Genomic DNA, 46,717 nt, shown 5'->3' with positions numbered 1-46,717 from the left:
TTCTAAACTGCCTATTCGGCAGTTTACCAAACGTCTGCAACGTCGGATAAGACGCCACATTTCTAAACTGCCTATTCGGCAGTTTACGTTATCGAGCACCGGGACGATTGGAGTATTCTTTTCTAAACTGCCTATTCGGCAGTTTACTAAATGTAAGGACTGATTTGTCATATCAGCAATTTCTAAACTGCCTATTCGGCAGTTTACGACAAAAACGGCACCGAGTACTTACTGTGCTGTTTCTAAACTGCCTATTCGGCAGTTTACTTTGGATTTTTCGGCGGGGATTTAAGCAACGATTTCTAAACTGCCTATTCGGCAGTTTACAAGGAGACAATTGATAGAATCATTGATGATATTTTCTAAACTGCCTATTCGGCAGTTTACCGCGTTGCTTGCGTTTCGGCCAGTACTTTATCTTTCTAAACTGCCTATTCGGCAGTTTACCTGACGTCTGCATAACGGGATTAACAATAATTTTTCTAAACTGCCTATTCGGCAGTTTACCGCAGAAGGGCGCAGGTGTTGAATTACCACTTTTTCTAAACTGCCTATTCGGCAGTTTACTTGGTCTCTTCGTCGCTCTTGTATATGCCGCACTTTCTAAACTGCCTATTCGGCAGTTTACCTCCAGGCAGAGCTTTAGGCCGTCTTTATATATTTCTAAACTGCCTATTCGGCAGTTTACATACAGCTTCCAGTGTTCTTTCTGATGTATTGTTTCTAAACTGCCTATTCGGCAGTTTACAAAACTTTGAATATGGCGAAAAAGATTCTACTTTTCTAAACTGCCTATTCGGCAGTTTACTGAATGCACAGCAAGTTATGTCCGGCACTGAATTTCTAAACTGCCTATTCGGCAGTTTACTTGGAGCGGGCATGTGATGCGGTGTTGATGATTTTCTAAACTGCCTATTCGGCAGTTTACTAGAGTAGTATTAGCGTCGAGGTTGCCAGTTTTTTCTAAACTGCCTATTCGGCAGTTTACAAGCGCTTTCGGAAGCGCAAATACGTAATATATTTCTAAACTGCCTATTCGGCAGTTTACGATAACGAGAAATCCACTGTAGGCCAATGCCATTTCTAAACTGCCTATTCGGCAGTTTACACGATGCCGCCGTCCAAGCGCCAAGCTGTCAATTTCTAAACTGCCTATTCGGCAGTTTACACTGAAAAGGATAATGAAGTATTTGGATATCATTTCTAAACTGCCTATTCGGCAGTTTACATAAGACCAGCGATGGATTCATCGGGCATGGCTTTCTAAACTGCCTATTCGGCAGTTTACTCTGCTGTGGCCCTTTCCTTGTCAACATTAAATTTCTAAACTGCCTATTCGGCAGTTTACTATTGGTTGTCGTTTGGCATATTCCCGTCAATTTTCTAAACTGCCTATTCGGCAGTTTACTAATAGGTCATAAAAGTAACAGATTGGCCGAATTTCTAAACTGCCTATTCGGCAGTTTACTTTTTTTTCTTTTTCGCCCCGGTTTTTTCTTTTTTCTAAACTGCCTATTCGGCAGTTTACTACCTCCTTGCCATGTAACGCCATCTTATCAATTTCTAAACTGCCTATTCGGCAGTTTACACAAGGATGACCAAGCGGGACGAGTTTATTCATTTCTAAACTGCCTATTCGGCAGTTTACGACGTGTTGCGGCAACCGCGCGCGGTGATGTATTTCTAAACTGCCTATTCGGCAGTTTACCGGCGATGAGGATATGGCTCACGCCGCCGACTTTTCTAAACTGCCTATTCGGCAGTTTACGTATCTCGGTACCGAGCAGGTAAGCCGGCGCTGTTTCTAAACTGCCTATTCGGCAGTTTACGACTTCCAGGATCTGGAAGTGGGCGACCTCAATTTCTAAACTGCCTATTCGGCAGTTTACAATTCTTTTATGATGAGATCCTCCGCCCATTCTTTCTAAACTGCCTATTCGGCAGTTTACGACGACGTTATTAAAAAACATGAAAAGCATAATTTCTAAACTGCCTATTCGGCAGTTTACTCGCTCTCACCTCCTAACCTATAAGGGTACAGGTTTCTAAACTGCCTATTCGGCAGTTTACTGTTCCACCAAAACACTTCACTCCAGACACAGACTTATGCTATTGAGATTTGTCTTATTAATACCCAATTATTTTCGTCTCTTATTTCAACCGCTATTTTATGCAATTCCAACGAGTTTCAGAAATTTTTGGTTAAAATTTAGGTATTGCACATTGTAAACTTAGTCCATAAGATCCACATTCTCCTTGTAAGGGACTGTTAACTGTCGTCCTTTTGACAAACAGTCTAAAGTGGTTGCGGTTGGATAAGCTAATCATCTGTATGTACGGTAGTTTTGTTTTACTTACTTTTTGCTGCAAAAATTTCACGGCTTCTTCATACGTAACTCCGTCATGGCGTTTCACATATTGGTTCGCTTTTTGATGTACGGATCCATCTACCTGATAACGGCTGAATATTTCATATTCTTTAACATTCGTAGGAACATCTCTAATTCTTGTTATATGTATATAATCTTCAAACTTACTTAGCTTTATTCTCAAATCTAATTTCTCTAATTCAGCCTTTTCATTGCTAAAAATCCGTAATTTAGTGCCTAATGTGTTTTCCCCATATTCCGGAAAGGAAAGGGCGTACGGTATATTCCCTTCTCTATTTTTTACTTCTGCAAATTCAAGATGAATTTGTGAAAAAACTTTGGACAAGAGAAAATGTAAAGGAATTTCCGTATCAGGCAATAACGTAATATCCTGATAATATTTCATCTCTACTCCTTCTCACTTTGTCCGAATACACCACCGCGAACCAATATAGCCATAACATAATGCTTATCAGCTTCTTCAGCTAACTCTCCACTTTAGACTGTTTGTCAAATAAAGTATAAAAATCTTTTTTATCCGAAGTTCTTCTATATGCACACCCTAAATTAGTAACAGCCCCATATGTTTCCACTGCAATTGCTCTACCTTCATTACTTTCACATTCAGGATACCAAGTATCTATCGTGCGAACAGCATTCCCAAGCTTTTGTGAATGCATAGCGGCGATTCCATCTATACTATATAGAATTTTACTTTTCCGCCCGCGTCCTTTATCCAAGACTAATTCTTCACTGGGATAAATTTCTTGCCCTTTACCAACCTTGGCATAAGAAGTTACTTCCAACAACACCGTCTCATTCTTTCCGGATAAAGTTTTTGCAATTATTTCCGCCAATTCACTCAAATTCGAGATCCGTACATCAAAATCATTTAATTGGAAATTATACGAGTCAAATTTCCATTCCTGAGACGAATTATTTAAGACACGAATACATGTTTCAATTTTTTCCGCTCCCACTCTATTTCTCCAGAGGAAACGTGCATTAGCAATATTGATAGCATACCGTTTCGCCAATATATCAAACCCATAGTTCTCGATATAACTGATAACCATTTTATAAATATTTTCTTGATGAGTTTTATCATTACATGCAGAAGGAAATTCAATCCCAGGTAATATTTTTAATGTAAATACTAATTTCAGTGTATCTTGTGCCAAATCTAAAGCTGCTGCATCAACCAACTGCAAATTAGCTTTTTCTACTTCAGCATTTAGTTTCACAGGGTCATCGGTAATCGCCTTCTTTAATCGATTAGAAATCGTGCCTCTCACAGCTTTTTCCATCAATTTAATCGGAGATGCCTTACTTTCCCTTTCCTCCCAAGTTGTACCGTACATATACCCGTCCGAAAAAACCAATTTTTTCTCAAATGCTAATACCGATGCCACTCCGTCTTTTTTCTTTGTCATTGTCCATTCCTCCTATTGTTGATTTACACACAAATAAAGTTTTTCATTTTCTTTATACTCATAGTGCCACATCATGTCATCAATTGATTCAAAACGATAAGCCATTTTAAATTCACCGATAGTTACAACCGGCTCCACAAAGCAATGGTTTTTGCTTTTATCTCTCTGCCCTTTAATCTTCCCTATCTCTGAAATCCGTTTAAATCCAACTGCTATAGGAACTAACCAACCGGATTCTTTTTTACTTTTAATCCATTCAGCATTTCCTTCATGCTGTTCTTTTGTATTGTAAACAGCCAAATAATTCAACAATCGCTCTAACGCATCCTCATCACTATTATCTAAAACGAAATTTACGCTCTACTACAACAAACCCCGGCATGAGCATTGATACTATCTTTCTGGTATCATGTACGTCTCCATTACTATAAACAAGTCGTACACGTTCAAAATCCATTACATCGCCACCGGCAAACTTACTTTTATATAATTCTTTTGAAAAAATCTCTATAAATTTATCTTCACAGTCCCCGGCAAGGCCTTCAGTTTCTATTAATAGAGATACCTTCAAATGAATTCTCGGTTCCTCTATAAAGGAGGCACGTTTACCCTTATCATCTAAAGGGTTTGCCGTACCTATAATTGAATTGGCATAATCCCCGTGACCTTTATACACCTGTAGATCTGTTTTTAAATAAGACACAGTTGTACACGGAAATTGCACTCCTTCAAATTTATATGATTTATTTATTTTCCTTTCTAATGCATGTACCGCTCCAAGCCAAGCGGTCATAGCTGGCACGCCAATTGTAATAGTACTGCTCATAGCATTAGCATTATGTATCGCCAGTTCAGATATAAGAATATACTTTTTCATAATCTATCTCATCACCTCCTTCTTAAGCACATCTTCCATACAATGTGCAAAATATCTAAACTCTTCACTACCTAGAGAAAGGCTGTCTTTCTTTAACACTCTTCCGTAAGTGTGTATCAGCCACCTTGAGAATGCCTTACTAAGAGTATCAATCATCTCGCTATTAAGATCCATATCATTTTCAAGGTCTAGCCATACTATCTGTTCTTTAGGCAGCTGTCCATATATATCGTGCTTTATCCAACAAGGATACTCTGACCAAAGTTTATATTTCATTTGAAGCACCCTATCTATTAGACTATGTATATTCTCCTTAATTCTATTTCTTATGGTCAAATTATTCCGATCATTACATAAGTTTAAATGAAGTTCCTTCATAATCCCCGAAACATAGTAATACCTCATCGTTTCATTCCAGAAGTCTTTCTTAGGATATCGTAAATTTCGTTTTTCAATCATAGGAGGCAAGCTCTCTAACAAAGTATACTTACCTACATTCATGGAATTTAAGACACTAACGTTTTGAGGTTGTGCCCCACCAAAACCAATAATTGTTCTATTTAGTATTTCTTTATACTGCCCTATATCCGACTCCTTCTTAGTATCTCGTGCATCATTTCGTATACTTATCATCTCCCTAATTCGGCGAGAAAGCTCACACATTACAGACGAATTAGGCAATATTGTTAACAAGTGATATTGTCGCTCATTTATAGGGAAATACACTTGCTTTAATATACTTTCGGTGCTACTATTTTCTATCAAATTAGTTGCCATTTTTAATTTTTCTAAAAGTATATTATAATTTCCACCATATTGTTCAACCAAAGTCTGAACTTCCATATCATTATTAACAATATGATCAATCACTCTATTGCCGTCTTCCAACATTAAATCTAAAAACTTAGCCGCCGCCATATATGCTGCACTTTCATAAACGATATCCTCTTTGCATTTAACTGATTCTGTAATAACATATTTTATATTAGTATTAAATCCGTTGAAAATTCTTATCGAAACCTTAGACTTTGAATGAGTAAATTTACCTACATGGGTTGCCACTCGGCATTTTCCAATATTTTCAATAATATTATCCATCCAAGTTATCGGCTTATTCTTTTTACTCCACGCCTCCGACTCCTTCATTATATATTCTTCTAATGTGTTCATAACTCTTCTTCGCCACCTTTCTTTTTAAATAATCCGAATTGATCAGAATACAACCATTCATTTTTGCTGGATTGATTTTTATCGGGAAGTACAATCTCTCCATATAGCTTTGCCACCGCTAGCAATTTTTCTTCCTCATCTTCACCGACTTCCGATCGCTCACGCAATGCCGCCTCATAATCTCTACTTATCCATAATCGGTTTTCTGCTAAAGGCGATAATGCAGCATCTTGTGATATATTATAAATTTCTGTCTTATCAACGACACCATTTATCCCGCTATATTCTTTAAACCTGATTCTCCCATCTTCAAATACAGCAAATAATTTTACATCCTTATCAGAACTTTCTCTAAATCGATTGATGTATTGCGGCATTCCTGTCAACCACCAGCCTTCATTAATCCATCCGTTTATCACTTCCGGACCGGCGTTGTCCAAGCGGTTTAATTCTTCCATTACACAGTGTTCTAAATCAATGAGTTTATCATGGGGACATAGCTTTTTAGGTTTGTTAATACGAGGGACTGCATCGATTCGTTCTCTTAATTGCTGCTCATTAAGACATTTTTTTAAATCATGTTCTACTGTTAACACACTTGTTTCATATCCGGGGTGTGTAAAGGCTACTTTCTGTTTCCGTAGTCCGGCTAGATTAAACTGCATGACAGCAATATTAGGTTCCACATTATCCCTATTTCTATGCCGCCTTACTCGTCCAGCCAATTGGATAATAGAGCGATAGGACGAAGGTTCTATGACCGCCCAATCGGCATCATGGTCACGCCCCACTTCTTCAACCGGAGTCGCTACTACAATAAATAAGATATTGTCAGTCGAGCAATTATCTATATGAGATCTGACAATCGGTTCAACAAAATCCACGATGCGTTCTTGTTGTTCCTTTCGTTTCAGTACAGAATCCAAGTACTTTTCCTGCTCATGCCGCAATAATAAGATTTGTCGACTGTGATAAGCCATCAGACGTACAGATATATCTTTACTCCAAAGACAATCCAGTAAATACTTGCAAAGCCGCACACATGCATCAATATGAGCTACGCGTATAATGCCGAAAGAAACCTGTTTGCCCGTTTTTTTATCCGTAACGTGCTGAGCATAATGAAGTTGTTCGGCCGCATCTTTCATACATGCGAAATATTGTTCCTCCATAGTCGACAAATCTTCTTGTGATATATTTTTTGCTCGATTGATCTCTTGAATAATTCCCCTGCGTTTTACCGGTTGCTGCCCCAAATTTTTCACACGTTTCTGAATAAATCGCTCATGGCACGGCTTAAAATCTCCTTTACGTGCTGCAGGCATTACTTGGCAGCCGAATTCATCACAATGAATAACTACCAGCCGTTTAATAGACCCATAAAACGATGAAAAACAGTCTAACCCGGCTGCATACGATCGATATAATACTTCGGCTAAATCCGGAGGAATGGTAGCTGATGAAATCGTTACATTTCTACCGAATAAACCTGCTAAATGAACCAATCTGCAAATGGCTATTAAATCCTTCTGGCTAAAATCATCAATTTCATCAATTACCAGGTCGGAAGACATTAACCGTAAGCTCGGCAAAATAAATTTCCCGCCGCGAATGCTTTCCGTCGCTCCCATAATATGGTCAATAGTGGCTACCAACACCGGCTTGTACATGAGGGCATGATTCTTCTGTGCCTGTTTCTTACTTAACATGCGACTGGTTTGTGTATCAAAAAATATATCACAAGAATTGAATCTGTTCCCCATCTTCCGTATCTTTATACCAAACTTCTTCCGTAAGAAGGGATTCCGGTTCATCAACAAGTGCAGGTTCGTACTCGTTTTTTTCTTCATCATGTAATTTGCTGATAGCCGAAGACCCAATTAATACGGCCAATTCAGATTCATTGTGATGAATTCGTTCTTTATACTCGTCCCCTGTTTGTAAAGTCAATGATCGTAGTCCTAACGCTAAGATATATCGTAATGAATTGCCTTTTTTAGAAAGAGCTTGCATAATTTTTGCATTGGCATATGTTTTCCCGCATCCGGTGCTGGCTGCATTAATTACAAAAAAGGCATTATCATGTTCCGATTGTTTTCTAAATAATTTAATTTTGTCAACTGCCATATCTTGCCATTTATATGCCTTAGGACTTTTCTTACTTAAAGCCTTGTTATCTTGAACGGCTTCCATATTTTCAGACAGACGCGGTAAATTATGAGCAATTCGCACGGCCTGTTCACATACACGTACTAAGTGTTCTTCTAATCCTTGATTCATTTTCCCGTTTCGCGTATTAGCCCATAATGTATTTTTTTCTGCCTTGAATTTTGTGCCGTCACTGACCGTAGAAGACACATAATGATCTGCTAACACCAGACATAAGCGACTATACGTCATAAGGCTTCTAAAATCTCCGCTATGGTCTTCTTGTCTAACAAAAATATCTGGATTGTACACAAAACACGCATATAACCGTGCAGACCATTTTTTTACACTTTTCGCCCATAAAGGGGTATTTACACCAATTAATCCTTTGGAAAAAGTAAAACAAGATACAACATCAACATTATCCTTTTCAATGTCCGAATTATCATTCCTATATCCCCATCGTGCATTTATACTTTTCCATAAATCCGCTACTGACTTTTTCTCTCCGCTATATCTTTTCCAGTCTTGTTTATCTTCCTTCTGCTCCCATTCGTTTTTACCGGATGATTTTCCACCAAATACCGGCAATCTATGGTGTCCCAAAATTAAATGACATACGGCTTGAGCCAAAGGCGGTAATTGCATCCAATAATCAAACGTTGGTTTCAAAGATTTTGCTTTAAAGTCTACTACATTCTTATCTATATAATTACGTAATTCAAAAAAGTCCACACGTCCTTCCTTTAATGCCATTAACCACTTCATATCGTCATTTACCGAATCAGTACTATTTACCAATGCCTCTACAATCTTACAGGAAATCCATTCATGACGATACGGATCAGCTTTCAATGATTTTTGTGCTAACTTTTTTTGAAAATGGTCTGACGCTTTACCTAAATCATGAAAAAGTGCAGCCACAGCAACGAGGGCTTTCAACAACGGCATGTAATGCCAGTTATTTTCCCAGTCAAGACGATTTATATTCTTACTTGTCTGATTTACCGGTACCGCCCCCGCTTCATTAAAAGCGTCCCTGTTACCCACAACCCAAACCAATTCACTTCGACTGCGCGATCGTATCCAATGACAAGATACCGCTGTACTTTTGGTCGCACTCTTGCGCAATAAGGTATGAACGGCCTCAAGACCGTCTGCCGTTATAACCGTTTTCCAAGTATTATCCCCGATTCTATCGGCAAAGCTGTCAAGAATGCGCCTAACCGTAGAGATAGATTTTTTCTCGCTAAGACTGGTAAATAAAACCATCATAATATATCATCCGCCTTAAATAGAGCGCTCACATTTTTGACTTCTTCAAACATAAAATCCAACGCCTTATGTTCCGTAAATTTTTGTAAACAAGTTTGCCTGAACTCTTGTTCTTTGCGTCCTTCTAATGCTGATATAAAAGCCCACGGCAATACTAGGGTGTCTTTCACTAAATCTGCGACATCAAATACCAAAGCCCCTCGTCTCGTTTTCCCGTGCATCACGGCCAATCCGTGCGGTATACCTAAAACCCACAAAGTACACGCCCCTAGTCCATAAGCCAAATAATTTCCGTGATTTAAAAATGTATTGGAACTATCCGCTCCGTCATGATTTCTTATAAATTCATTATTGTCTGTTTTCTGTGCCGCATATTTATATAGTCTTTTAGTAAATTCAGCTTCCGATGTCAGCAGCTTTGTAACATCTCCAGCAACTTCAATATTCCTTTTATATATTGTCAATGCCTGTTCTACAGCTTTATCATCTAAGTAGAATTGATATTGCCCCAATTCACGATCTTTGTCCCAAATTTTTTCTAAATATTCACATCGCTTGCGTTGAAAATATTTGGCTGCTTCTAATCGTTTATTTTCATTGAACCAAAAAGATATCCACCGTTGCAAATATTCAGTCGGCCGATATTCACTTTGAGGGTTTAGCCATTCTATCTCCCCACCTGAGAATAAGGGCGTACAGCCCCCACCACAAAATCCGACAAGGACTCCTGCTGCAGCCAACAACCTCATGGCTGCCTGAGTGATAGAGGTTCCTGTTCCGAGTAAAATAACCGTTGTATTGGCAATCGGTATATTCCAATATAAATTGGCTTTTTTACCGTCTGTAAGATATAGCACTCGTCCGTCTTTTTGCATAATACGACACTTTTCAAGATAATATATATTAGCCCTTTTAGAGTGCAAAATAGCTTTTAACTCCGATTTTCCCAAATCTTCCATTCTAAATTCACCTCACATTATACATGAATTACATATAGCTATTGTAACATTCCTGTAATAATAGTTCTATATTAATTATTCATTATTTTCCCTTCGCCTTTAACTAAAACTTATTTTTATACTATACAAATAATCACATATTTATTGCTACCTATATTCACGGCCCCTAATTTCCCCACACAAAAAGAGAGCCTTGCGGCTCTCTTTTATGTGACTGTTGTAGGTTAGAACTTATAGCCCATGCCTACCTGCCAGCCTTTTACATCATCATCATAGTTGTTTACGTCAATGTCGTCGCGACGGTATTTTACGTGGGCATCGAGGTTCTCGTTGAAGTTGTAGCCTACGCCTATTTCGTAAGTGTTAACGTCGTCACCGATGCCGACGGAGCCGAAGCCCGTTACTTTATCGGCAATGGGCACCCGGCCTTCAAGGCCCACCTGACCGCCCCAATCGTGTTCGCGATGGCCTGCGAATTTCGTATCGACCTTTGTAGCGCCGCCGAACGCGGAAACATACGGGTTAAAATGGTAGATGGCGCGTAAGCCGTGTTCATTTACACGGTCGCCGTTGCTGCTTGCTTTCGTATTGTTATTGTCATACTGGACGTCAACTTTATCATTGAGTACATAGGTCACGTCACCGCCGGAGAAATGAGAACGCGCATCGCGATGGCCCATTTTCTGGTTGAACCCGTAGTTAAGATCAACTTTCAGGTCGCCTGTCTGACGATTCTGAACAGGTGTACCGGCAGCATATACCATGGCGCCGGCCGAAACGAGGGTAGCCACCACCGCCGCTGTGAATACTTTTTTCATAGTTCTGCACCTCCGAAATTAAATTGCAATACCAAACTTCAAGTTACATTATCTATATTATACGGTACTTTCACCGAAACTTCAATTATCGGTATTGACACAACATTGTCTCAGCCGCTTCAATAACATGTTTCGTTGTAATGATCGAAATACCGCGATAGGTACCTTCCCGTATAATTTTTTTCATGCTCTTGCCGGTCGCGTATGTATCCGTCGACTCCAGGACAATGGCTTTTTTCGTGTACGGACCGTAGAATTTGGGATTGCTCGGCCCGTAGAGGGCGACGACGGGAACGTCCTGACTGACAGCCACGTGCATGGGGCCGCTGTCGTTGGTAATAAAAAGGCTGCACCGTCTCACGGCCGCCGCCAGCTCGCCGACGGAAAACTTCCCGGTCGCCACGATGGCCTGTGATTCCATAAGAGATACGGCATCATTGACCATTTCTCTGTCCATAGCGCCGCCGAAAAAAACGCATGTATATCCTTGGAGCGCAAAATAATCGGCCACGGCGGCAAACCGTTTGGGCGGCCACCGTTTTTGCGGCACGGCACTGCCGATATTAAAACCGATAAGCCGATCGCCGTCCGCCACGCCGCACGAGGCATAAAAAGCCGCCGCCTTCTCATCCCACGCGGAGCACGTGAAGATTTGCAGCCCGTCATTACGGCAATCGTCGATGCCCAGTTGTTTCAATACATCGACATACATATCGGCCGCATGAAGATGTATGCGGTCGAGGCGGGTATATTTATCCATCATGGGACGGAAGAGAAAATGACTCATGCCGACGAATTCTTTAGCCCCTATAGCTGCCGCCAGAAAAGACGTCCGCTCATTGGGATGGAGATTGATGAGAAGGTCATAGCCGTGTCCGTGCAGTTTCCTGCCAATGCGCCAAAGGGCACCGATCGAGTTGTCCCTTCCTTTTTTATCTATTTCCACGAGTTTGTCTATATTCGGATTATAACGTACAACATCGGCAACTTTTTTATCGACGGCCAGCGTTATTTCCGAATTGTACGCATGACGGCGCAGAACCTGTAAAAACGGCGTGACCAGGATAAGGTCTCCCAGATGCATCAAAAAGGTAACTATAATCCGTTTATCTTTCAAATTAATCATTTCAGTGTTTTCTCCATAATAGAGGCATAGGTTTGCCATACGCTGTCAACGGTTATCCGTGCCATGCAGTCCGGATCGTCCACGAGGGGACGGTCCGCAGTGGCGACGGACGTGGGAGATACGAGAAGATGAATGTACGCCGCCTCTTTGCCGCCGTACGGTCCCGTCCGTTCCGGGCTGGTCGGCCCGAAAAGAGCGATGAGCTCCTTTTTCAGCGCATTAGCCAAATGAAGCGGTCCCGTATCCGCACTGACGTATAAAACGGCGTCCGCAATGAGGGCCGTCAACTCTTTTAAGGTCGTCCGGCCCGTATAATTGAAAAGCAGCGGGGAAGCCGCAGACTCTTCTATGACCCGTCCTTTCGACACATCGTCGCGGCCGCCGAGGAGAACGACGTGCATACCGCTGTCCGTCACGCGCCGCACAAAAACTTGCCAATACGCAAGAGGCCACTCTTTGACAGCCCACCGTGCGCCGGGGACGACGGCAATATAGGGTTTTCCTCCCGTCCGCATCCTAAGCGCCTCACGCATGCGGGCCCGTTCCTGTTCAATGGAAGGTAAGGGAAATTCCACGGCCTCAACGGTCCCGCCGAGACAACGGACCACATCCAGATACCGTTCAATGACATGTCCCTTTTTATGGGGACCGGCCAGCCCCTTGCTGACGAGGAAGCTGCCCTCGCGCATTTCCCAATAACCGACTTTTTTCCCGGCGCCGCTGTAAAGCGACGACGGCGCTTTTAGCCAGTCCTTGTAAGTCGATGGAAATATCAAAATGATAGGGATGCAGGATACTTCTCAATTTGCGCCAGTAGGACAGTTTCTTCAATTTTTTCTTATCTATACGGATAACTTCATCAATATAAGGCGCCGCCGGCAGGAGAGCCGCGAATTCCTCATGCACTGCCCAGACAATACGTGCATTCGGCTGATTTTGCCGCAGCGCATAGAGAGTCGGCAAGGCATGCAAGACGTCACCGAGTGAGCTCATCTTAATGATCAATATATTGTTATACTGCTCCACCCTTATGTCTCTCCTCTGCAATATGCACAACAAAGTCTTTCAACGAACCGCCCGTAAATAAATACCCGTCCAGGCCGGCACGCCGGGCCGCCTCAAGATCGCGGGGGCTGTCGCCGATTAAAAAGGACTGCGCTTTGTCAATATCAAAATCGGCAAATGCCTGCAAAATCATCCCCGGCTCCGGTTTACGCCATGAACTCCTGCGGTCATACGCTTTGACAGGCGCGCCTTCCAGATAGGGACAATAATATACGGCCGTAATGGCGCCGCCTGCCGCCTTTGCTTCGGCACAAAGCCAATCATGCAGGCGGCGCACCTCTTCTTCCGTATAATAACCGCGGGCCACGCCGCTTTGATTGGTAACGATAAAAACGGCATAGCCCGCGTCGGTCAGCCACGCAAGAGCCTCCCTGGCACCTTCCGTCCAAACAAAATCCTCTTTTTTGTATACATAGCCGGCGTCGACATTCAACACGCCGTCACGATCAAAAAAAACAGCTTTCATCAGGAGAAATATCCGTCGTTCTTTGCAAGGATCCCGCAATATTCTTCAACCGCTTCTTCAAGAGGGGTAAATCCTTTATCATAACCCGCTTCCATGAGTTTTGCAGTGTCGGCGGTCGTATAGCTTTGATACTTGCCCTTGAGAATTTCCGGGAACGGGATATATTCAATAGAACCTTTACCGCAATAATCGATAATACCCGTAACAAATTCATTGAACGTATGGCCCGTACCGGTGCCGCAGTTATAAATTCCGGACAGTTCGGGATGTTCCCAGAAATAGAAGAGTACATTAACGACATCGTTGACGTAAATGAAATCGCGGATCTGACCGCCGTTTTCATAGCCCGCCGTGCCTTCAAAGAGAGTGATTTTCCCCTTTTCCTGCAGTTCATGATACTTTTGGAAAATAAGTGACGCCATCCGGTCTTTGTGGTTTTCCTGCGGGCCGAAAACATTGAAATACCTGAAACCCGCTACCTGTCCTTTTACCAACGGCAAAACACGGCGCACATACCGGTCGAATTGAAGTTTTGAGTACGCATAGGGATTCAACGCCTCTTCACAGGCAGGCTCTTCACGGAAGCCGTTTTTGCCGCTGCCGTAAGTCGAAGCGGAAGATGCATAGAGGAAGGGAATCGCCCGTTCCGCACAGTAATGAAGAACGGCCTTGCTGCCTTCGTAGTTATTTTTCATCATATACCGGCCGTCATAGTTCATCGTGTCGGAGCATGCCCCTTCATGGAAGACCACGTCAACCGGGCCGTAAGAAAAGGTATCGTCCGCCATATCGGCGGTGAAATCCTCATAATCCATATAATCGAAAAAGTCCAGTCCCTGAAGGTTGCGGCATTTACGGCCGTCCGTCAAATCATCGACGACAAGGATAGTATCAATGCCCCGTTCATTTAATTTTCTGACAATATTGCTGCCGATAAAGCCGGCGCCGCCTGTTACGATAATCATAGCTTCCCTTTCTTCACTGAATCAGCGATTTTCCGCACCAGCTCCGTCGTCGAATAGCCGCTTTCAAAGCGAATGACTTCAACGCGCTCCGCATACTCACGGCCGATAATCTCTTCAACCCGGTAGTCGCCGCCCTTGACGAGAATATCCGGACGCAACTGTGCCAACAGTTCTTTCGGCGTATCTTCTTCAAAGATGACCACGTCATCGACACATCCGAGAGCATTTAAAAGAACGGCCCTGTCTTCCTGTTTATTGAAAGGCCTCGTTTCCCCTTTCAAACGACGCGCCGACGCATCCGAATTAAGGCCGACAACAAGATGCTGCCCCAGCATAGCCGCTTGCTGCAGGTAAAGGATATGCCCCCGGTGGAGGACGTCAAACACGCCGTTGGTAAAGACGACGGTCTCGCCCTTATCCTGCCACATCCGAATCTTTTCGGCCATTGTTTCCCGCGTCAACGGCCGGTACGGTTCCCAGCGCAGCGGCCGCCAGTTCGACCAAAGCTGTAAAAGCTCACTGCGATGGACCGGATAGGTGCCGACCTTGGCGACAACAATACCGGCAGCCGCATTGGCAATATTTAGAGCCGTACGGATGGACAGTTTGCCGGCAATGGCGGCGATAAACGAAGCTGCTACGGTATCACCCGCGCCGGACACATCAAATACTTCCTGCGATATGGCCGGATTATTCCAAACCTTACCGTCTTTACTGACCAGGGTAATCCCCATTTCGGAGCGCGTGATCATGAGATTGAGGAAATTATACAGCTTGTGCAGGGATACCGCCGCTTTAACGACCGCTTCCGTTTCATTCGCCACGTCATATCCGATGCATTGTGAGATTTCCTTTATATTGGGCGTGACAAAATCGGCACCGTTATACTGGGACCAATCGCTGCCCTTCGGATCGACAAGAACGGGGATACCGGCCTTGCCGGCTGCCGCAATAACGAGCGCGGCAACGCCGTTCGTGAAAACGCCCTTACTGTAATCCGACAGGACGATACCGTCCAGACCGGCTGAAATCCGATCGTCAAGCCATCCCGTCAATTCGGCCTGTTCCTGCGCCGTAAAGGATGTAATTTCCTCAAAATCGAGACGCGCCATTTGCTGCCGCGCACCGAGGATGCGCATCTTTGTCGTCGTCGCATGGCCCGTTCGTGTCACAAGGCCCGAACCGTCAATGCCCGCTTCCGCGAGGAGCCCTTTTAAAAGGCCGCCGTTGTCATCTTCCCCGATAAGGCCGGCCAAGTAGACATTGCAATCCAGCTGCGCCAGATTGGCAGCCACATTGGCGGCGCCGCCCAGGACGGAGGTCACTTTATTGACCTTGTTAATCGGCACGGGCGCTTCCGGAGAAATGCGCTCCACCTTGCCGTATACGTACCGGTCCACCATGACATCCCCGATAACGGCAATGCGCAGCTGCGGATTGATTATTTAAAAAGTTGTCGATATACCGTTCCGTCACCAACACCTCCTACTCGCCGGGATATTTAAGCGTTGTTATTATTACCCATCAAAGACTTGAGTTCCGCCATGAAGCTGTCCAGATCGGCAAACTGCCGATACACGGAAGCAAAGCGGATGTAAGCAACCGCATCAATACTCTTTAACTCGCAAAGTACCATTTCGCCGATTTTTACGCTCGGCACTTCCTGTGCCAATGTGTTGCGTATGTTCCGCTCCACTTTGAGAACGATATCGTCCAGTTGCTGGCGCGTAACACGCCGCTTATTGCAGGCCCGTAAAAGGCCGTTTAAAATCTTATTCCGGTCAAAAAGCTGCCTGCTTCCGTCTTTCTTTACGACATAAAGCGGGACCTCTTCAACCATTTCATACGTAGTAAAGCGGTCGTTACCAAGCCTGGCATTCGCGGCGGCGGCGTATGGCGCGGCCGTCATCGGTAGCCCGTGAATCCGTTACCCTTGTATCGTCATGTTTACAAAAAGGACAACGCATGTTGCTTCCCTCCCCTCACGTGCCTATTCTAAAAAAAGCGGGTCCGTTGCGGATCCGCTTTCTCAGTGTCTCTTATTATCTCATCCACGCCGGAATTTCCACGGCACCTGTATCTTTGGGTTCCGCAATACCTGCACCTTTACCGAAAGTGGGGACGGAAGAAGCATCCTTGCCAAAGCCGGTCGCGACAACAGTAATGCGGATGGAATCTTTCATATCCGGATCGATAACGGAGCCGAAGATAATATTGGCATCGGGAGATACGGCTTCCGATACTTTTTCAGCGGCCTCATTGATTTCGTAAAGGCTGATATCGGGACCGCCCGTCACATTCAACAGGATACTCTGTGCGCCGTCAATGCCCGTTTCCAGCAGGGGGCTCTTAATAGCGCTTTCCACAGCGTCGACGGCGCGATTTTCACCGGTCGCTACACCGATACCCATAATGGCTTCGCCCTGATCCTCCATAATCGTGCGGACATCGGCAAAATCAAGGTTGATAAGGCCTGTCGTCGTAATGAGATCGGAAATACCCTGTACACCCTGGCGGAGAATATCATCGGCAACTTTGAACGCTTCATTGAGCGGCGTTTTCTTGTCGATAATCTGCAACAGTTTATCGTTTTGAATCGTAATGATCGTATCTACTTTTTCTTTTAAATATGCCGCGCCCTTTTCAGCTTGTTCTTTACGGCGTTTACCTTCAAAAGCAAACGGCTTGGTAACGACCGCTACGGTAAGAGCGCCCATTTCTTTGGCGATTTCCGCAACAATCGGGGCCGCGCCCGTACCCGTGCCGCCGCCCATGCCGGCCGTTACGAATACCATGTCCGCACTTTGGAGGGCTTTCATAATATCTTCTTTGCTTTCCAGGGCGGCCTGCTCTCCCTTCTGCGGATTAGCGCCGGCGCCGAGACCGCGCGTCAGCTTCTCACCGATCTGGACTTTCAAATCGGCCTGAGAAACTTCCAGTACCTGGTTTTCCGTATTTACAGAGATAAATTCGACGCCCTGCAAGCCGCTTTCTATCATTCGCGGTTAACGGCATTGTTCCCTCCGCCGCCGACACCAATTACTTTAATTTTTGCAAACTCGGCCATTTATAATATCCTCCTTCAGTATCCTGTGTTACGTGTACAGACTCAAAGTTCTCTTACATAATACACTAAAAGAACGGGTTTGTCGATAATCGGGCTGCCTTTATCCGTAATACCCGGGCAAAAATCTATGCCTGCCGATATATCATTATATCGCCGGCGGGGCATTGTTTATTTTTCTTTTATAATCGGGGCGTCCGGATTAACGTCGATGTACTGTACGGATAAACGGTTGTTCCTGATTTCTTCCAGGAGGCCCTGCGTCACGGCAGCGCGTTCGGCCGTCCTGTCACCGTTTCCGAGGTGAATGGACAGGCCGTCCGTCGTATAGGCGATCAGCTCTTTCGGATTGCCCACATTGATTTCGGCGATTTGCGACGATATTTCCGGGGACAGTTCTTCCAAATATGCCATTGCATGCTTCATGGGTATATCATCGAGCCGGTCCCCCAATAAAAGAGTATCCACTTTCTTGCCGGTAATAATCGGCACGGCAACTCCTTTAATTTGCGGTTCCAGGCCGATAACCGTTCCCGTATCGTCTATGTAGGCAAAACCGTACAGTGTCATGACGACGGCTACGGCCTTGCGTTCCTTCACAAAAATATGAATGGTTGCCGGCAGTTCACGTTCTACGCTGACATCGCCCACACGCAGGTCGCGTAACAGCCGTTCTCTAATTTCACTCGTCGAAAGCCGGACTACGTTTACTGTCGACGGTATGCCGCCGACACGGAGAACATCTTCATCGGGCATAATGCCGTTACCGTCAATAACAACAGTGCCGAAAGGGATCGGCAAGACACGCAGCAACAGCAAACAAATGAAAATAATAACGGCCGCGCCGATAATCTGCAGCCGGCGTTTACGTCTGCGCAGGGCCGCTTCTCTTTTCAATCGTTTCCTGTGCCGCCTGGCAATGCGTTCCTGTGTTTCTGTCCGTACCGCCTCGGGATCCATGTGCGGACTGTAATGCGTTTCTTCCGAAATATCCTGTGCCGCAAACGGCTTGAAGCCGTCGGTATGCCGATTATGGTTATATTCGCCGGAGCGGGTGTCGTCGAAATGTGTATGTAACATATAGTAAAACCTTATATATAAAATTAAAATTTACCGGTCGATGCTTCCGCCAGAATCCGTTCACACAAATCCTCAAAAGGCATCCCCATAGCACGGGACGCGTCGGGAACAAGACTGGTTTCAGTCATGCCGGGCATCGTATTAATTTCCAGGACAAAAGGCCTGCCCTCGCCGTTCGTCATCAGGTCGACACGGGCAATCCCCCGGCAATGGAGGAGGCGAAAAACGGCGACGGATAAATCCTGCATTTCTCGTGTCAGCGCGGCGGAAATCGCGGCCGGACAAATATGTTCCGTCAGTCCCGGCGTATATTTGGAGCGGTAATCGTATTTACCTGTTTTAGAAATGATTTCAATAACCGGAAAGGCCAGATCGTCCATGACGGCAACCGTAAATTCACGGCCGGAGAGAAACATTTCCGCCACAACGGATTTCCCGTACGTGAACGCTTCTTTTAAAGCAGGCTTTATATCCTTCTCGTCACGCACGATAACCGTACCGATACTGGATCCCTGTGCCGCCGACTTGATAACGACGGGCAGGGGGAATTCTCTGCTCATATCGGCGGCAATTTCATCAAGGCCCTGTTCAATAAAATAATAGGCGAAAGGCGCCGTTGAAATACCGGCGCCGCGGAAAGCGCTCTTGCTGATTATCTTGTTCATTCCGACGGCGCTGGCCATAACTCCCGGCCCCGTATAGGGGATATTCATCATTTCGCACATGCCCTGAAGAACTCCGTCCTCACCGTATTGTCCGTGCAGGGCGTTAAAAACGATATCAAACCGCTTGTCCTGCAAGGTTGCCGCCAATTCTGCCGGCACCAGTTCAACAATTTCCGCCTGATACCCTTTTTTTTGCAATGCGTCCGTAACGGCCTTGCCTGTACGACGTGAAACTTCCGCTTCCGTCGACGGCCCGCCGACGACCACGGCAATTTTCCGGGCTTTCATAGCTTTCATATCCGTCATTTATCTTTCAGACCCCTCCGCCGCAACAAAGGCTTCACCGACTTTATAAATATCGCCGGCGCCCATAGTGAGAATTAAATCGCGCGGTCTCGCATTTTCGCGCAAGTAGTTCAGTAACCCGTCTTTCGTCGCCACATATGCCACATCCTGCCCGGTGGCGGCTTTGACTTTCTCCGTCAGGAACGCACCGTCCACACCGGGGATAGGTTCTTCACCGGCGCCGTAAATATCCGTCAGGATCAATTTATCGGCACAGACAAACGCTCTGCTGAATTCATCCGCCAAAAGCTGCGTCCGCGTATACCGGTGCGGCTGGAAGAGACAGACAACACGATGCGTCCCCATGCTGCGGGCCGCCGAGAGAGTGGCATTGATTTCCGTCGGATGATGGGCATAGTCATCGACAACCCATATATCCCTGACATGCCCCTTTGTCTGAAACCGGCGTTTAGCACCGTGGAAATGAGACAACGCGCCGGCGATTTCATCGAATCCGATACCGCAGGAGCGAGCCGCGGCCACTGTTGCGAGCGCATTGAGGATGTTATGATTACCCGGGACATTCAAGGCCAGCGGACCGAGGAGCTGCTCATGATAAAAAACGTCAAAAACCAGCTTTCCCTCTTCATACCCGATATTCCCGGCCCTGTAATCGGCCTCGGCCTCTATGCCGTAGGTCACATACAAACGGTCCACTTCCGGCAGGAGGGCGCGCACCCTGTCATCGTCGGCGCACAGTACGGCAAGCCCTTCCACCGGGTCGAGGCGATTAATGAATTCTTTAAATGCATGGATAACATTGGCAAGCGTACCGTAGTAATCCATGTGGTCCGCGTCAATATTCGTGATGACGGCAATATACGGGTGCTCCTTTAAAAAAGAACCGTCGCTTTCATCCGCTTCGGCAATAACATATTCGCCCTTGCCGAGAACGGAATTACTGTGCAGGTAATCCACTTCTCCGCCGATAACGAGCGTCGGATCCGTGCCGCTTTCCAAAAACACCTGACCGAGCATGGATGAAGTTGTCGTTTTCCCGTGAGCGCCGGCAACGGCAATAGCTTTGCCCCAGCCCATAATATGAACGAGCGCATCCGAACGATGGATGACGGGGATGCGGCGTTCTCGCGCCGCCGTCAGTTCTTCATTCGTACGGCGGATGGCCGAGGAAATAACAACCGCTTCGGCATCTTTCAAGTTATCCGCACTGTGTCCGATATGGACACGCGCGCCCTTTTCACGTAACCGCGCCGTAGCGGCCGATTCTTTTGCATCCGAACCGGACACGCTGTATCCCTTATCAATAAATATATTGGCAATGGCGCGCATACCCACGCCGCCGATGCCGATAAAATGGATACGGCTCACTTTATCTAAATCAACCATCGTTATCCCTCGTTTTCTTTTCAGCGAATTTACTTTTTCCCGCCAGCTCCAGGGCAATATCGGCAATCGCCTGCGCCGCGTCGGTTCTGCCCATGGCGAGACTGGCCGTTGCCATCTGTTGCAAGAGGCGGCGGTCCTCTTTTACCCGTACAATTTCATCCAACAGTTCTTCCCCCGTCAGAAGTTTGTCAAGAATCATCCGGGCCGCGCCGTTCATAACAAAGGCCTGCGCATTATAGCGCTGGTGATCTTCAGCCGCATAGGGATAGGGGATAAGGATGGACGGCAAGCCCCGTGCGGCAAGTTCCGCCAACCCGACCGCACCGGCGCGATAGACAACAAGATCGGCGGCCGCCAGGACGGCCGGCATATGGTGGGAATACGGGATAATACGGCTCGTCTTGCCGTAAAACCCGTGATAATTCACACTGCCGAGCTGTTTTGTCACTCTGTCGTATTCATGGTCACCCGTAATGTGAAGGATTTGAATATCATCGGCATCTTTAAAATGCTCGTGCACTTTAATCATCGCCGTATTGATACTCCGCGCGCCGCGGCTGCCGCCGGCGGCGATAAGGGTGAATTTGGCCGGGTCAAACCCGAAAAAAGCGAGCCCTTCACTGCGGCTGACCGTCAGGATATCGTTGCGTACGGGATTTCCCGTAAAGACGAGTTTATGCTTTTGTTTAAACCGTTTCGCCGCTTCTTCATATCCTAAGGCAATGCGATTGACAAAACACGCCAGAACCGTATTGGTCACACCGGGAATGACATTCTGCTCCTGAATAAGCGTCGGGATACCGCTGAGGCTCGCCGCCAGGAGAACGGGACCGCAGACAAAACCGCCCGTACCGATAACAACCTGCGGTTTAAATTTACGGATAATTCGTTCCGCCTGAAAGAGGCTGCCTGCCGTCTTACCGAGAGTCACCAGATTGCGGACGGATAGGTTACGCTCCAATCCGCGTACATCAAGGGTCACGAAATTATACCCTTGCTTGGGGATCAATGTGTTTTCCAGTCCCGTTTTCGAACCGACATATAGAATCTCTGTCGGTTCCGTCGCCTTGATGGCTTCGGCAATCGTTATGGCGGGATATATATGTCCGCCCGTACCGCCTCCGGATATAATTACACGGCGCATGAAACTTTTTCCTCCTCGTTCATTTAAAAAGCAAAGGTATATCTATAAGGAACGGACGATATTTTTAAAGTCGTTCCCCCGTTCTTCAAAATGATGATACATATCATAGCTTGAACACGCCGGGGACAACAGCACGGTCTGCGGCGGTTTTGCGATTGTATACGCCGACTGCACGGCTTTTTCCATGGAAAACCCGGCCCGGCGGATATCCGTCACGCCCGCTTTGCGGGCTTCTTCTTCGAAACGGTCCGCCGCCTCGCCTAAAAGGATGAGTGTGTCGACTTTCTCTTTTACCAGCCCCATAAAGCGGCCGAGATCCGTCAGTTTATCATGGCCGCCGGCAATGAGAATGAGATGGCCGTCGGGGAAGGCTTCCAATGCCTTTTCCGACGCATCCGTGTTCGTTCCTTTCGAGTCATTGTAATAGGGAACACCGGCAACAGTACGGACCCATTCAAGTCTATGTTCCACGCCGCGGAATTGTTTCAGGACCGCGCGAATCGTCTCGAACGGGAACGCCCACTACATACGTCAGCAACGCCGCGGCAAGACAATTCTGAATATTGTGTTTGCCGAAAAGATGCAGATCCGTTTCCGCACAGACAAAAATATCTTTATCTTGTAACCGGATATAAAGATCGCCGCCTTTCGCATAAGCTCCGGCCGGCACTTCCGTATATACGGAAATATAAAGGACCGTCCCGGTCAAATCCTTTCCCATGGAACGGACGAGAGGATCGTCATAATTGAGAACGGCATAATCCGAAGCGTCCTGATTACGGAAAATCCGTTTTTTGGCTTCACCGTATGCGGCCATTGTATGATGACGTTCGAGATGATCCGGCGTAAGGTTCAAAATTACGGCGCTTTTTGCCTTTAAAGATTGTGTGAATTCAAGCTGGAAGCTTGACAGTTCCGCTACGACGACAGCCGTATGCGGCAAATCTTCCGCCTGTTCGGATAAGCCCGAACCGATATTGCCGCCGACTGCTGTTTGCCTGCCTGAAGCTTTCATAATCTCACCCGCGAGGGTTGTTGTCGTCGTCTTGCCGTTCGTCCCCGTAATGCCGATAAAATCGGCATCCGTTACCCGGCAGGCGACTTCCACTTCGCTCCAAACGGGCAGATTACGCTTCACCGCTTCCCTCATGATCGGAATTTCCGGTGAAATAACGGGTGAAGGCACGACAATATCGGCCCCGTCCAGAACGGAACTGTCCTGCCGTCCGAAAATGCAGGTTATACCCCGGGCCCGCAACGTGCGCCACGGTTCGGCATTTTCGTCATGTCCTTTAATATCATTTAAAACAACCGTCCCGCCATGGCGCTTTAAAACGGCGGCCGCCGCTCTGCCGCTGATACCGGCGCCGATGACAACTATTCGTTTGCCCGAAAAATCCGTTACGCTCATATTGACACCCTCTTTATCCGCTATTTACCGGCAAGGACAATGATAATGGAGAAAACGGCCGCTATCGCCGAGAACACCCAAAACACGGTAACAACCTTTACTTCGCTCCAGCCGGACAGTTTTAAATGATGATGAATAGGGCTCATTTTAAAAATCCGGACCCCTCTCGTCTTAAAGGAAATAACCTGTAAAATAACGGAAAGTGCTTCCATGACATAGAGGGCGCCTGCCGGAATGAGCAGTATTTCCGTCTTCGTCAAAACAGCCATAGCCGCCAGGCCGCCGCCCAAAGCAAGAGATCCCGTATCTCCCATAAACAGCTTCGCAGGATGTTGATTGTAAAAGAGAAAGCTTCAGGCAGGCGCCGGCCAAAGCCGCGCCGAAAACGGCAATATTGCCGTACCCGAGAGCCACGGCAATAACTACATAGGCTACGGACGTAATGGCACAGGAACCTGCAGCCAGACCGTCCAACCCGTCCGTCAGATTTACGGCATTCGTCGCGCCGACAATCATGAAGAATACGAGAATATAATAGAAAGGCCCCAAATCCACGGTAACGGCAGTGAGAGGAATCCAAAGGGTCGTCGGAAAATCGAGGACCCCCTTCAGGATAAAGCAGAAAATAACGGAAACGGCCGCCTGTGCGGCCAGTTTCTGTTTCGCCGTCAGCCCGAGATTACGTTTTTTCAGCGCTTTTACGGAATCGTCGAGAAACCCGATACAACCGTTGCCCAGGGTAAGGAAAAGTGCCAGAAGTTTCGATATATCCGCACCGTTGAAAACAAGGCACGAAACGGTCAGCGCGACGAGAATTAAAATACCGCCCATTGTAGGTGTGCCGGCCTTATACTTATGACTTTCCGGTCCTTCTTCACGTTCTTCCTGACGAGCGTGGAATTCCTTCAGTTTTTTGATAACAATCGGTCCTAAAGCCAGACCGACGACGAGGCTGACGACAAAACCCAAAATAAGCGTATTAAACATTCACATTACTTCCTTTCGATGTAAGGCAAAATCTTTTCCATGGCAAAGCCGCGCGACCCTTTGAGGAGAACCGTATCCCCCTGCCTCATTATGCGGCGGAGAACAGCTGCGGCTTCCGCATGCGTCGTAACAGTATATACCTCATTCATGCCCGCCGCTTTAGCCGCTTTTGCCATGAATCGCGCCTCATCGCCCAGGGCGATAAGAATATCCACCTTTTTGTCGGCTAAATAGGTGCCTATCTTTTCATGCTCTTTTTCCGCCCAGTCTCCCAGTTCGAGCATACCGCCGAGAACCGCTATCTTCCGTCCTCCCGTCAGCGTGACGAGCGTATCGACGGCTTCCTTCATCGAGGCGGGATTGGCATTATACGCATCATTAACAAAGACTACATTATCGATATTGACGAGTTCCTGACGCATAGGCACGCCCTTATACTCGGCAAGCCCCTTTTGCATCTGATGTTCGCTCAGGCCGAGAAGACGGCCGACCGCCACGGCGGCCAGCGCATTGTATACGTTATGCGTACCGATAACGGCCATATGTACATCGATAACCTGATCGAAACAACGGCACGTGAAAGACAGGCCCTTTTCGCTGTTTTTGATCGTGCCGGCCATAACGGGCGCATCGTTAATAATGCCGAAGCCGACAACCTTGCCTTTGCACTTGCCTGCCATAGCGGCAACGCGTTTATCGTCCTGGTTAAGAACGGCCGTGCCGTCACTGCCGAGAGCTTCGACAAGCTCCCCCTTGGCTTTGGCAATCTGGGCCTGCGAACCGAGCAGCTCAATATGGCTCTTACCGACATTGGTAACGACACCGACGGTCGGTTCGGCTATATCGACAAGTTCCTTAATCTGTCCCAACCCGCGCATTCCCAGTTCCACGACGCAGGCACCGTGTTCCTTCGTCAGCTGCAACAGGGTACGCGGCAAGCCGATTTCATTGTTAAAATTCTTTTCGGTCTGCAATACATTGTACTTCTGTTCGAGGACCGTGGCAATAAGCGCACGTGTCGATGTCTTCCCGGCCGAGCCGGTGACGGCCACGACGGGAATGGAAAAACGGCGGCGATGGAAAAGCGCCAGATCCTGATATGCCTTACGTGTATTCTTGACGACAAAAATCGTATAATCGCCGTCCGGGTAAAGGCGCGCCGCATCTTCCACGATAACGCCGGCAGCGCCGTCACTGACGGCCTGCTCAATGAAATCATGGCCGTCGAACTTTTCCCCCTTCAACGCCGCAAAAAGATCGTCTTCACCGACAGTACGCGTATCTGTCGTGACATTCCGATAAAGCATATCCCTGCGACCTTGCTGCAGAATCCGCGCACCCGTCGCGAGAACGACTTCCGCATCCGTAAACATGGCCATCTTTATCTCTCCTTCAACCGCTGCACCGCTTCGCGGGCAACTTCTCTATCGTCAAAATGTATCGTCCCGTCTTTTAAAATCTGGTATGTTTCATGCCCCTTGCCGGCAATGAGGACAATATCACCGCTTTCGGCTATTTCCACGGCACGCATAATGGCGGCCCGTCTATCCGTAATGACTTCATAGTGCCTTCCTTGTTTAAGTCCGGTCACGACGCCCGCCTCTATTTCGGAAACAATGCATTCAGGATCTTCAGAGCGGGGATTATCGGAAGTCACAATGAGAATATCCGCGTTTTCCGCACCGATTTTACCCATGATGGGGCGTTTCGTCCTGTCGCGGTCGCCGCCGCAGCCGAAGACGGCAATGATGCGCCTCGGGTTCATTGCACGCGCCGTCGTCAATGCTTTTTCCAGACTGTCCGGCGTATGAGAATAGTCGACGACAATGGCAAAATCCTGACCGGCTTCAACCAATTCAAAACGGCCCGGTACGGAGCGGAAGGACTGAACGGCGCCGGCGACGGTTTCCGACGGAATACCTTCGGCATAGGCCGCGCCGATGGCAGCCAGCGTATTATAAACATTGAAAAGGCCTGTAATATGCATATGGAGGGAAACACGGCCGAAAGGGCCCGTAACGGTAAAAGAAGAGTTCTTCAAGCCGACTTTCAAGTCAGCCCCTTTAAGGTCGGCATCATTCTCGACACCATACGTGAGGATCCGGCAATGCGCGGCTCGCAAAATTTCTTTTGCATGAGAGTCGTCGCTATTGATAACGGCCGTCTTATTGTCTTTGCAATGCTGTTCTGTCGTCAGGCTCGTAAAAAGCTTGGCCTTGGCGGCTACATAATTTTCAAAGCTCTTGTGGAAATCCAGATGGTCCTGTGTAAGGTTGGTGAATACGGCCGTATCATATTCGATGCCGGCTACGCGGTTAAGCGCCAGCGCATGACTCGACACTTCCATCACCACATAGTCCATACCCTTCTCCCGCATGAGAAACAGAAGCTTCTGCAATTCAACGACATCGGGCGTTGTATTGCGGATTTCCAATTCTTCATCGTCAATGAGTGCATGGATTGTGCCTATAACGCCGACATGATAGCCGGCCGTGCGCAGAATATGCGCAATAATATGCGATGTCGTCGTCTTGCCGTTGGTGCCGGTAACACCGATCATACGCATACTTTTGCCGGGATAATCGTAGTAAAAAGGTACCATATCTTCAATAGCCCCGTGAATATCGGCAACAGTAATCTGCGTAACCTGCTGCGGCAGATCGAGATGTTGTCGTGAGTACGGCCACGGCGCCCTTTTCCGCGGCTTGCCCCGCAAATACGGCTCCGTCTACATGGGCACCGGCAATGCAGACAAAAAGATCCCCCCGTTCGATTTCCCGGGAATCGGCCGAAATGCCCGTGATTTCCACTCCGTCATTGCCTTCTATATTGTAAACGCCCTTAATCTCCCTGCAAAGTTCCCGGACCGTTTTCATACAACATCCCTCCTCAATCTATAGTCCTACAGCAAACAACAATAGCAGCCTTCGCAAAAAGGCTGCTCCCTTGTCGTTCAGCGTTGTTTCGAATCACGTTGCTGTTTATATAAAATCGTCGCCGGCGTAACCATTCCCAAATCGGTCGTCGCCGTCCTGTAAATCCGTTCGGGTGATTCGAGCTTGGCTATTTCGACACGTAAAATCTCGTTATCCCGCTGTAATTGCTGCACCTGTCTTTTTTCCTGCATCAGCGAATAGCCGTAATGGGTCCTTGTGGCGGATAAAGCGACATATACAATAAGGAAAAAAGCAATAAGGAAAATAATTGACACGGACTGTGCGATAAGCCGGTTAAACCGCTGTTTCTCTCCGCCCGCAGGCACGGAAACGCTGCGACCGCCCCGATACCCCATATATCCAGCTTTTCTTGCCAACATAATTATAACACATCCGTTTCCGCAACAACTTAACCTTTACAACAGTTCTATATGCGCGTACCGACACGCAGTTTAGCGCTTCGTGCGCGGGGATTCGCCGCCAATTCGGCTGCCGACGGTACAATCCCCTTCCCTTCTATTTTAAGGACAGCCTGATGATTACACGTACAGACGGGAATGCCGGGCGGACAAATACAATCTGTCGCCAGACGTTTCAGCGTCTGTTTGGCAATCCTGTCCTCCAATGAGTGAAAGGTAATGATGCCCATATGGCCGCCCCGCTTTAATCGTCCGGCAGCCGTTTCAAAGGCGTTACGTAAAATTGACAGTTCTTCATTTACTTCTATACGAATAGCCTGAAAGGTACGTTTTGCCGGATGAGGGCCGTCTTTTCTGGCGGCTGCCGGCACGGCCTGTTTGATTATCCGTACCAGTTCTCCCGTTCGTTCAAGAGGTTTTTCACGACGGGCGGCTACAATGAACCGGGCGATTCGCCTTGCCCACCGCTCTTCGCCGTAATCCCTGATAACGCGGTATAATCCGGCTTCATCATACGTATTGACAACATCATAGGCGCTGCGTTTTGCCTCCGTATCCATACGCATGTCGAGAGGCCCGTCATGTTGGTACGAAAATCCTCTTTCCGGCGTATCGAGCTGATAACTTGACACACCTAAATCGAACATAACGCCGTCTATGCGTTCAATATCCAATTCGTCCAACACGGCACCCATATCTTTGAAATTACGTTGTACCGGAATAAACCGGCAGGCGGCATCTTTCATTCTTTCCGATGCGGCGGCGACAGCGTTTTTATCCCGATCGAGACCGATGATCGTTCCCGTCGGCGCGAGCAGCTCCGCCAACGCGCGACTGTGCCCGCCGCCGCCGAGGGTACAATCGACATAAATCCCCGTCGGGTCACCGGCGACGGCATGTACGATTTCAGCCTGAAGGACACTGACATGATGAAATTCCATGTGACCTCCTAAAAGTCCAAATCGCCGAAGCCTTCCAGATTTTCAGCAATGGCCTCCATTGCGGGAACCGTCTTGGCCGCATAGGCTTCATACGCACCCTTGCTCCAGATTTCAATTTTATCGCCTGTACCGAGGATAATCACATCCTTAACGAGTTCCGCATAATCCCGCAATGTGGAGGGAATAAGAATCCGCCCTTGTTTGTCGAACTCCAGTTCGGCGGCGCTGCCGAAGAGGAAACGTTTGAATGCACGCACGTTTTCCTTGGATGCCTGGAGTTTTTTCATCGCTTCCGCAAATCGGCTCCAGGCTTCCTGCGTATATACGGAAAGGCAGCCTTCGAGCCCGCGGGTCACAACAAAAACCGAACCCAGTTCTTCACGAAATTTTGCCGGCATGATAACGCGGCCTTTCGCATCGACGGTGTGTGCATATTCACCCATAAACATCGGACTCTCAACTCCTTTCCTGTCATTCGTTTCACTTTTCACCACATTCTACCACATATAAACACTTTATGACAATATAAAGAGTGTAATTATTTTTGCTTTTTTTCCGATACCTATGCGATTTACAAGCGTTCCGAACCGGTCCTGTCAATAAATATAGTAGTTTTTTATGTAATATTATTGTATGTGTACTATATATTGATTTAATATATTCGTTAAATTTTCGGAAAATTTTGTCGGTAATCTCAGGGATATTTCGGTATGCACTAAAAATTCCCCGCTTTCCGTTAAAAGGAGGGCGTATATTGCCACAAAAAAAGAAGTATAAGAACAGGTACCTGTTCCTATACTTCCGCAATACTTATATAAATGTTTTTATTATGTCTGCCGGTGCGGCATCGATGGAAATATCGGTACAGGCGATCTTCGCCGTGTCAAAACGTTGAACCAATTCACCCAACCCGTATCGTCCGGGCGTGTCCACAAGGCCGCCTTTATAGGCCAAATAGCCGAGAATCTGCTGTGAGTCGGCGCCGGCCGCCCACAGGTCACGTACGGTCATGCCGTGTTGACGCTTGGAAAGACGGCGGCCTTCACTGTCAACGAGAAGAGGGACATGCGTATACTCGATCCTGTTCTTATAGCCGAGAAGGCGCATTAACGCGATCTGCCGTCCCGTTGAATTGAGCAGGTCCCTGCCCCGTAAGACATGCGTTATGCCCATGGCGCCGTCATCGACCGAAACCGCCAATTGATACGCGTACATGCCGTCGGCCCGGTGAACGACAAAATCACCGCAGTCTCGGCGCAGGTTTTCACATTGTTCGCCGTAAACGCCGTCTTGATAAGAAATAACGCAATCGGGAACATGCACGCGCAGAGAAGGCGGCTTATTGTTCTTCTCCCGTTCCGCCTCGCTCATGCCGTAGCAACGGCCGTCATAGACAGGCATGTCCCCGTCATGAGGGGCCCCGGCAACGGCTTGAAGTCTGGCGCGGCTGCAATAGCAAGGATAAATAAGGCCCATTCCCGCGAGTCGTTCTATCGCCTCATGATAACGGCCATATCGTTCCCGCTGAATATACGGCCCGTACGGGCCGCCCACATCCGGCCCTTCGTCCCATGTCAGGCCGAGACGAAGCATATCTTCCGTAAAGGCCGTCATATATTCGGTCTTTGAACGTTGCTCGTCAATGTCCTCCACCCGAAGGACAAGAATTCCGCCGGCCTTTTTCGTCTGCAGCCAGCCGAGCATAGCCGTCCAGACATTGCCCAGGTGGAGATATCCCGTCGGGCTGGGCGCGAAACGACTGCGCATATATAACCACCTACTTCGGTAAGAAAACGGTTTCTTTAAAGAAGCGGCTTTCTTCTTTGATCTTGCGTTCGCTGCCCATGACGCAAACGGTATTGTCCTTCATAACCGCTTTGACAAGCGGAGCCAGCGCACGGATATCCTCAGCGTCGGCCGTCAGGATCTGATCCCGGCGTTGCTGATTTTCTTCCTTCGTATCGTTATTGAAATAATTGGCCATAGCCGCTACCGTGCGGAGCTGCGGGGTAAGAGGCACATCGATGCGGCTGAGCGTGCCGATAACGTACTTTGTCATTTCCCGTTCGGACACGGAAAATGTCGCCAAATAATCGGCCAAATCGTCATACGCTTTAAGCGTGGCGGCAAGATGAGGATCTCTATATGAGCAGAAGACCATATGCCCGTTAAAATTAAACCGCGTATGGGCTCCGTACGCCCCGCCCTGAACGCGGACCTTAATCCACAAATACTCATACTGGAGGATAGTGCCGAGCACCGCCATAGCGCCCGTATACGCATAACCGTGGCTGCAGAAGTTGCCGCCTTTGGCAACATACTGCACGTTGCCGCTTGTCATAATGCCTTCATTTTTACGCTCCAAATCAAAATCGAAAAGCGAATCCCCGACAGTGCCGGCCGGCATGGCATCAAGCCATTGCGGCAATGCCGCCACAAGTGTCTCCGCTTCGTCTTTCCCGCCCGTTACCGCTACGGTAAGACGGGCACGGACGAAAAGTTTTTTCATGATTTCGTCAAGCTTATTGCCGATACGCGGCGTCTCTTCACGGACAGTTGCGGCGATTTTACTGAGAAACTGATAATAGGACAGTTCGCCGGCCTCATCAAAAGCCGCCTGCTGCGAAACATAGGAGAGCAGCCGTTTTGTCACCAATGTCTGGCCGTTACGGAAGGCATCCGCATCCCAGCCGGTTTTTTCTTCTTCAATAAGCTCGGCCAGACGGGAGCCTTTCGTATAAACGGTTTGTAATGTAATTTCCTGCAAAAGCTCCACGGCCTTTTCCGTATTACAGGTCAAGGCCTTTGCTTTTATGCGGAAAAAGGGCATGTAATCACTGCCGTCGCCCCGCTTTGAAATGGAACCGACGCTGTACAGGATGCCGCCCGTATGAAGATCGATTAACGCGGAAAGCTCGCTGTAGTCACGGCTTTTTGTATCCAAATCGCCAAGCACGTCGGCAAGTAGATAGACATAGGGCAATTCGTCCTTAGTAAAACCGTGCAAATCAAAGAAGGCGTTAATATAGATGATACCGTTCGTCCTATCCTCCACATGGCAGAAAGGTACGCCGCCGGCTTCGGAGACAGCCGCTTCTTCATAGTCCGCTTCCTTTTTTAAATCGCCACGTGACAACATGGGAATTGACGCCAGCGCCTCCGCCGAATCGGGTGTCTCCTGACGTTTTTTCAACGCCTTTGCGGCCGCCATGATATCTTCCAGTTCCTTCTCGGATAAGGTTGCTTTATACGCCGCGAGCTTATCAGCCAGGGCCTTTTCTTTCTGCTCCGTGAGTCCCGGTTCTGGCACGAGGGACACAAGCGCATAGTGGGGATTATGGAGAATATATTTTTCAATAATCCGTTCAAAATAGTCCGTTTCAATACCGGCGCGCAGGATCTTCAGAGAATCTTCGTAGCGGATAGCATCTCCCGGCGCGCGGTCATAAAGCCATGTATTCATGCAGCAGATACCGTAGATCAACCCCTTCGGACGACCGGAAAAATCCGCTTCGCGAAGAGCGAATTCAAGGCGGTTTAAGGAAGCGGTAAAAAGAGTCCTGTCAATCCCCTGTGCGACAACTTTGCGGAAGAAATCCCGCATAAGCGGCAAAATCCGTTTCTGCGCATCCGGCTCGGAACCGTTAATCCTGATCCCCCACAACGGCTGTAAAATACCGTCCTGGAAATCGCCGGAAATATCTTTGCCCAGTCCTTCATCGACAAACACCTTTTTCAGGGGAGCGGCCGGCGAAGTGAGATATACATAAGTCAGTACCCTCATAGCCAGCCCCAGCGTCGTATCGAGAGCGTCGTCAATGACATATGTCAGAGAATGCAGCGTCCCGTGTTCCGTACTTTCATCGGAAGCGATGCCGTAGGGATATGTTTTTACGACACTGCCCGGGCATGCCTGCCGCGTAATTTCCGTATGAACATCTTCAGCCGAAAAAGCGCTCAAATATTCACGGTCAATGAAAGCCAGCGTATCATCGATATCCAGATCGCCGTAAAGGAAGATGTAGCTGTTCGACGGATGATAATACCGTCTGTGGAAAGCGACGAAATCTTTTTGCGTCAAATCGGGAATATCATCGGGATCGCCGCCGGATTCGACACCATACGTCGTATCCGGAAACAGATGCTGCATCACCCTGCATTCAAGCTGCGCATCGGGCGACGAGAACACACCCTTCATTTCATTATACACGACACCGCTGTATGTGAGCGGAGCGTCCGGAGCTTCCAGCTCATAATGCCAGCCTTCCTGACTGAGAATCTGCGGATCTTTCAAAAAATTCGGAAAGAACACGGCATCCAGATAAACATCCATCAAATTCTTAAAATCAACGGCGTTGCGGCTGGCCACGGGATACATCGTCTTGTCGGGAAAAGTCATGGCGTTAAGAAATGTATTGAGCGAGCCCTTTACGAGCTCGACAAACGGCTCTTTCAGAGGGAATTTGCGCGAACCGCAGAGCGTCGAATGTTCACAAATATGAGGCACGCCCGTACTGTCTGTCGGCGTTGTCCGGAACGAGACGGAGAACACCTTGTTATCATCGTCGTTTGCAAGATAAAACACCCTTGCGCCCGACTGTTCATGAATCATCTCGTACGCCGTGCTCTGCGCCTCTTTTATATATTCAACCTTATCCACGCGAAAACCGTGATGTTTTGCGGAAACTTCCCAACCTGACTTATGTACCATTAAATTATCTCCTTATTCAGTAAAATATCCCGAAGCGCCGCTACGGTAGGCGCATAATAATCGGGAGTAAATTCTTCCCGTTCCTTTTCATTGCCGTAACCGAAACCGACACCGATAACGGGAATGTCACACCTGCGGGCCCCGATGACATCAAACCTGCGATCACCGACCATGACGGTCTCGCCGTTTCGCCGGTCCGGGATCCCCTTCAGGATGCCCTCCATAATAGCGGTTTTATCTTCCTCGCCGCCGAATTCGGCGCCGGCGATCTTCGATAAATAAGGGGTCAGGCCGAATGCATCACAAATGGCAACGGCATGAACGCGCGGCTTCGATGTCGCCACATAAGACCGGATGCCCGCATCATGAAGACTCTTCAGCAATGCCGGAATACCGTCATACGGGTGATTTTCAAACAAGCCGATTGTGCCGTACCGCTCCTGAAAATACCCGTACACACGCCGGGCCTTCTCTTTCGGGAAACGGTATGTATGAGTAAACGTATACATAAGCGGCGGGCCGATAACAATCTTCCGATCAAGGCGGCCGTCCGTCGGCTCCCCTTCTTTCTCCAATGCATACGCGACGGATCTGAGGATACCTTCATGCGACTCCGTCAGCGTCCCGTCGAGGTCAAACAACACATGCCTAAACATTTATTCCTCCTACAAGACGATACACCACATCATACCATCACCGTCCCTTTTTCGCAAAGGGCAGCAATTCTAAAATTTCACAGCTTCTACGAAGCCGTGAAATTTTAGAATTGCGCCCGCAAGGTTTATGCGCGTTCTGACGACTCGCAGAGGAGGAGGAACGCCATAAACTACTGCGCTTTTCTTCCTCTGTATCCCAAAGCCAACCGCGTCGGGATACTTAGAATTGCGCCCACAAGATACAAGACTGAATGGTTTCAAATAAAAACGGAGAGACCGTCCGAACACAGTCTCTCCCTAAAACATAAAAGACGAACAGTTTACCGCCGCCCGTTTATTTCTTCAGCAAGGCATCGGCTTTTTCGATATTGGCGCGGATTTTATCGCAGCAACCGTGAAATTCCTTTAATTCTTCCGGCGTAAGGGTATATTCCATAATGCGTTCCACGCCGCCGGCCCCGATAACGGCAGGTACGCCGCAGTAAATGCCGGATTCGCCGTACTGTCCGTCAAGCTTGACGCTGGCGGCCATAATGACCTGTTCATCATGGAGAACGGCTTCGGCAATGCGGACACCTGTAGAAGCAATGCCGTATTCCGTGCACTGTTTGCCGACGAATGTTACCCAGCCGCCTTTGATGGCGCGTTCCTGCAATTCCTTCCGATCAAAGCGGAACCGTTCGTCATGCTCCGCAATTTCCAAATACGGCTGCCCCGCAAATGTGACTACAGACCACGGCGTCATCTGAGAATTGCCGTGTTCGCCGAACATAAAGGCCGAGAAAGAATGATGATCCAAACCCGTCTGCTGAGAGATGGCGCTGATCAGGCGGGAGCTGTCGAGGCCTGTGCCCGTACCTATAACCTTACGGGCCGGCAGACCGCTCAGGCGTTGGATCAGGTTTGTAATAACATCACAGGGATTCGTAATATTTATAAAGCAGCCGTTGAACCCGCCGGCCATGATTTTGGAGATATACCCGGCGACTCCGGGAACGGTAAAGCCCATTTCGTCATCACGGCTGCCGGTGGCACAGAGCGCGACCTTACCCATGGCGTTGATGATGATATCGCAATCCCCGAGTTCTTCATATGCAGCCGGCACATATTCAACCCGATGAGGCATGAACATGACGGCATCCATTAAATCCTGACGTTCACTGACAGCTTTCTGTTCATTAATGTCGCAGAGTTTAACAACATCGGCAGCACCGCGCATACCCAGGACAAAGGCGACGTGTGCGCCTACATGTCCCAGCCCGACTACACCGACGATTCTTTTTTTCATGATGAATCCCCCTCTGAGTTAAATTTTTATCGTTATTTAGTAATACTTTTATTATAATACCACTATTCAGTACCGTTGTCATGAAAACTGTTACCGGCTGCGCATGGAAGCGCATGCCCGGTCCGCCATTGCTATCGGTTACTTATCCCTCGTAAACGGGTCATCATAATTCAATGTCAGTTGTTCTGACATCTCCTCTTCCTTTAATTGATTAGCTGTATACGTGTCTATCTTTTTCTACCATATCAACATAATATCCGCTGCACCAAAATCGGTGATTTCTATACGTATACTTCCTATTGCCCCATGTTTCATATATCATTAAACTGCCTTTATAATCGGCCCTGCGGCCCGGAGCCAAAATATTCAATTTCAAATCGCAAGGTATCCTCCCTTATGAATTTTGTGTTTTTTCTCATTTAAGGGGGCGGCAATCATGAACGAAAGGGCTGTAGAGCTTGGCATCCTCCTACCCTTAATCAAACTGTATAGCAATAGTAAAACATTGTCATTCTTTATATTGCTATTTTCCTATTTATACTTTATAATTAAGTCAATAGTTAAAGAAAGAGGTGGACGCTATGACTACTGCTAACATCAATGTCCGTGTAGACGAAAATCTCAAAAAAGAAGCTGAAAGATTGTTTAATGACTTGGGACTGAACATGTCTTCTGCCATTACTATGTTCCTGAAAAGTGCGGTTCGGTGTGACGGGATTCCATTTGACGTCCGCCGTAATACATTCAATGCGGAACCCCGCAACGCCCTAGCTGAATATAACGAAATGAAAGCACATCCGGAAAAATATAAACGGTACCACAGCTTCTCGGATTTGGTAAAGGATGTAGACAATGAAGCTGGATATCATCGCATCCAACAGATTTAGGAAAGATTTAAAGCTCGCTAAAGAACTATTTCTTGTTCGCACAGGTTCCCACACCGATTTATTTTAATACTTGTACTTGACATTCCGGTCTTCCGTCATCGTCTTATGGTCATGGCAGCTCTTGCACAAGGGCTGCCAGTTTTTTGTAGTAAGTAAGCCCCCTTGGCCTAGCCGGGGGGCCTTACTTACTACAAAAATAACCGGCCCTGCGGCCGGTTATGCATAAAATACGCTCAGTTTTTCTTTGCGGCCCTCTTGCGGTCATGTTTGTCAAGAATAGCCTTGCGGAGCCGAATGCTCTTCGGCGTAACTTCGACCAGTTCGTCATCGTTAATCCATTCAAGCGCCTGTTCCAAACTCATGATACGGGGCGGTACGAGACGCAGCGCTTCATCGGAGGCGGAGGAACGGGTATTGCTGAGATGCTTCTTCTTGCACGGGTTAACGTCAATATCGACATCACGATTACTTTCACCGATGACCTGACCCAAATAAATAATCCTGTGCCGGTGAGATGAACATAGTACCGCGGTCCTGCAGGTTATAAATGCCGTAAGCCGTCGTTTCGCCCCCTTCAAAAGCAACAAGGCTGCCGCGCGTACGGCCCGGGATTTCCCCTTTCCAGGGCGCATAGCCGTGAAAGACATGATACATAATACCGTTGCCTTTCGTAGCCGTAAGGAATTCGCTGCGGAACCCGATAAGCCCGCGGGCGGGAATGATAAATTCAAGGCGCGTATAGCCGGCGAGGTCAACCATATTGACCATCTCCGCTTTGCGTGTGCCGAGACGTTCCATAACGGCTCCCATGAATTCCTGCGGTACATCGATCGTCAACGCTTCCAACGGCTCACATTTCTGCCCGTGAATTTCTTTTGTAATGACGCTCGGTTTACCGATCTGCATTTCATATCCCTGACGGCGCATCTCTTCAATGAGGACGGCAATATGGAGCTCGCCACGCCCCGACACCTTGAACGCGTCGGCGGATCCCGTTTCTTCGACGCGCAGGGATACGTTGGTCTGTACTTCGCGGAAAAGCCGGTCACGAAGATGGCGGCTCGTTACAAGATCGCCTTCCTGTCCGGCAAAAGGACTGTCATTTACATAAAAAATCATGGACAATGTCGGTTCGTCAATATCTATTTTGGGCAGTGCTTCCGGATTGGTCGGGTCCGCTACGGTCTCACCGATTTTAATATCGGGAATACCGACGATACAAGCTATATCCCCCATCGAGGCGCCGTTTTCCCGTTCGATGCGGTTCAACCCTTCATAAGTATAAACGCGGGCGATCTTCGCTTTGCGCTGACTTTCCCCGTCAACGACAAGGACATTCTGATTCGGCTTCATATTGCCGCGCACAATGCGGCCGACAGCAATTTTCCCTACATAATCGTCATAGTCCAGGGTCGTAACCATGAATTGGAGGGGGCCTTCAAGGTCACCCTTCGGGCACGGGCAGTGTTCCACAATCGCCTTGAAGAGAGGTTGCAAATCCACAGCTTCGTCAGCCATATCCGTCTTAGCCACGCCGTCACGGCCGTTAGCATAAATAACGGGGAAATCGAGCTGTTCATCGCTTGCATCAAGTTCCATGAAAAGCTCCAGCACTTCGTCTTCAACTTCTTCAATACGCGCGTCAGGTTTGTCAATTTTATTGATAACGACGATAGGTTTCAAATTCTGTTCCAAGGCCTTGCGCAGTACGTATTTCGTCTGCGGCATCGGGCCTTCAAACGCGTCGACGAGAAGAAGCACCCCGTCAACCATGTTGAGGACACGTTCCACTTCGCCGCCGAAATCGGCATGGCCCGGAGTGTCGACAATATTTATTTTAACGCCGTCGTGCATGACGGATGTATTTTTAGATAAAATCGTAATGCCTCTTTCACGTTCAATATCGCCGGAGTCCATGACCCGTTCGGCGATTTTTTCGTTGGAGCGGAAAACGTGGCTCTGTTTGAGCATCGCATCGACGAGCGTCGTTTTACCGTGGTCAACGTGGGCAATGATTGCAATGTTGCGGATATCCTTACGTTCCATGTATTTCTCTCCTATCAGAAAACTCTGCTTTTATATAACTGTATCAGTATAGCACAGAAAATGCATTATATCCAATAAACCTATGGGGGTTCCACATTCTTAACGTGAGGGATGATACCCCGATGTGCAACAAAAATATTCCCCGGGAATATCACAAGACCCGTAAGGCGGTGCCTTACGGGTCTTGTCTATCCTGAGCGGGGCTTTACTTTTTTAATAAAACCGGGGCGTACGGCCTTTAAGCTGCGGCGGCTTATTCCGCCGCTTCGCCAATAATGCGTACTTCCGTTTCCAAATCAACGCCGTGCATTTCTTTGACACATTGCTGCACTTCATGGATGACGGCAAGAATATCCGCCGCGGTCGCATTGCCTTTATTGACGACAAAGCCCGCATGCTTCGTCGACACTTCCGCATCGCCGTGTGACAGGCCCTTCAAACCGGTCTGATCAATAAGCGTCCCTGCGAAATATCCGGGCGGCCGCTTAAAGGTACTGCCGGCACTATGCATTTCAAGGGGCTGCTTACTCATCCGACGCTCCGTCAGGTCATCCATCATCGCCTGAATTTCCGCCCTGTCGCCGTGTTGTAACTGTAATTCCACTTCGACCACGTATTCCTGCAGCTCCTGAAACACGCTGGTCCGATAAGCGAAGCCGAATGTGCCGCGTTCATAGGTCGTAACGCCGCCATGCCCGTTAACCGTACGTACGCGGGAAACAATATGGCTCATTTCACCGCCGTACGCCCCGGCATTCATAAAAACGGCGCCGCCGAGCGTACCGGGAATGCCGCAGGCAAACTCCGCCCCTGTCAGTGAATTGTCGCGCGCAAACCTACAGACATCGGCAAGCATATACCCGGACGCGGCGTGTATTCTGTCATCATGACAGGACAAGACACGCTTCATATCGTTCAGCTGGATGACGACACCGCGGATCCCGCCGTCAAGAACGAGAACGTTGGAACCGCCGCCCAGAACGGTCAAAGGGATATGCAGGGCCCGTGCCGCACGAATGGCCAACGACAACTCCTTTACGGAGCGGGGCAGGACGAGAACATCCGCGGGACCGCCGACGGCAAAGGTCGTATGCTCGCGCATAGGTTCATCAATAAAAACACGGTCTGACGGCACCTCTTTTGCAAGGCGCTCCTCAAACGCCGCAATAGCCTTACTGGTCAAGAATGCTCATCCCTTCCGCCATGGAATTCTGAATAATCTGATAAATTTCGCCGGCCTTCGACTGCCATGCGTTATACGCCTGTAAATATTCCATGGCTACAGGTTTATTTTTAAGAATTTCCGCCAAACGGTTCAAGTCTTCAACCTTTTTCTTAATCGGCTTATCGCCCATGGACTGTGCGTACGCAAGCTTAGCCTGCAAGACGAGAAAATCGCGTACGTTCTTGCGTGTCGGTTCTTCCCCCGCCAATTTTTCGCCGGCGGCAAGGAGCTTTTTATACCCTTCGCACGCACCGATTGCCGTAGCCAACTCATTTGCTTTCACATATACTTCTTCCATGCCGGAACCCTCTCTTATTACAAATTCTCTATTCCCCTGCCGCTTTTGGCAAGGTCGGGGAAATCAAGCTGACGCAGCGCTTCATACGAAACAATGGCAACCGCGTTGGACAAATTGAGACTCCGCGCCTCGTCAATCATGGGAATACGGAAACAGTGCTCCCTATTGGCCTTCAACAACTCTTCGGGCAGCCCTTTCGTTTCCTTTCCGAAAACAAGCATATCCTCAGGGAGAAACGCAATATCCGCATAGCACCGTTCAGCCTTCGTCGTTAAATAAAAATATCGATTATCCGGGTACTTCATTTGAAGCGCCGCAAAGTTCTCATGCACTTCCAGCCTGAGCAGATCCCAATAATCAAGCCCGGCCCGTTTCAAATATCTGTCTTCCAAAGAAAAACCCAACGGCTTTACAAGATGCAAGGTTATATGATTAGCCGCGCACAGGCGGGAAATATTACCTGTATTGCCGGGAATCTCCGGTTCCACCATTACAATATGCATTGCGTCACGCTCCATTTGTAATTGTACAGGATACAGAGTGCAAAGACAAGAAATCGCGCTTCTTTTCAGAACCGTTCTTTCATAAATCCTCTGGACATTTTATCATAAAATATCATAAGAAAGCCAACTGCCCGCTTAACAGGGAGGTTCAATGAAGAAACGGCTCATGCCGCCAGAAAAAGAGATGTGTAATCATACAAAAGGACCGCACCGTTACGTGCGGTCCATGCTTCAGTATATTACTGCGCTTTTGCCAATTCCACCAGTTTAGTAAATGCAGCCGCATCGTTTACAGCAAGATCAGCCAACATTTTACGGTTGACGATCACGCCGGCCTTCATCAAACCGTTAATAAAGCGGCTGTAACTCATGCCGTTTGCGCGGGTTGCCGCATTGATACGCGTAATCCATAACTTGCGGAATTCACGTTTTTTCTGGCGCCGGTCGCGACGCGCATAAAAGAGCGCCTTCATTACGCTTTCATTAGCTTTTTTGAAAAGACGGCTGCGTGTACCGCGATACCCTTTTGCCATCTTAATGATTTTTTTATGACGGGCGTGTGCTGTAACGCCAACTTTAATTCTGGCCATTATATATTCCTCCCACTCTTACAGTACTGTCAAACGGATTAAACAAACGGGCACATCTTGCGCACTGTTTCAATGTAGCTCTTGGCGACAAGAGTCGCTTTGCGAAGATTACGTTTACGCTTCGGAGACTTCTTTTCCAAAATATGGCTCTTATAAGCCTTGGCGCGTTTGAATTTACCTGTACCTGTCACATTAAAACGTTTTGCCGCAGCACGGCGGGTTTTCAATTTCCCCATTATAAAATTCCTCCTCTTACTTCGCCTTATTGGCAGCAATGACCATGGTCATATTTCTGCCTTCTATCTTAGGCGCCTTTTCAACATGGGCGACTTCTTTCAACTCATCTGCAAAACGGACGAGCAGCTTTTCGCCCAATTCGGGATGGCTCATTTCACGGCCCCTGAACATAATCGTAACCTTCACCTTGCTGCCTTCGTCCAGGAAACGCTGCGCCGCCTTCATCTTCACGTAAAAATCATGGTCTTCAATATTGGGACGCAGCTTAACTTCCTTAAGGGTAAACACTTTCTGTTTCTTTTTTGCTTCCTTTTCCCGTTTCTGCTGTTCATAACGGTACTTACCGTAATTCATAATGCGGCATACGGGCGGGTTCGCGTTGGAAGCCACTTCCACCAAATCCAGACGGCGTTCTTCCGCAATCTGGCGTGCAGAGCGCAAAGACATAACACCGAGCTGTTCATTCGTATCACTGACCAAGCGCACATCCTTGGCTCTGATTTGTTCGTTGATACGCAATTCCTTACTAATAATCTTTCACCTCCGCAAAAAAAGAGCGAATAGCATGGCTATCCGCTCATATCTGCGCAAGAGACGACCTTAGTAACACGAACGCCATGTAAGGTGAGAAGCGGACGGCTTCTGCTTAATCTTTAACATAAGAAATTATACCAATACGACTCATTAAAGTCAAGGTTTCTTCTCTAAAAGGTCGTCATTTCCCCGAAAATTTTCTCGGCATACGTGTCGGTCATGCCCGCAATATAGTCTATGCAGGCTTTCTTGTAATCGGCCTCGCTTTCGCCGATGTGATAAATAACGTCATTCCCGTATTCCTCAGGGTTCGCCTCGGCCCGGCCGATATCGGAAAATTTCATCATTCTCTTTTCAAAATGCCGCCCTAAAGTCGGATACGCTTCGCTGAGGCGGCGAATATTATCCATCGTGCGGGTACTGCCGTAACATTCCTGAAGCAGATTATAAATGGATTCCAAAATAAGCTGCGCGTAGTTATGATAAATTTCCAAGCGCTTGTTTTTATATATATACTCATAATTAAAGCGCATAACCGTATCCATCAACTTAATATGCGCTTCAGACAAGACGATCCCCTTATCCGGTGAGCTCTCCCGGCAAATATCCGTAATCAACGGGTACATAATGGACGTATTGGTGACGGACTGCATATTTTCATGGAAGTGGCTGTTCAACTCGCAGAGCAGGTCCTGCAAGGGCTTGCCGTCTTCCTTTAAAATACGCAAACGCACGGCATCTTCAATATCCCTGCCCAGATAAGCTATTTTATCGGCTATTTTTACAACGCATCCTTCCCACGTGTACGGCGCATACTGACTCGGCCGCGTAATATCGACCAGGTCCATCGCTTCCTCCCGCGGCCTGATAACCGTAGAACTCACTTCGCCGCAATGGCTGATAATGCCGTCCCGCACGGCATACGTCAACATGAGATTCTGCGTCTTTCCCGCCGGATCAAGAAGCGTTTCAATTTCATCGACAACACGCAGTCCCTGCTGCTCATGCCAGAACGTTTTGCCCAGCTCATCCCGGCTGATTTTCTGCAATACCCGTTCACCGAGATGTCCGAAGGGCGAATGGCCCAAATCATGACCGAGGGCAATGGCGCTGATAAGCTCCGTGTTTAGCCCCAAATAAACGCCGATCGTATTGCTTACGGAATTGACTTGGTTCACATGGTCGATCCGCGTCGAAATATGATCATTTTTCGTCGTAAAAAATACCTGTGTCTTATGTTTTAAACGGCTGTATGCGAGCGAATGGATAATACGCGTATAATCTCTGCCGAATTCAGTACGGAAATCACCGTGCCGCGTGTAGAGATTCCCCTTGCGGGCAGAAGCATATGACCAGTTCGGATGGCGTTCATCCATCCGAACGGCGGCAAAAGCATTTTTCATTGTGCCTCCTTTCGGCGCGAAGCGTTTCCAGGCCGGCAAGGGCCTGCTCCGTGTCAATGTATTTACTTTCCTTATCGGCCACCTTCACGTGGAGCCGCCGCTTCGCCTCTTTCAGTATTTCCCTATACAAGCCTTTCGGGAAAGTATCGGCCGTCGTCGTTATACCCCGCGGCAATACGGCTTCCCTTTCCAGAATATATCCTTCCGGGACATTATGCGACCGACGCGGATGACAGAGGCTGAACCACAGATCGAAAGCGTTACTGCCGCTGCGGCTGATCACTTCAAACAGCGCCAGCGAACCGTCCCGCTCCGCCAGTTGGAAATAAACGGGCCCGCCCGTCCGCAGGGAACGAAGACGCGACAGATACGACCATGCTCCGAACAACCCGTTCACCGGAACGGGATTGGTTCGGGCAAATCCGAACTCCCCCTCTCCGTCAGGCAAAGTGTCACAACACAACCCGTTAACAATACTGCGCCTCTCGACCTCCTCCGCGGTCGCATTCTGCGCCGCTTCGTCATTAAACAGAGCTAACGCCTCATCATATATTTTTGTATCCACAGGCTCTAAGGACAGTTTTCCGAAAATGCCGTTTAAAAATCCCATTTCTGTTTCCTCCCGCTGTTATGTTTTATTATATAGACCGTACTTCATGCTGTCGAGCTCAGTTGCCCGGAAATACAATCGCAGGGACATGATACTTTTATCACGACCCCGATTAATCCATTATATTTTAAGGTATTTTCTTTTTAATTTTAATTTCCACATAATTAATGATCTTATATAAATTTTTATTACTTAAATTTTTAAATTAAATCTTCGTCCATATCCTTATAGATTAAACAAAGCAGCCTATGAATCGCCTATTATAGCAATTTCTCCTGTCCGTCCATTACTTTATATCATTTTGAAGGGGTAACAATAACTTTTTAGGTCGTTGATTTTATTTACATGCGTGGTAAGATATAGACAAATAAAGGATGTTCTTCATAGAACTTACTTTATCTGCAACTTTTAAACAATATTTATGTGAAGATACAATTCCAGGAAAGGGGATCTTAACATGACACACGTCAGCGATAACACAAAATTGATTGTTTCCATGGCGATCTTATTGGGATACAGCTTCATCGCAAATCTTTTCTAAGCATAACTTCCATCAATCCTTAAAAAGCATCTTCTGCGGAAGATGCTTTTTTTGTCTTCTTGTATGTGATATTTCGCACATATGCATCTGGACATATTTTATATACGGCTTTAGTTTTTATGTATTACCTATAATGGATGTTTTCCTTTTATGATGATAATTCGGCATAAGGATATTATATTTTTCCCTTGTAATTACAGATGAAAAAATATACTATATAGACATAGAGATTGTGAAATCAAGAACAAGTTTTGATTCCGGTCTGCTTATTACCTTACTTATGTGTTTGTTTAATCTATAAGATATGACGAGAAAGGGTGGTATTCAATGAAAGATGTAGTAATCGTAAGCGCATGCCGTACAGCTATCGGTAAATATGGCGGTGCTTTCAAAGATGTCTCTGCCGTCGAACTCGGCGCGGTCGTAATCGAAGAAGCCATTAAACGCGCGGGCATTGCCAAAGACGCCGTCGACGAAGTGGTCATGGGCAATGTATTGCAGGCCGGCCTCGGTCAGAACCCGGCTCGTCAGGCTATGATCAAAGTCGGCATGCCCGTTGAAACTCCGGCAATGACGATTAACAAAGTCTGCGGTTCCGGCCTCCGTTGCGTATCTCTGGCAGCACAAATGATCAAAGCCGGCGACGTTGACGTTGTTGTGGCGGGCGGCATGGAAAACATGTCCCAGGCTCCCTACCTCGTACAGAAAGCCCGTTGGGGCTATCGTATGGGCGACGGCAAACTCGTGGACGGAATGATTAAAGACGGGTTGTGGGACGCATTCAACAACTACCACATGGGTATTACGGCTGAAAACGTAGCTGAAAAATTCGGTATAACCCGTGAAATGCAGGATGAATTGTCCGCAACCTCTCAGGCCAGAGCTGTCGAAGCCATTAAATCGGGTACGTTTAAAGATCAAATCGTTCCTGTCGTCATTCACGGCAAGAAGGGCGATATCATTGTAGATACGGATGAATTCCCGCGCGAAGGCGTAACGGCGGAAGCCCTGGGCAAATTAAAACCGGCCTTCAAACGCGACGGCGGTACGGTCACGGCAGGTAATGCATCCGGCATCAACGACGGCGCGGCCGCATTTGTCATCATGTCCGCCGACAAGGCAAAAGAACTCGGCATCAAACCGCTCGCAACGATTAAGAGCTATGCATCTGCAGGCGTTGATCCCGCTATCATGGGTACGGGCCCCGTTCCCTCTTCCCGCAAAGCGCTTGAAAAAGCGGGCCTCAAGGGCAGCGATCTCGACCTCATTGAAGCTAACGAAGCGTTCGGTGCACAGGCGGCATACTGCTGCAGGGAACTCGGCTTCGATATGAGCAAAGTCAACATCCACGGCGGCGCTATCGCTCTCGGTCATCCGATCGGTGCGTCCGGTGCCCGGATTCTCGTAACCCTGCTCTACGGCCTTAAAGAAAAAGGTGGCAAATACGGCCTGGCAACACTTTGCATCGGCGGCGGCCAGGGCACGGCCTGCATAGTGGAAAACAATCAGTAACCTATCCTCCGGAGCGCCCGCTTCGCCGGATAGCAGTCTAAAAGAGTTCCCTTCAATGGGGAACTCTTTTTTTGTAGTTGTAAAACAAGAGCACCGCCCCGTATGGGTCGGTGCTCTTGTTTTTAGATATTCTCCGGCATCTGCCGGAAGTTTTACGGGCAATACATTATTTCATTTCGGCGGAAATACGGGAGCCGTACACATCACGATAATCATTGTTATCCTTGTTATCGTCATTGTTGATGTGTACACGTTCCACCTTATTCCGGTCATTGTCCTTACCGGAAACGCGATCCACACGGATGCGGTCTGCACGGATCTGACGCAATTCCGGCTCGAACTCATTCATAGCCCTGTCCATCGTGTCATCGACGGGAGCCCCGTTCTTCAGCGCCCTGTAAAGGAGAGCGGCAAATTCATACCGCGTCATGGAACGATCGCCGCCGAAGGTACCGTCGGGATACCCCTGGATGAGGCCGTTGCCGGCAAGAACACGGATATATTCATAAGCCCAGTGGTTTTCCGGTACATCCGGGAAATCCCTGGTTTTGCCTGCATCAAGCAGGCCGAGAACCGCATTCAGCCGGTCATTCATTTCTTCCACCTGCTTGCGCAGTTCTTTATTGTCGGCCTTCAGGTCGACGATTTCCTTGGCCATGGCCACCT

Annotated in this window: 36 protein-coding genes, 9 pseudogenes and 1 CRISPR repeat array; of the genes and pseudogenes, 2 read left to right on the top strand and 43 right to left on the bottom strand. The window is 47.8% G+C overall.

Going from position 1 to position 46,717, the window contains the following annotated elements; genetic code table 11:
- Nucleotides 1-59 precede the first annotated feature (59 nt).
- Nucleotides 60-2,070: direct repeats of the CRISPR family, unit length 28 nt; unit sequence TTTCTAAACTGCCTATTCGGCAGTTTAC.
- A gap of 132 nt (nt 2,071-2,202) precedes the next feature.
- From cas6f to HMPREF0080_RS05445, 32 genes and pseudogenes are all read right to left on the bottom strand, one after another.
- The gene (gene cas6f / locus HMPREF0080_RS05585) at nt 2,203-2,775 is read right to left on the bottom strand and encodes a type I-F CRISPR-associated endoribonuclease Cas6/Csy4 (protein WP_006790334.1); all 573 of its coding nucleotides are present in this window, start codon (nt 2,773-2,775) and stop codon (nt 2,203-2,205) included.
- 2 nt (nt 2,776-2,777) lie between these two features.
- Nucleotides 2,778-2,831: pseudogene (locus HMPREF0080_RS11695) on the bottom strand (hypothetical protein); the annotation flags it as partial.
- A 23-nt stretch (nt 2,832-2,854) separates the two neighbouring features.
- Nucleotides 2,855-3,802, bottom strand: coding sequence for a type I-F CRISPR-associated protein Csy3 (gene csy3 / locus HMPREF0080_RS05580; protein WP_006790333.1), 948 nt, complete (start codon nt 3,800-3,802; stop codon nt 2,855-2,857).
- Nucleotides 3,803-3,814: 12 nt separating this feature from the next.
- A complete protein-coding gene (locus tag HMPREF0080_RS11325; protein WP_006790332.1) occupies nt 3,815-4,114 on the bottom strand; it encodes a type I-F CRISPR-associated protein Csy2 in 300 nt (99 codons plus the stop codon).
- Between the two features lie 25 nt (nt 4,115-4,139).
- Entirely contained in the window at nt 4,140-4,679 is a 540-nt protein-coding gene (locus HMPREF0080_RS11320) for a CRISPR-associated protein, Csy2 family (protein ID WP_006790331.1), read from the bottom strand.
- 3 nt (nt 4,680-4,682) lie between these two features.
- On the bottom strand, nt 4,683-5,849 hold the full coding sequence (locus HMPREF0080_RS05570; protein WP_006790330.1) for a type I-F CRISPR-associated protein Csy1: 1,167 nt from the start codon (nt 5,847-5,849) through the stop codon (nt 4,683-4,685).
- Nucleotides 5,846-7,612, bottom strand: a complete 1,767-nt coding sequence (locus tag HMPREF0080_RS09680; RefSeq protein ID WP_050808826.1) for a P-loop NTPase family protein — start codon at nt 7,610-7,612, stop codon at nt 5,846-5,848. Before HMPREF0080_RS09680 ends, HMPREF0080_RS05570 begins: the two co-directional genes overlap by 4 nt.
- A complete protein-coding gene (locus HMPREF0080_RS09675; RefSeq protein WP_006790328.1) occupies nt 7,587-9,272 on the bottom strand; it encodes a DEAD/DEAH box helicase family protein in 1,686 nt (561 codons plus the stop codon). Before HMPREF0080_RS09675 ends, HMPREF0080_RS09680 begins: the two co-directional genes overlap by 26 nt.
- Nucleotides 9,269-10,231 (bottom strand): type I-F CRISPR-associated endonuclease Cas1f, encoded by a 963-nt coding sequence (gene cas1f / locus HMPREF0080_RS05560; protein WP_006790327.1) that lies wholly within the window; start codon nt 10,229-10,231, stop codon nt 9,269-9,271. The genes HMPREF0080_RS09675 and cas1f overlap by 4 nt, the downstream gene beginning before the upstream one ends.
- Before the next feature lie 224 nt (nt 10,232-10,455).
- Nucleotides 10,456-11,049, bottom strand: coding sequence for an outer membrane beta-barrel protein (locus HMPREF0080_RS05555; protein ID WP_006790326.1), 594 nt, complete (start codon nt 11,047-11,049; stop codon nt 10,456-10,458).
- A gap of 85 nt (nt 11,050-11,134) precedes the next feature.
- Nucleotides 11,135-12,175: a glycosyltransferase family 9 protein gene (locus HMPREF0080_RS05550; RefSeq protein WP_006790325.1), complete on the bottom strand. Its 1,041-nt coding sequence runs from the start codon at nt 12,173-12,175 to the stop codon at nt 11,135-11,137.
- Nucleotides 12,172-13,201, bottom strand: a pseudogene (locus HMPREF0080_RS05545) (glycosyltransferase family 9 protein). The gene HMPREF0080_RS05550 and the pseudogene HMPREF0080_RS05545 overlap by 4 nt, the downstream one beginning before the upstream one ends.
- Nucleotides 13,188-13,706 carry a D-glycero-alpha-D-manno-heptose-1,7-bisphosphate 7-phosphatase gene (locus tag HMPREF0080_RS05540; protein WP_006790322.1) on the bottom strand — a complete coding sequence of 173 codons (519 nt, stop codon included), beginning with the start codon at nt 13,704-13,706 and terminating at the stop codon, nt 13,188-13,190. Before HMPREF0080_RS05540 ends, HMPREF0080_RS05545 begins: the two are co-directional and overlap by 14 nt.
- Entirely contained in the window at nt 13,706-14,671 is a 966-nt protein-coding gene (gene rfaD, locus HMPREF0080_RS05535) for an ADP-glyceromanno-heptose 6-epimerase (protein ID WP_006790321.1), read from the bottom strand. The genes HMPREF0080_RS05540 and rfaD overlap by 1 nt, the downstream gene beginning before the upstream one ends.
- Nucleotides 14,668-16,147: pseudogene (rfaE1, locus tag HMPREF0080_RS05530) on the bottom strand (D-glycero-beta-D-manno-heptose-7-phosphate kinase). Before rfaE1 ends, rfaD begins: the two are co-directional and overlap by 4 nt.
- 25 nt (nt 16,148-16,172) lie before the next feature.
- Nucleotides 16,173-16,638: pseudogene (gene nrdR, locus HMPREF0080_RS05525) on the bottom strand (transcriptional regulator NrdR).
- Between the two features lie 75 nt (nt 16,639-16,713).
- Nucleotides 16,714-17,738: pseudogene (gene ftsZ, locus HMPREF0080_RS05520) on the bottom strand (cell division protein FtsZ).
- 168 nt (nt 17,739-17,906) lie between these two features.
- Nucleotides 17,907-18,815 carry a cell division protein FtsQ/DivIB gene (locus HMPREF0080_RS05515; RefSeq protein ID WP_006790316.1) on the bottom strand — a complete coding sequence of 303 codons (909 nt, stop codon included), beginning with the start codon at nt 18,813-18,815 and terminating at the stop codon, nt 17,907-17,909.
- Between the two features lie 23 nt (nt 18,816-18,838).
- On the bottom strand, nt 18,839-19,777 hold the full coding sequence (locus HMPREF0080_RS05510) for a D-alanine--D-alanine ligase (protein WP_040347376.1): 939 nt from the start codon (nt 19,775-19,777) through the stop codon (nt 18,839-18,841).
- Nucleotides 19,778-19,786: 9 nt separating this feature from the next.
- A complete protein-coding gene (gene murC, locus HMPREF0080_RS05505; RefSeq protein ID WP_006790314.1) occupies nt 19,787-21,172 on the bottom strand; it encodes a UDP-N-acetylmuramate--L-alanine ligase in 1,386 nt (461 codons plus the stop codon).
- On the bottom strand, nt 21,165-22,316 hold the full coding sequence (gene murG, locus HMPREF0080_RS05500; protein WP_006790313.1) for an undecaprenyldiphospho-muramoylpentapeptide beta-N-acetylglucosaminyltransferase: 1,152 nt from the start codon (nt 22,314-22,316) through the stop codon (nt 21,165-21,167). Before murG ends, murC begins: the two co-directional genes overlap by 8 nt.
- A gap of 42 nt (nt 22,317-22,358) precedes the next feature.
- Nucleotides 22,359-23,727 (bottom strand): annotated as a pseudogene (gene murD, locus HMPREF0080_RS05495) (UDP-N-acetylmuramoyl-L-alanine--D-glutamate ligase).
- Between the two features lie 20 nt (nt 23,728-23,747).
- A pseudogene (mraY, locus tag HMPREF0080_RS05490) lies at nt 23,748-24,714 on the bottom strand (phospho-N-acetylmuramoyl-pentapeptide-transferase).
- A gap of 5 nt (nt 24,715-24,719) precedes the next feature.
- Nucleotides 24,720-26,093, bottom strand: coding sequence for a UDP-N-acetylmuramoyl-tripeptide--D-alanyl-D-alanine ligase (locus tag HMPREF0080_RS05485; protein WP_006790308.1), 1,374 nt, complete (start codon nt 26,091-26,093; stop codon nt 24,720-24,722).
- 2 nt (nt 26,094-26,095) lie between these two features.
- Nucleotides 26,096-27,590 (bottom strand): annotated as a pseudogene (locus HMPREF0080_RS05480) (UDP-N-acetylmuramoyl-L-alanyl-D-glutamate--2,6-diaminopimelate ligase).
- 77 nt (nt 27,591-27,667) lie between these two features.
- Entirely contained in the window at nt 27,668-28,030 is a 363-nt protein-coding gene (locus HMPREF0080_RS05475) for an FtsB/FtsL family cell division protein (protein ID WP_006790305.1), read from the bottom strand.
- Nucleotides 28,031-28,077: 47 nt separating this feature from the next.
- Nucleotides 28,078-29,010 (bottom strand): 16S rRNA (cytosine(1402)-N(4))-methyltransferase RsmH, encoded by a 933-nt coding sequence (gene rsmH / locus HMPREF0080_RS05470; RefSeq protein WP_006790304.1) that lies wholly within the window; start codon nt 29,008-29,010, stop codon nt 28,078-28,080.
- Nucleotides 29,011-29,018: 8 nt separating this feature from the next.
- Nucleotides 29,019-29,459 carry a division/cell wall cluster transcriptional repressor MraZ gene (gene mraZ, locus HMPREF0080_RS05465; RefSeq protein ID WP_040347351.1) on the bottom strand — a complete coding sequence of 147 codons (441 nt, stop codon included), beginning with the start codon at nt 29,457-29,459 and terminating at the stop codon, nt 29,019-29,021.
- 361 nt (nt 29,460-29,820) lie between these two features.
- A complete protein-coding gene (gene gluQRS / locus HMPREF0080_RS05460) occupies nt 29,821-30,777 on the bottom strand; it encodes a tRNA glutamyl-Q(34) synthetase GluQRS (protein WP_006790301.1) in 957 nt (318 codons plus the stop codon).
- 10 nt (nt 30,778-30,787) lie between these two features.
- A complete protein-coding gene (locus HMPREF0080_RS05455; protein ID WP_006790300.1) occupies nt 30,788-33,721 on the bottom strand; it encodes an insulinase family protein in 2,934 nt (977 codons plus the stop codon).
- Nucleotides 33,721-34,377: an HAD hydrolase-like protein gene (locus tag HMPREF0080_RS05450; RefSeq protein ID WP_006790299.1), complete on the bottom strand. Its 657-nt coding sequence runs from the start codon at nt 34,375-34,377 to the stop codon at nt 33,721-33,723. Before HMPREF0080_RS05450 ends, HMPREF0080_RS05455 begins: the two co-directional genes overlap by 1 nt.
- A 334-nt stretch (nt 34,378-34,711) precedes the next feature.
- Nucleotides 34,712-35,665 (bottom strand): lactate/malate family dehydrogenase, encoded by a 954-nt coding sequence (locus HMPREF0080_RS05445; protein ID WP_006790298.1) that lies wholly within the window; start codon nt 35,663-35,665, stop codon nt 34,712-34,714.
- A gap of 581 nt (nt 35,666-36,246) precedes the next feature.
- Between HMPREF0080_RS05445 and HMPREF0080_RS05435 the strand changes: the two genes are divergently transcribed.
- A complete protein-coding gene (locus HMPREF0080_RS05435) occupies nt 36,247-36,552 on the top strand; it encodes a type II toxin-antitoxin system RelB/DinJ family antitoxin (RefSeq protein WP_006790296.1) in 306 nt (101 codons plus the stop codon).
- Nucleotides 36,553-36,615: 63 nt separating this feature from the next.
- Here the strand turns inward: HMPREF0080_RS05435 and HMPREF0080_RS11690 are convergent, their stop codons facing one another.
- From HMPREF0080_RS11690 to HMPREF0080_RS05390, 10 genes and pseudogenes are all read right to left on the bottom strand, one after another.
- Complete coding sequence (locus HMPREF0080_RS11690; protein WP_216436696.1) at nt 36,616-36,750, bottom strand: HNH endonuclease; 135 nt, start codon at nt 36,748-36,750, stop codon at nt 36,616-36,618.
- 35 nt (nt 36,751-36,785) lie between these two features.
- Nucleotides 36,786-38,598 (bottom strand): annotated as a pseudogene (typA, locus tag HMPREF0080_RS05430) (translational GTPase TypA).
- Nucleotides 38,599-38,851: 253 nt separating this feature from the next.
- The gene (gene murB, locus HMPREF0080_RS05425; protein WP_040347374.1) at nt 38,852-39,766 is read right to left on the bottom strand and encodes a UDP-N-acetylmuramate dehydrogenase; all 915 of its coding nucleotides are present in this window, start codon (nt 39,764-39,766) and stop codon (nt 38,852-38,854) included.
- Nucleotides 39,767-39,770: 4 nt separating this feature from the next.
- The gene (locus HMPREF0080_RS05420; protein ID WP_006790291.1) at nt 39,771-40,121 is read right to left on the bottom strand and encodes a YlbF/YmcA family competence regulator; all 351 of its coding nucleotides are present in this window, start codon (nt 40,119-40,121) and stop codon (nt 39,771-39,773) included.
- 17 nt (nt 40,122-40,138) lie between these two features.
- Complete coding sequence (locus HMPREF0080_RS05415; protein WP_040347349.1) at nt 40,139-40,624, bottom strand: tRNA (cytidine(34)-2'-O)-methyltransferase; 486 nt, start codon at nt 40,622-40,624, stop codon at nt 40,139-40,141.
- A 239-nt stretch (nt 40,625-40,863) separates the two neighbouring features.
- Nucleotides 40,864-41,214 carry a 50S ribosomal protein L20 gene (rplT, locus tag HMPREF0080_RS05410; RefSeq protein WP_006790289.1) on the bottom strand — a complete coding sequence of 117 codons (351 nt, stop codon included), beginning with the start codon at nt 41,212-41,214 and terminating at the stop codon, nt 40,864-40,866.
- A 38-nt stretch (nt 41,215-41,252) separates the two neighbouring features.
- Entirely contained in the window at nt 41,253-41,450 is a 198-nt protein-coding gene (gene rpmI, locus HMPREF0080_RS05405; RefSeq protein ID WP_006790288.1) for a 50S ribosomal protein L35, read from the bottom strand.
- Between the two features lie 16 nt (nt 41,451-41,466).
- Nucleotides 41,467-41,970, bottom strand: a complete 504-nt coding sequence (gene infC / locus HMPREF0080_RS05400; protein ID WP_006790287.1) for a translation initiation factor IF-3 — start codon at nt 41,968-41,970, stop codon at nt 41,467-41,469.
- A gap of 185 nt (nt 41,971-42,155) precedes the next feature.
- The gene (locus HMPREF0080_RS05395) at nt 42,156-43,388 is read right to left on the bottom strand and encodes a deoxyguanosinetriphosphate triphosphohydrolase family protein (RefSeq protein WP_040347348.1); all 1,233 of its coding nucleotides are present in this window, start codon (nt 43,386-43,388) and stop codon (nt 42,156-42,158) included.
- Nucleotides 43,354-43,998 (bottom strand): hypothetical protein, encoded by a 645-nt coding sequence (locus HMPREF0080_RS05390; RefSeq protein WP_006790285.1) that lies wholly within the window; start codon nt 43,996-43,998, stop codon nt 43,354-43,356. The genes HMPREF0080_RS05395 and HMPREF0080_RS05390 overlap by 35 nt, the downstream gene beginning before the upstream one ends.
- Before the next feature lie 868 nt (nt 43,999-44,866).
- Between HMPREF0080_RS05390 and HMPREF0080_RS05385 the strand changes: the two genes are divergently transcribed.
- Complete coding sequence (locus HMPREF0080_RS05385) at nt 44,867-46,051, top strand: acetyl-CoA C-acetyltransferase (RefSeq protein ID WP_006790284.1); 1,185 nt, start codon at nt 44,867-44,869, stop codon at nt 46,049-46,051.
- A 166-nt stretch (nt 46,052-46,217) separates the two neighbouring features.
- Here the strand turns inward: HMPREF0080_RS05385 and HMPREF0080_RS05380 are convergent.
- Nucleotides 46,218-46,717: S-layer homology domain-containing protein (locus HMPREF0080_RS05380; RefSeq protein ID WP_040347347.1), on the bottom strand; the 500-nt coding region annotated here is incomplete at its 5' end.

The organism is Megasphaera geminata F0357 (assembly GCF_000239275.1).
In the GTDB taxonomy this organism is placed as follows: Bacteria; Bacillota; Negativicutes; order Veillonellales; family Megasphaeraceae; genus Megasphaera; species Megasphaera geminata.
Note: the sequence above shows the minus strand (reverse complement) of the source record. Positions and strands in the feature narration are given on the sequence as shown.

What these genes read in the sequence shown, in the direction of transcription:
- HMPREF0080_RS05515 (WP_006790316.1), bottom strand. Translation starts at nt 18,815, where the DNA reads ATGTTACATACACATTTCGACGACACCCGCTCCGGCGAATATAACCAT.
- cas1f (WP_006790327.1), bottom strand. Translation starts at nt 10,231, where the DNA reads ATGGAAGATTTGGGAAAATCGGAGTTAAAAGCTATTTTGCACTCTAAA.
- HMPREF0080_RS05550 (WP_006790325.1), bottom strand. Translation starts at nt 12,175, where the DNA reads ATGATTAATTTGAAAGATAAACGGATTATAGTTACCTTTTTGATGCAT.
- HMPREF0080_RS05385 (WP_006790284.1), top strand. Translation starts at nt 44,867, where the DNA reads ATGAAAGATGTAGTAATCGTAAGCGCATGCCGTACAGCTATCGGTAAA.
- HMPREF0080_RS05555 (WP_006790326.1), bottom strand. Translation starts at nt 11,049, where the DNA reads ATGAAAAAAGTATTCACAGCGGCGGTGGTGGCTACCCTCGTTTCGGCC.
- rpmI (WP_006790288.1), bottom strand. Translation starts at nt 41,450, where the DNA reads ATGGGGAAATTGAAAACCCGCCGTGCTGCGGCAAAACGTTTTAATGTG.
- HMPREF0080_RS05395 (WP_040347348.1), bottom strand. Translation starts at nt 43,388, where the DNA reads ATGAAAAATGCTTTTGCCGCCGTTCGGATGGATGAACGCCATCCGAAC.
- HMPREF0080_RS05435 (WP_006790296.1), top strand. Translation starts at nt 36,247, where the DNA reads ATGACTACTGCTAACATCAATGTCCGTGTAGACGAAAATCTCAAAAAA.
- HMPREF0080_RS05390 (WP_006790285.1), bottom strand. Translation starts at nt 43,998, where the DNA reads ATGGGATTTTTAAACGGCATTTTCGGAAAACTGTCCTTAGAGCCTGTG.
- murC (WP_006790314.1), bottom strand. Translation starts at nt 21,172, where the DNA reads ATGGTTGATTTAGATAAAGTGAGCCGTATCCATTTTATCGGCATCGGC.
- rfaD (WP_006790321.1), bottom strand. Translation starts at nt 14,671, where the DNA reads ATGATTATCGTAACAGGCGGCGCCGGCTTTATCGGCAGCAATATTGTC.
- HMPREF0080_RS09675 (WP_006790328.1), bottom strand. Translation starts at nt 9,272, where the DNA reads ATGATGGTTTTATTTACCAGTCTTAGCGAGAAAAAATCTATCTCTACG.
- HMPREF0080_RS11320 (WP_006790331.1), bottom strand. Translation starts at nt 4,679, where the DNA reads ATGAAAAAGTATATTCTTATATCTGAACTGGCGATACATAATGCTAAT.
- HMPREF0080_RS05445 (WP_006790298.1), bottom strand. Translation starts at nt 35,665, where the DNA reads ATGAAAAAAAGAATCGTCGGTGTAGTCGGGCTGGGACATGTAGGCGCA.
- HMPREF0080_RS05415 (WP_040347349.1), bottom strand. Translation starts at nt 40,624, where the DNA reads ATGCATATTGTAATGGTGGAACCGGAGATTCCCGGCAATACAGGTAAT.
- cas6f (WP_006790334.1), bottom strand. Translation starts at nt 2,775, where the DNA reads ATGAAATATTATCAGGATATTACGTTATTGCCTGATACGGAAATTCCT.
- HMPREF0080_RS05570 (WP_006790330.1), bottom strand. Translation starts at nt 5,849, where the DNA reads ATGAACACATTAGAAGAATATATAATGAAGGAGTCGGAGGCGTGGAGT.
- HMPREF0080_RS05420 (WP_006790291.1), bottom strand. Translation starts at nt 40,121, where the DNA reads ATGGAAGAAGTATATGTGAAAGCAAATGAGTTGGCTACGGCAATCGGT.
- HMPREF0080_RS05475 (WP_006790305.1), bottom strand. Translation starts at nt 28,030, where the DNA reads ATGTTGGCAAGAAAAGCTGGATATATGGGGTATCGGGGCGGTCGCAGC.
- HMPREF0080_RS09680 (WP_050808826.1), bottom strand. Translation starts at nt 7,612, where the DNA reads ATGGGGAACAGATTCAATTCTTGTGATATATTTTTTGATACACAAACC.
- HMPREF0080_RS05485 (WP_006790308.1), bottom strand. Translation starts at nt 26,093, where the DNA reads ATGGCCATGTTTACGGATGCGGAAGTCGTTCTCGCGACGGGTGCGCGG.
- rplT (WP_006790289.1), bottom strand. Translation starts at nt 41,214, where the DNA reads ATGGCCAGAATTAAAGTTGGCGTTACAGCACACGCCCGTCATAAAAAA.
- HMPREF0080_RS05455 (WP_006790300.1), bottom strand. Translation starts at nt 33,721, where the DNA reads ATGGTACATAAGTCAGGTTGGGAAGTTTCCGCAAAACATCACGGTTTT.
- HMPREF0080_RS05450 (WP_006790299.1), bottom strand. Translation starts at nt 34,377, where the DNA reads ATGTTTAGGCATGTGTTGTTTGACCTCGACGGGACGCTGACGGAGTCG.
- murG (WP_006790313.1), bottom strand. Translation starts at nt 22,316, where the DNA reads ATGCGCCGTGTAATTATATCCGGAGGCGGTACGGGCGGACATATATAT.
- gluQRS (WP_006790301.1), bottom strand. Translation starts at nt 30,777, where the DNA reads ATGCGCAGTCGTTTCGCGCCCAGCCCGACGGGATATCTCCACCTGGGC.
- HMPREF0080_RS05510 (WP_040347376.1), bottom strand. Translation starts at nt 19,777, where the DNA reads ATGAAAGCTATGAAAGCCCGGAAAATTGCCGTGGTCGTCGGCGGGCCG.
- csy3 (WP_006790333.1), bottom strand. Translation starts at nt 3,802, where the DNA reads ATGACAAAGAAAAAAGACGGAGTGGCATCGGTATTAGCATTTGAGAAA.
- HMPREF0080_RS05540 (WP_006790322.1), bottom strand. Translation starts at nt 13,706, where the DNA reads ATGAAAGCTGTTTTTTTTGATCGTGACGGCGTGTTGAATGTCGACGCC.
- mraZ (WP_040347351.1), bottom strand. Translation starts at nt 29,459, where the DNA reads ATGTTTATGGGTGAATATGCACACACCGTCGATGCGAAAGGCCGCGTT.
- rsmH (WP_006790304.1), bottom strand. Translation starts at nt 29,010, where the DNA reads ATGGAATTTCATCATGTCAGTGTCCTTCAGGCTGAAATCGTACATGCC.